55 protein-coding genes and 1 pseudogene (2 of these 56 only partly in view) are annotated in these 56,198 nt (G+C 63.3%); 26 read left to right on the forward strand and 30 right to left on the reverse strand.

Going from position 1 to position 56,198, the window contains the following annotated elements; all coding sequences use genetic code 11:
- Positions 1-812, reverse strand: partial view of an MBL fold metallo-hydrolase RNA specificity domain-containing protein gene (locus tag NG701_RS16290; RefSeq protein ID WP_252568819.1) — the 5' portion only. Its footprint begins 574 nt before the window's first position; 812 of the gene's 1,386 nt are visible here — the first part of the coding sequence; its start codon is at positions 810-812; its stop codon lies beyond the left edge, outside the window.
- A 227-nt stretch (positions 813-1,039) separates the two neighbouring features.
- Between NG701_RS16290 and NG701_RS16295 the strand changes: the two genes are divergently transcribed.
- On the forward strand, positions 1,040-1,723 hold the full coding sequence (locus NG701_RS16295) for a response regulator (protein ID WP_252568820.1): 684 nt from the start codon (positions 1,040-1,042) through the stop codon (positions 1,721-1,723).
- Positions 1,724-1,726: 3 nt separating this feature from the next.
- Here the strand turns inward: NG701_RS16295 and NG701_RS16300 are convergent, their stop codons facing one another.
- Complete coding sequence (locus tag NG701_RS16300; RefSeq protein ID WP_308292619.1) at positions 1,727-3,472, reverse strand: GAF domain-containing sensor histidine kinase; 1,746 nt, start codon at positions 3,470-3,472, stop codon at positions 1,727-1,729.
- 130 nt (positions 3,473-3,602) lie between these two features.
- Here NG701_RS16300 and NG701_RS16305 point away from each other — a divergent pair, with 130 nt between their 5' ends.
- The 7 genes from NG701_RS16305 to NG701_RS16335 all read left to right on the forward strand — a co-directional run bounded on the left by NG701_RS16305 (position 3,603) and on the right by NG701_RS16335 (position 8,521).
- Positions 3,603-4,070 (forward strand): pyridoxamine 5'-phosphate oxidase family protein, encoded by a 468-nt coding sequence (locus tag NG701_RS16305; protein WP_252568821.1) that lies wholly within the window; start codon positions 3,603-3,605, stop codon positions 4,068-4,070.
- A 7-nt stretch (positions 4,071-4,077) separates the two neighbouring features.
- Positions 4,078-5,082 (forward strand): zinc-dependent alcohol dehydrogenase family protein, encoded by a 1,005-nt coding sequence (locus NG701_RS16310; RefSeq protein ID WP_252568822.1) that lies wholly within the window; start codon positions 4,078-4,080, stop codon positions 5,080-5,082.
- 76 nt (positions 5,083-5,158) lie between these two features.
- On the forward strand, positions 5,159-5,626 hold the full coding sequence (locus NG701_RS16315) for a universal stress protein (protein WP_252568823.1): 468 nt from the start codon (positions 5,159-5,161) through the stop codon (positions 5,624-5,626).
- Positions 5,627-5,774: 148 nt separating this feature from the next.
- A complete protein-coding gene (locus NG701_RS16320) occupies positions 5,775-6,125 on the forward strand; it encodes a universal stress protein (RefSeq protein WP_252568824.1) in 351 nt (116 codons plus the stop codon).
- On the forward strand, positions 6,112-6,879 hold the full coding sequence (locus NG701_RS16325) for a universal stress protein (RefSeq protein WP_252568825.1): 768 nt from the start codon (positions 6,112-6,114) through the stop codon (positions 6,877-6,879). Before NG701_RS16320 ends, NG701_RS16325 begins: the two co-directional genes overlap by 14 nt.
- 232 nt (positions 6,880-7,111) lie before the next feature.
- Positions 7,112-8,167, forward strand: coding sequence for a zinc-dependent alcohol dehydrogenase family protein (locus tag NG701_RS16330; protein ID WP_252568826.1), 1,056 nt, complete (start codon positions 7,112-7,114; stop codon positions 8,165-8,167).
- Between the two features lie 45 nt (positions 8,168-8,212).
- Positions 8,213-8,521 (forward strand): hypothetical protein, encoded by a 309-nt coding sequence (locus tag NG701_RS16335; RefSeq protein ID WP_252568827.1) that lies wholly within the window; start codon positions 8,213-8,215, stop codon positions 8,519-8,521.
- A gap of 213 nt (positions 8,522-8,734) precedes the next feature.
- Here NG701_RS16335 and NG701_RS16340 read toward each other — a convergent pair whose 3' ends face one another.
- The 7 genes from NG701_RS16340 to NG701_RS16370 form a co-directional block, all read right to left on the reverse strand.
- Entirely contained in the window at positions 8,735-10,093 is a 1,359-nt protein-coding gene (locus NG701_RS16340) for an MFS transporter (RefSeq protein WP_252568828.1), read from the reverse strand.
- Between the two features lie 119 nt (positions 10,094-10,212).
- Positions 10,213-11,091, reverse strand: a complete 879-nt coding sequence (locus tag NG701_RS16345; RefSeq protein WP_252568829.1) for a helix-turn-helix transcriptional regulator — start codon at positions 11,089-11,091, stop codon at positions 10,213-10,215.
- Positions 11,075-11,758 (reverse strand): TetR/AcrR family transcriptional regulator, encoded by a 684-nt coding sequence (locus NG701_RS16350; RefSeq protein ID WP_252568830.1) that lies wholly within the window; start codon positions 11,756-11,758, stop codon positions 11,075-11,077. The genes NG701_RS16345 and NG701_RS16350 overlap by 17 nt, the downstream gene beginning before the upstream one ends.
- Positions 11,742-12,941: an acetyl-CoA C-acyltransferase gene (locus tag NG701_RS16355; protein WP_252568831.1), complete on the reverse strand. Its 1,200-nt coding sequence runs from the start codon at positions 12,939-12,941 to the stop codon at positions 11,742-11,744. Before NG701_RS16355 ends, NG701_RS16350 begins: the two co-directional genes overlap by 17 nt.
- The gene (locus NG701_RS16360; protein WP_252568832.1) at positions 12,938-14,557 is read right to left on the reverse strand and encodes an AMP-binding protein; all 1,620 of its coding nucleotides are present in this window, start codon (positions 14,555-14,557) and stop codon (positions 12,938-12,940) included. The genes NG701_RS16355 and NG701_RS16360 overlap by 4 nt, the downstream gene beginning before the upstream one ends.
- A gap of 9 nt (positions 14,558-14,566) precedes the next feature.
- Positions 14,567-15,754 (reverse strand): acyl-CoA dehydrogenase family protein, encoded by a 1,188-nt coding sequence (locus NG701_RS16365; RefSeq protein ID WP_252568833.1) that lies wholly within the window; start codon positions 15,752-15,754, stop codon positions 14,567-14,569.
- Between the two features lie 74 nt (positions 15,755-15,828).
- Positions 15,829-17,103, reverse strand: coding sequence for a 3-hydroxyacyl-CoA dehydrogenase family protein (locus tag NG701_RS16370; RefSeq protein WP_252568834.1), 1,275 nt, complete (start codon positions 17,101-17,103; stop codon positions 15,829-15,831).
- A gap of 353 nt (positions 17,104-17,456) precedes the next feature.
- On the opposite strand from NG701_RS16370, the gene NG701_RS16375 reads away from it, so the two are divergent.
- On the forward strand, positions 17,457-18,098 hold the full coding sequence (locus tag NG701_RS16375) for a cation-translocating P-type ATPase (RefSeq protein ID WP_252568835.1): 642 nt from the start codon (positions 17,457-17,459) through the stop codon (positions 18,096-18,098).
- On the opposite strand, the gene NG701_RS16380 is transcribed toward NG701_RS16375, so the two are convergent.
- Positions 18,095-18,559 carry a pyridoxamine 5'-phosphate oxidase family protein gene (locus NG701_RS16380; protein WP_252568836.1) on the reverse strand — a complete coding sequence of 155 codons (465 nt, stop codon included), beginning with the start codon at positions 18,557-18,559 and terminating at the stop codon, positions 18,095-18,097. The two genes, NG701_RS16375 and NG701_RS16380, sit on opposite strands and share 4 nt — an antisense overlap.
- 165 nt (positions 18,560-18,724) lie before the next feature.
- Between NG701_RS16380 and NG701_RS16385 the strand changes: the two genes are divergently transcribed.
- Positions 18,725-19,147 carry an Hsp20/alpha crystallin family protein gene (locus tag NG701_RS16385; RefSeq protein ID WP_252568837.1) on the forward strand — a complete coding sequence of 141 codons (423 nt, stop codon included), beginning with the start codon at positions 18,725-18,727 and terminating at the stop codon, positions 19,145-19,147.
- A gap of 20 nt (positions 19,148-19,167) precedes the next feature.
- On the opposite strand, the gene NG701_RS16390 is transcribed toward NG701_RS16385, so the two are convergent.
- The 3 genes from NG701_RS16390 to NG701_RS16400 form a co-directional block, all read right to left on the reverse strand.
- Positions 19,168-20,193: a 6-phosphofructokinase gene (locus NG701_RS16390; protein WP_252568838.1), complete on the reverse strand. Its 1,026-nt coding sequence runs from the start codon at positions 20,191-20,193 to the stop codon at positions 19,168-19,170.
- Entirely contained in the window at positions 20,190-22,574 is a 2,385-nt protein-coding gene (gene ppsA, locus NG701_RS16395; RefSeq protein ID WP_252568839.1) for a phosphoenolpyruvate synthase, read from the reverse strand. The genes NG701_RS16390 and ppsA overlap by 4 nt, the downstream gene beginning before the upstream one ends.
- A 91-nt stretch (positions 22,575-22,665) precedes the next feature.
- Positions 22,666-25,224: a cation-translocating P-type ATPase gene (locus NG701_RS16400; RefSeq protein ID WP_252569462.1), complete on the reverse strand. Its 2,559-nt coding sequence runs from the start codon at positions 25,222-25,224 to the stop codon at positions 22,666-22,668.
- 237 nt (positions 25,225-25,461) lie between these two features.
- On the opposite strand from NG701_RS16400, the gene NG701_RS16405 reads away from it, so the two are divergent.
- A complete protein-coding gene (locus NG701_RS16405; protein WP_252568840.1) occupies positions 25,462-25,914 on the forward strand; it encodes a universal stress protein in 453 nt (150 codons plus the stop codon).
- 29 nt (positions 25,915-25,943) lie between these two features.
- Here NG701_RS16405 and NG701_RS16410 read toward each other — a convergent pair whose 3' ends face one another.
- From NG701_RS16410 to NG701_RS16435, 6 genes are all read right to left on the reverse strand, one after another.
- On the reverse strand, positions 25,944-29,093 hold the full coding sequence (locus NG701_RS16410; RefSeq protein ID WP_252568841.1) for a beta-phosphoglucomutase family hydrolase: 3,150 nt from the start codon (positions 29,091-29,093) through the stop codon (positions 25,944-25,946).
- Complete coding sequence (locus NG701_RS16415) at positions 29,090-30,457, reverse strand: phenylacetate--CoA ligase family protein (RefSeq protein WP_252568842.1); 1,368 nt, start codon at positions 30,455-30,457, stop codon at positions 29,090-29,092. The genes NG701_RS16410 and NG701_RS16415 overlap by 4 nt, the downstream gene beginning before the upstream one ends.
- Positions 30,458-30,551: 94 nt before the next feature.
- Positions 30,552-30,809, reverse strand: coding sequence for an SHOCT domain-containing protein (locus NG701_RS16420; protein ID WP_252568843.1), 258 nt, complete (start codon positions 30,807-30,809; stop codon positions 30,552-30,554).
- A 259-nt stretch (positions 30,810-31,068) separates the two neighbouring features.
- A complete protein-coding gene (locus tag NG701_RS16425; RefSeq protein ID WP_252568844.1) occupies positions 31,069-31,269 on the reverse strand; it encodes a hypothetical protein in 201 nt (66 codons plus the stop codon).
- Between the two features lie 205 nt (positions 31,270-31,474).
- Positions 31,475-31,906, reverse strand: a complete 432-nt coding sequence (locus tag NG701_RS16430; RefSeq protein ID WP_252568845.1) for a DUF309 domain-containing protein — start codon at positions 31,904-31,906, stop codon at positions 31,475-31,477.
- Positions 31,907-32,038: 132 nt separating this feature from the next.
- Complete coding sequence (locus NG701_RS16435) at positions 32,039-32,233, reverse strand: VOC family protein (RefSeq protein ID WP_252568846.1); 195 nt, start codon at positions 32,231-32,233, stop codon at positions 32,039-32,041.
- A 24-nt stretch (positions 32,234-32,257) separates the two neighbouring features.
- Between NG701_RS16435 and NG701_RS16440 the strand changes: the two are divergent.
- Positions 32,258-32,873: pseudogene (locus tag NG701_RS16440) on the forward strand (recombinase family protein).
- A gap of 283 nt (positions 32,874-33,156) precedes the next feature.
- Here NG701_RS16440 and NG701_RS16445 read toward each other — a convergent pair.
- Positions 33,157-34,161, reverse strand: a complete 1,005-nt coding sequence (locus tag NG701_RS16445; protein ID WP_252568847.1) for a TerC/Alx family metal homeostasis membrane protein — start codon at positions 34,159-34,161, stop codon at positions 33,157-33,159.
- Between the two features lie 158 nt (positions 34,162-34,319).
- On the opposite strand from NG701_RS16445, the gene NG701_RS16450 reads away from it, so the two are divergent.
- From NG701_RS16450 to NG701_RS16460, 3 genes are all read left to right on the forward strand, one after another.
- A complete protein-coding gene (locus tag NG701_RS16450) occupies positions 34,320-34,658 on the forward strand; it encodes a helix-turn-helix transcriptional regulator (protein WP_252568848.1) in 339 nt (112 codons plus the stop codon).
- A gap of 128 nt (positions 34,659-34,786) precedes the next feature.
- Entirely contained in the window at positions 34,787-35,257 is a 471-nt protein-coding gene (locus NG701_RS16455; protein ID WP_252568849.1) for a hypothetical protein, read from the forward strand.
- The gene (locus tag NG701_RS16460; protein WP_252568850.1) at positions 35,247-35,723 is read left to right on the forward strand and encodes a universal stress protein; all 477 of its coding nucleotides are present in this window, start codon (positions 35,247-35,249) and stop codon (positions 35,721-35,723) included. Before NG701_RS16455 ends, NG701_RS16460 begins: the two co-directional genes overlap by 11 nt.
- A gap of 64 nt (positions 35,724-35,787) precedes the next feature.
- On the opposite strand, the gene NG701_RS16465 is transcribed toward NG701_RS16460, so the two are convergent.
- Both NG701_RS16465 and NG701_RS16470 read right to left on the reverse strand, forming a co-directional pair.
- On the reverse strand, positions 35,788-36,090 hold the full coding sequence (locus NG701_RS16465) for a P-II family nitrogen regulator (RefSeq protein WP_252568851.1): 303 nt from the start codon (positions 36,088-36,090) through the stop codon (positions 35,788-35,790).
- A 5-nt stretch (positions 36,091-36,095) separates the two neighbouring features.
- Positions 36,096-37,040: a sodium-dependent bicarbonate transport family permease gene (locus tag NG701_RS16470; protein WP_252568852.1), complete on the reverse strand. Its 945-nt coding sequence runs from the start codon at positions 37,038-37,040 to the stop codon at positions 36,096-36,098.
- Between the two features lie 353 nt (positions 37,041-37,393).
- Here NG701_RS16470 and NG701_RS16475 point away from each other — a divergent pair, with 353 nt between their 5' ends.
- The 3 genes from NG701_RS16475 (at position 37,394) to NG701_RS16485 (ending at position 43,041) form a co-directional block, all read left to right on the forward strand.
- Positions 37,394-38,269 (forward strand): DUF6671 family protein, encoded by an 876-nt coding sequence (locus NG701_RS16475; protein WP_252568853.1) that lies wholly within the window; start codon positions 37,394-37,396, stop codon positions 38,267-38,269.
- Between the two features lie 81 nt (positions 38,270-38,350).
- On the forward strand, positions 38,351-40,054 hold the full coding sequence (gene ilvD / locus NG701_RS16480) for a dihydroxy-acid dehydratase (RefSeq protein ID WP_252568854.1): 1,704 nt from the start codon (positions 38,351-38,353) through the stop codon (positions 40,052-40,054).
- 491 nt (positions 40,055-40,545) lie between these two features.
- Entirely contained in the window at positions 40,546-43,041 is a 2,496-nt protein-coding gene (locus NG701_RS16485; RefSeq protein WP_252568855.1) for an ATP-dependent Clp protease ATP-binding subunit, read from the forward strand.
- 204 nt (positions 43,042-43,245) lie between these two features.
- Here the strand turns inward: NG701_RS16485 and NG701_RS16490 are convergent, their stop codons facing one another.
- Together NG701_RS16490 and NG701_RS21225 are read right to left on the reverse strand one after the other, a co-directional pair.
- Positions 43,246-43,422, reverse strand: coding sequence for a CsbD family protein (locus NG701_RS16490; RefSeq protein ID WP_252568856.1), 177 nt, complete (start codon positions 43,420-43,422; stop codon positions 43,246-43,248).
- 298 nt (positions 43,423-43,720) lie between these two features.
- The gene (locus NG701_RS21225; protein WP_252568857.1) at positions 43,721-43,894 is read right to left on the reverse strand and encodes a recombinase family protein; all 174 of its coding nucleotides are present in this window, start codon (positions 43,892-43,894) and stop codon (positions 43,721-43,723) included.
- Here NG701_RS21225 and NG701_RS21230 point away from each other — a divergent pair.
- The 4 genes from NG701_RS21230 to NG701_RS16515 all read left to right on the forward strand — a co-directional run bounded on the left by NG701_RS21230 (position 43,862) and on the right by NG701_RS16515 (position 46,930).
- Complete coding sequence (locus NG701_RS21230) at positions 43,862-44,902, forward strand: tyrosine-type recombinase/integrase (RefSeq protein ID WP_252568858.1); 1,041 nt, start codon at positions 43,862-43,864, stop codon at positions 44,900-44,902. The two genes, NG701_RS21225 and NG701_RS21230, sit on opposite strands and share 33 nt — an antisense overlap.
- Positions 44,892-45,440 (forward strand): DUF6262 family protein, encoded by a 549-nt coding sequence (locus NG701_RS16505; RefSeq protein WP_252568859.1) that lies wholly within the window; start codon positions 44,892-44,894, stop codon positions 45,438-45,440. The genes NG701_RS21230 and NG701_RS16505 overlap by 11 nt, the downstream gene beginning before the upstream one ends.
- 662 nt (positions 45,441-46,102) lie before the next feature.
- On the forward strand, positions 46,103-46,390 hold the full coding sequence (locus NG701_RS16510; protein ID WP_252568860.1) for an META domain-containing protein: 288 nt from the start codon (positions 46,103-46,105) through the stop codon (positions 46,388-46,390).
- 222 nt (positions 46,391-46,612) lie between these two features.
- Entirely contained in the window at positions 46,613-46,930 is a 318-nt protein-coding gene (locus NG701_RS16515; protein ID WP_252568861.1) for a hypothetical protein, read from the forward strand.
- A 79-nt stretch (positions 46,931-47,009) separates the two neighbouring features.
- On the opposite strand, the gene NG701_RS16520 is transcribed toward NG701_RS16515, so the two are convergent.
- The 5 genes from NG701_RS16520 to NG701_RS16540 are packed head-to-tail and all read right to left on the reverse strand — an operon-like array spanning position 47,010 to position 51,636.
- A complete protein-coding gene (locus tag NG701_RS16520; RefSeq protein ID WP_252568862.1) occupies positions 47,010-48,173 on the reverse strand; it encodes an NAD(P)/FAD-dependent oxidoreductase in 1,164 nt (387 codons plus the stop codon).
- Positions 48,170-48,985 (reverse strand): amino acid ABC transporter ATP-binding protein, encoded by an 816-nt coding sequence (locus NG701_RS16525; protein WP_305884425.1) that lies wholly within the window; start codon positions 48,983-48,985, stop codon positions 48,170-48,172. The genes NG701_RS16520 and NG701_RS16525 overlap by 4 nt, the downstream gene beginning before the upstream one ends.
- A complete protein-coding gene (locus NG701_RS16530; RefSeq protein WP_252568863.1) occupies positions 48,982-49,926 on the reverse strand; it encodes an amino acid ABC transporter permease in 945 nt (314 codons plus the stop codon). The genes NG701_RS16525 and NG701_RS16530 overlap by 4 nt, the downstream gene beginning before the upstream one ends.
- 17 nt (positions 49,927-49,943) lie before the next feature.
- Entirely contained in the window at positions 49,944-50,900 is a 957-nt protein-coding gene (locus NG701_RS16535; RefSeq protein WP_252568864.1) for an ABC transporter substrate-binding protein, read from the reverse strand.
- 22 nt (positions 50,901-50,922) lie between these two features.
- Positions 50,923-51,636 (reverse strand): GntR family transcriptional regulator, encoded by a 714-nt coding sequence (locus NG701_RS16540; RefSeq protein WP_252568865.1) that lies wholly within the window; start codon positions 51,634-51,636, stop codon positions 50,923-50,925.
- Positions 51,637-52,418: 782 nt separating this feature from the next.
- Here NG701_RS16540 and NG701_RS16545 point away from each other — a divergent pair.
- Positions 52,419-53,174, forward strand: coding sequence for an MIP/aquaporin family protein (locus NG701_RS16545; RefSeq protein WP_252568866.1), 756 nt, complete (start codon positions 52,419-52,421; stop codon positions 53,172-53,174).
- Between the two features lie 44 nt (positions 53,175-53,218).
- A complete protein-coding gene (locus NG701_RS16550; protein WP_252568867.1) occupies positions 53,219-54,274 on the forward strand; it encodes an alpha/beta fold hydrolase in 1,056 nt (351 codons plus the stop codon).
- A 142-nt stretch (positions 54,275-54,416) separates the two neighbouring features.
- Here the strand turns inward: NG701_RS16550 and NG701_RS21235 are convergent, their stop codons facing one another.
- On the reverse strand, positions 54,417-55,172 hold the full coding sequence (locus NG701_RS21235; RefSeq protein WP_252568868.1) for an IclR family transcriptional regulator: 756 nt from the start codon (positions 55,170-55,172) through the stop codon (positions 54,417-54,419).
- A 142-nt stretch (positions 55,173-55,314) separates the two neighbouring features.
- Here NG701_RS21235 and NG701_RS21030 point away from each other — a divergent pair, with 142 nt between their 5' ends.
- Both NG701_RS21030 and dhaK read left to right on the forward strand, forming a co-directional pair.
- Positions 55,315-55,446 carry a hypothetical protein gene (locus tag NG701_RS21030; protein ID WP_256475890.1) on the forward strand — a complete coding sequence of 44 codons (132 nt, stop codon included), beginning with the start codon at positions 55,315-55,317 and terminating at the stop codon, positions 55,444-55,446.
- Positions 55,443-56,198, forward strand: the 5' portion of a protein-coding gene (dhaK, locus tag NG701_RS16560; RefSeq protein WP_252568869.1) for a dihydroxyacetone kinase subunit DhaK. The gene runs 237 nt beyond the window's last position; only the first 756 of its 993 coding nucleotides appear in the window; the start codon lies at positions 55,443-55,445; the stop codon falls past the right edge of the window. The genes NG701_RS21030 and dhaK overlap by 4 nt, the downstream gene beginning before the upstream one ends.

Consider the following 56,198-nt stretch of genomic DNA (forward strand, 5'->3'; position numbering starts at 1 on the left):
TCCGGGATCGCCCCGCGCCGCCGGAGGCGCGAGAGATGCAGCATCAGTGTCTCTGCCCTTCCCACCGCAAAGGCGGCGACGAGGACAACCCCTCCCCGCTTGGCTGCCCTGTCTATGACTTCGCCTAGTTCGTCCTCCGGATTTGTCTCCGGGTGGGTCCGGTTGCCGTACGTGGACTCGGTCACCAGGACATCGGTGGCTTCGAGTGCCCGCGGGCGGTGCATCAGTGGATCATGGGGCCGGCCGAGGTCCCCGGTGAAGTGCACGCGCGTGCCCTGGACAGTCAGCCGTATCTGCGAGGCGCCCAGGATGTGCCCTGCCGGCACAAAAGTGGCCTGGATGCCGCCCCCCAGGTCGAGGGGTGTGTCAAAATCGTGCGACTCGAAGCTGTTCAGGGACCGCACGGCATCGGCGGCTGTGTAAACCGGGACGGCGGGGTGATGGGATGAATATTCGTGCAGGTCCGCGTAGCGCGCTTCCTCCTCCTGGAGGTGTCCGCTGTCAGGCAGAAGGAGCGTGCACAGTTCCGTAGTGGCCGCAGTAGCGTGGACTCGCCCCCGGAAGCCGTCCCTGACCAGTGCCGGTACGTAGCCTGTGTGGTCCAGGTGGGCGTGGGTCAGCAGAACTGCGTCAATGGATGCCGGGGGTACCGGAAAGGGTGCCCGGTTGCGGACACGGATGCGTTTGAATCCTTGGAACAGCCCGCAGTCGATGAGAATCCGCTGTCCACCCGAATCCACGAGGTACCGGGACCCCGTCACGGTGTCAGTTGCCCCCAGGAAGCGGAGAGTGGCCTCGTTCTTATCCTTCATTCCTGCTCTTTTCCGAGAAAAACGGGTGGGCCGCGGACCCGAAACGGTCGGTGGCACAACGTTCTCCCGGATCCAGCGGCAGGGGTAGGGCCATTGGTCACACCCTCCCGCCGCACTCCGTTCGGGTCATTGGACCCTTGTGGCATCTTGGCTGTTCCTAAAGAATGAGTCAGGCGCAGGCGGGGCACCTTTGTTGTCCTTGTAACGGCGGCGCGGAAGGGATAGGAATGAACGCCACTGCAGCAGCGGAGCACGAGGTTGCCTCGCCCAACATCGGCATTAGGGTGTTCATCCTGGACGATCATGAACTGGTCCGCCGGGGACTCCAGGACCTCCTGGAAAGCGAAGGATTCGTGGTCGTCGGCATGTCCGGCTCCGCCGCCGAAGCGGCACGCCGAATTCCAGCGCTGCAGCCGGACGTGGCAATCCTTGATGCGCGGTTGCCGGACGGGACAGGCATCGAGGTCTGCCGCGATGTCCATTCAGTTGACGAAACGATCAATTGCCTGATTCTTACAAGCTATGACGATGAGCAGGCGCTCCGCGGTGCGGTCCTGGCCGGGGCCTCAGGGTACGTTCTCAAGGAAATAGGTGGTTCGGACCTGATCGGTGCCCTGCGTCGCGCTGCCAGGGGTGAATCCCTGTTTGATGCCGACCTGAAAGCTAGGATCGTTCAGGGACTGACAGAACCTGAGCGAGTGGACCCAAGGGTCGCGTCATTGACCCGGCAGGAGCGCAGGGTGCTGGAACTGGTCGGGGAAGGCCTGACGAACCGCCAGATCGGAGAACGCATGCTGCTGGCGGAAAAGACAGTGAAAAACTACGTCTCGTCCCTGCTCGCGAAGCTGGGTTTCGAGCGGCGGACGCAGGCCGCGGTCCACATGGCGCAGCATTCCTCCCCTGACCGGTAACAGTCAAAAAACCGGAGCCTTCCAGGTCAAGACCGTTCCCGTCTCCGAGGAGCTGGACACCTCGAAAGTGCCGCCCAGCGTCCGGGCCCTGTATTCCATGTTCGACAGTCCGTTGCCAGGCGAAAGTATCCTGAATCCTGTGCCGTTGTCCTGGATCACGACGCACACGAATCCTTCCTCCACGGAAACTGAAACGCGGATCGAGTCCGCTCCCGAGTGGCGAACAGCGTTGCTCAGCCCTTCGGTGATGACAGCCAAAATGTTCAGGACAGTTTCCTCGTCCCGGATCGCGTCGATAGGCCCCGTCAGCGTCAGCAGGGGGACAAACGGCAGGGACTGCGCACCGCTGCGGACCACCTGGAGGACACGGCTACTGAGAAGTTCCTTCCCGGTCTCGGAGTCACTCAGCGAATAAATGGTGTTGCGAAGCTCCCGGATAGTCTCGTCAAGTTCGGCTGTCACAGTCTGGATCGTCCTGGCTGCGGAGTCACCCGTGATGAAACGCCGGAGGCTTTGGATGCTGAGCCCAGCTGCGAACACACGCTGAATGACGAGGTCATGCAGGTCGCGGGCGATCCGGTCCCTGTCGCTGAACACGGCAAATTGCTCCCGCATCCGATGCGCACGCGCCAGTTCGAGGGCCAACGCCACATGCGAACCGAACACGGGACCCATTTCCAGGTCCGTCCTGCTGAATGTCCCGGAAGCCAGTTCACGCTGGAGGACCAGGAGCCCGTGGTGGGTACCGCGGGCGCTAAGGTCTATGACCAGCAGCCGGCCCGCAACGAGCCCCTCGCCGCCGCCGAGAGCGGACGATGCGTCTTCAACCACAACGGCCTTGCCCGTAGCGAGGACGGTGTCGATTTCCACAGAGTCAAACGACAAAAGCCGTCCTACCCACTGCGGAGCGAGGTTTCCCGCTGCTCCCGCGATGCGGAACAAGTTGGAAGTGTCCTCCTGGACCAGGATGAGGGCAAGGGCGGAACTGGACTCCCGGAGTGCTCTGGCGGCGATCATGTCCAGTCCCCCGTTCTGGCCCTCCGGCGTCTCCTCGTCGCCCATCATCTTCCCGGTCACATCCATGCACGCCTGCAGCCACGCGGTTCTGCGCCGGGCATCGTCATAGAGCCTGGCGTTTTCGATTGCGACGCCGGCGGCCGCGGCAAGTGCCTCGGCCAGCTCCTCGTCTTCGTCCGTGAAGTCGCCGCCGTCCCTTTTTTGGGTCAGGTAAAGGTTGCCGAACACAATATCCCTCACCCTGACAGGCACGCCGAGGAAAGATTTCATCGGCGGATGATTCTTGGGAAACCCGTAGGCATCCGGATGTTGGCTAAGATCATGCAACCGCAGCGGCTTCGGATCGCGGATCAACAAGCCGAGAACGCCATGACCTGTGGGGAGGGGACCAATCTTACGGGCGAGTTCCTCATCTATCCCCACAGTGATGAAATGGCTCAGCGCGTGGTCGCTTCCAATGACTCCCAATGCTCCGTATTCAGCCTGGAGAAGGTGACAGGCTGAACTAACCACCCGGTGCAGAACGGCCTCTAGGCTGAGGTCCTCAGCCAATGCAACAACGGCACTCAGAAGCCCCTGCATCCGCTGTTGGGCGCTCACCAGCTCCCCGGCACGGTCAACAAAGTCGGTAAGAAGTTCGTCGGTCCGCGAGCCCGCGACAGGTTGCCGGGAACCCGTCCCGGTCGGTTGAGTGGGCTGGTTCAATGAAACCGCCTTGCTCGATGGAGACATCCATGTGGCCCGGTCTGCCGGTGCACACAGACTACTCCCCACAAGGAACGATCATCTAGGCTCCGCGTGGGATTGGTTAAGGGTCTTTGTGCCCTACATAGGGGGCCAGCTGCTCCGTATGATCTTGGCCATGACCACAGATGCACCGATACCGGAGACCGCCGTGCTGCCAGCTGAGGAGTGCTGGCGGTTGCTGCAAGGCGAATCGGTAGGCCGCCTTGCCGTGTGGGTGAACGACCACCCGGAGATCTTTCCTATCAACTACAAGGTCCACCATGAATCACTGGTCTTCCGGACGGGTGCGGGCACCAAGCTTGCATCCGCCCTGGGCAAGCAGGTGGCACTTGAAGCCGACGGTGCCGACACCGACGGCGGCGTGGCTTGGAGCGTCGTCGTGAAAGGGCCGGCCACAGCCCTGACCCGGACCCCTGAACTCCTGGACTCCGTAGGACAGTTACTGTTCCCCTGGGACACGGGCCGGAAAGACCATTTCCTCCGTATTGTCCCGGAGAGTGTCAGTGGACGGCGGTTCAGGCTTGCCGCGCCGCTGACTTGGGGCGGTCCTTTGGATGAGGCCACCCGCGCCGGATTGGAATAACCGGTTCATGCGGGCATGGTGGGTTGAGGATCCTGGTCCCATCGCGTCAGGCCCATTGCGGATGGGCGAGCGCCCCGATCCGTCCCCGGGGCCGGGCGAGGTCCTGCTCTCTGTACTTGCTTGTGGAGTCTGCCGCACAGATCTCCACCTGGCTGAAGGAGACCTGCCGCCCCATGGCTCCTGCCGGATCCCTGGCCATGAAGTGGTCGCCGAGGTGGTGGGGCTGGGAGCAGGCAGCTTCAGGTTCCGGCCCGGCGAGCGTGTGGGAGCAGCTTGGCTGGCCCGCACCTGCGGCTCCTGCCGTTTCTGCCGGCGCGGGTCCGAGAACCTCTGCCTGGCACCGACATTTACCGGATGGGATGCCGACGGCGGCTACGCGGAGCTGATGACCGTCCACGAGGATTACGCGTACCGGATACCCGAAGCATTTACCGATGAGCAAGCGGCGCCCTTGCTGTGTTCCGGGATCATCGGTTATCGGGCGCTTCGTTCCTCCGGCCTTCCGCCGGGAGGCAAACTCGGCATTTATGGCTTTGGCGGATCGGCCCACCTGACGGCGCAGATGGCTATCTACGAGGGTGCAAGCGTCTATGTCATGACACGGTCGGCGGCGGCGCAGAGGCTGGCCCTTGAACTGGGGGCAAAGTTCGCCGGGCCCGCTGAAGCAGTCCCGCCTGAGCTGCTGGACGCGGCCATCCTCTTCGCTCCTGCGGGCCGGCTGGTACCAATCGCGCTTCGAGCTCTGGACCGCGGAGGAACCCTCGCCGTCGCAGGCATCCACTTGAGCGACATCCCGGTCCTGGACTATCAAAAGGACCTTTTTCAGGAGCGCCGCCTGCGCAGCGTCACGGCCAATACCAGAGCCGACGGGCGGGAACTCCTCGCGCTGGCAGAGCAAATACCGCTCCGCCCCACCACTATCCCCTATCAGTGGACAAAGGCAGACCAGGCATTGCTGGACCTGTCCCTGGACCGGTTCACGGGGGCCGCAGTGTTGCTTCGACCAGCCTGAGGCGCCGCCGGAAACCGTGTGCCTTCAGTGACCTTCGGCCCTAGGCCACCGCCGGATCCTGGGGGAAGGTACTGCCATGAGTGATTACGATCGCATCCTTGTCGGAATCGACGGTTCCGAATACTCCCCCGCGGCGCTGCGCCTCGCCGGGCGCCTGGCGTCCGCACTGGCCGCACCGTTGCACGTCGTCACATGCCTGGGCTTCTCCGACTTCTACCTGCCCGCGCACCTGCCTCCGGGTTACATCGATACAACGGCCGAGCTTGAGGCCATCGCCAAACGCCTCATGGAACAGGCCATCGACAGGGCCTACGGCGCGGAGCGCCCAGAACATCTCACGACAGCTGTCAAAGTGGGATCGCCTGCGAAGGTCCTGGTTGACGAAAGCCGGAACGCCCAAATGCTCGTCGTTGGTCGACGCGGCCACGGCGGCCTCTTTGGCCAGCTCATGGGCTCCGTCAGCGCAGCGTGTGCAGCCCATGCGCACTGCCCTGTGCTGGTGGTTAGCCAGGAGGCCGAGGAACACGATGCCATCGGCGGCTGAACTGCCGCCAATCGTGGTGGGCGTAGACGGAAGCGCTCCTTCCACACTCGCTCTGCGCTGGGCGGGCGCATTGGCCCCGTTCCTCAACGCCCGTACCCGGACCATGTCCTCCTAGCAGTTCCAGATCGCCTTCGGCACTTTCACCCCGGTGGTCTGGAACCCCGATGAAGAAGCCCGGAAAATCTGTGCCGAGGCAGTGGCCAAGGCCTTCCACGGTGTTCCTCCTGCGAGGCTCGAAATGGTGGTGTCCCAAGGGCCGGCGGCCAAGGTCCTGGTCGAAGAAAGCAGGTCTGCGCACATGGTTGTAGGGGGCAGCCGCGGCCGCGGCGGATTTGAAGGGCTGCTGCTGGGTGCGGTGAGCGCAACGGTGGCTGAGCACGCAAAATGCCCTGTCCTCGTCGCGCATGGCTCAGACCTGCCGGCAGGGATTTCGATTGCTCCCGGGCAGGCTTCCGTGGAGGGCGGCGGCAAGGCCGGGTCCAGCCATGCCCTCCCCTGACCGCGTGGTAGTTGGCTACGACGGATCGGCTGAGGCAGCCCTGGCTGTGCGATGGGCTGCACGGCACGCAGCGCTCACAGACTGTGAGTTGCAGGTGGTTCATTCCTCACTGTGGCCACTGCTGACCAACGACCTTGGACCCGTCAAAGGCATAGCCGGAAGCGGGCTGCAACATCAGGCGCAGGCCATCCTTGATGAGGGGAAAGCTGAGGCTCTGTCCGTGGCGCCCCGGGCCAGGATCCGGAGCAGCCTCCTGTACGGACTTCCTGCAGGCCATCTCCGTCGGATCGCGGAAGGTGCGCGGATGCTGGTTCTTGGCAGCCGCGGGATCGGTGGCTTTATGGGACTTCTGGTGGGATCAGTAAGTCTGGAACTCGCGGCGGCGGCCTCCTGCCCCGTCGCGGTCATCCGGTTCGATAAGAACCCGGAGGGGCGCATCGTGGTGGGAATTGACTCTTCCGGGTCGGCGGGCGCCCTGAGTATTGCCTGTGCCATGGCCAGTGCTACGGGAGCGGACCTGATGATCATCCACGTCATACGGTCCCATGACCGCACGGCCAACCAGGCCGGAGGTGGCCAAGGAGCGGCCCGTCGCCTCCTCCTGACGGCCGCCCACGACGCCAGCGGCTTGGCTCCGGACGTGACTATCAGCCAGCACGTTGCCCAGGATACTTCCGTCCCGCGGGCGCTCCTCAATGCCGCCCGCGGTGCCGCCCTCATCGTCGTCGGCAGCAAGGGCCGGGGGCTCCTCTGAGGATCTATCGGGTCAAATGCCCACGCAGTCCTTCACCACGCCACGGCCCCTGTCCTGATCTCCCGGCAACTGGAGCCCGGCGGGACCGCGGGCAATGTGGCGACCTGAGCCGCCGCCGTCGGACTTCCGGGACTTTTGTCCCTTACCGGCGAGGCAACCGGGCGTCATCGTTGAGGTGGAGCAGCATTCCGCGCGCCGTGGACCCCATGATCAGTAACAGGCAGGAACGGTTATGAAAGCTATTGTTTACGGAGGCCCAGGGAAGAAGTCCTGGACGGAAGTGCCCGATCCGGCGATCCGGAATCCCACCGATGCCATTGTCAAGGTTGACACCACCACCATTTGCGGGACGGATTTGCACATCCTCAAAGGGGATGTGCCGGCCGTGACGGAAGGAAGAATCCTGGGCCACGAAGGAGTGGGAACCATTACTGAGGTCGGGTCGTCCGTGACTAGCCTGAAACCGGGCGACCGCGTGATCATCTCCTGCATCAAGTCCTGCGGGCACTGTGCCAACTGCAAGAGCGGCCTCTATTCGCACTGCATGGGCGACGAGGGCGCCTCGGGCATCGGCTGGGTCTTCGGCCACCTGATCGACGGCACGCAAGCCGAATACGTGCGGGTCCCATACGCCGAAAACTCCCTCCATCTGCTGCCCGACGGCGTAAGCGACGAGCAGGCCGTCATGCTGTCGGACATCCTCCCCACGGGCTTCGAAATCGGGGTCCAGTACGGCCGGGTCAAGCCCGGCGACACGGTAGCGGTGGTCGGGGTGGGTCCGGTCGGGCTGGCAGCAATCGCCACCGCCGGACTCTATGGAGCGGCGACCATCATCGCCATCGACATTGACGGGAACCGTCTAGAGAAGTCCCGCGAGTTTGGCGCCACCGATGTCGTCCTTTCAGGCGACGCCGACTGGAAGGAACAGGTGCTGGGCCTGACCGATGGCCAGGGCGTGGACGTGGCCATCGAGGCAGTGGGCATTCCCGCGACCTTCAGCATGTGCACGGAGATCGTCCGGCCGGGCGGGAACGTCGCCAACGTCGGGGTACACGGCAAATCAGTGGAACTCCATGTGGAGAACCTCTGGATCCAGAACATCAACATCAGCATGGGACTCGTGAACGCCAACACCACTCCGATGCTGCTGAAACTCGTCGCCCAGAAAAAGCTCCCTGCGGAAAAGTTCGCAACGCACCACTTCCGTTTTGACCAGTTCATGGACGCCTACGACACCTTCGCCCGTGCCGCGGAGACAAACGCCCTGAAAGTAGTGATCACCGCATAAAAGGCTACGTTGTTTACGACTCCGCATACGGGAACACCAAGGCGGTTGCAGAGGCCATCGCACAAGGCCTCAAAACCTATCCGCGCTGCAGCGGTTTCCGAGACGGACTTCAACCCCGGGAACCTGTCAGGCGGCGATCTCCTCATCGTCGGCTCCCCCATCAACGGCTGGCGGCCCACCCCCCAAAATCACGGAACTGCTGGCGCAGTTGGGCAACGGCCGGCTCAGGGCATCAAGGCGGCAGCGTTCGACACCCGCGTCCGCTTCTTCAGCCATGGCGACGCCGCCAAGAAGATGACCAAACTGCTCACGGAAGGCGGCGCCCACAAGCCCACCACCATCTTCACTGTTTGAGTGAAATCAAACATGGAACATGCCCGCCAACGGCGAGATCCACACCCGGCGCCGACTGCTTCCCCAGGCACGATCCTGAACAGGCAAGGAGCAGAGCCGTCCGCCAGCTAAAGACCCTCGGCACGCGGGACCCGTCCGGGGCGCCGAATGTGAGGACTTCGAACTGCGACGTTGACGAGGCGCTCGTCAATGTCGATCCGGGTGATCGGCTGGTCACCGCAAGGCTGTGCTTCCGGACACGGCATCGAGATCGATGCCTCGGGTTTCGGGGAGGCCGAAGGTGGCGAGCAGGCTCACCACGCTCACTCCAGCGAGAAGCAGGCCGATGGAGTAACTGCCCAGGCTGGCACCCAGCGACGCCGCTACCAGCGGGGTGACGCCACCGCCCACCAGCGCTCCGAGGTTGTAGGCCATTCCGGCGCCGGTGTAACGGTAGCGGGTGGCGAAGAGTTCCGGCAGGAATGCACCGACAGGACCGTAGACTCCGCCGACGATGAGAAGTGTGCCCGACAGTCCGACGGCGAATGACCAGGTGGTGCCGATGTCCAGGATCGGAAAGAGCAGGAGCGCCCAGGGGATCGCCACGATGCAGGACGTGACGATCACTATCCGGCGGCCGAACCGGTCTGAGAGGACGGCGCTCACCAACGTGCCGGCTCCGAAGAACAATGCGCCCACAATTCCCAGGAAGAGGATGGTTGGCCGGCTATGGGCCAGGCCCGCGGGGTTGGTGCCGTAGCTGCTGAGGAAGGCCGTGCCGATGTAGAAGAAGGCGAAGAGCATCATGGTGGAGGCCCCGCCCAGGAGGATCTGGCGCGGTTGGTTGCGCACCGAATCCCACACCGGCAGCTTGCGCGGAGCTGTAGACACGACGTCCGCCTCGCGGTCTGCCTTGAAGACCGGGGTCTCTTCGATCTTGAGGCGGATGTAGAGGCCGATGATCACCAGTGCGGCGCTGGCGATGAACGGGATGCGCCAGCCAAACGTGAGGAAAGCCTCCGACTTGTCGCCCAGGGACAGGTTGATGATCAGGAAGGTGGCGCTTGCGAGGGCGAAGCCGATCGACGGGCCCAGCTGCGGGAAGGCCGCGAAGAGGCCGCGGCTCTTGGCCGGCGCGTACTCAGCGGCGAGCAGCGCCGCTCCGGCCCATTCGCCGCCGACGGCGAATCCCTGGAGAAAACGGAGAAGAACGAGGATGATCGGTGCGGCAACGCCGATCACACTGGCGTCGGGCAGCAGCCCGATCATAACCGTGGCGGCACCCATGATCACCAGCGTGCTGACGAGCGTCTTCTTGCGCCCCAGCCTGTCCCCGAAGTGGCCGAACAGGACGGCCCCGAGGGGGCGGGAGACGAAGGCGACGGCGAAGGTCCCGAAGGCGGCGATGGTGCCGGCGGCCGGGCCCAGGGCCGGGAAGAACACCTGGGGGAAGACGAGGGCCGCTGCAGTGCCGTAGATGAGGAAGTCATAGAACTCGATGATGCTGCCCATCGAGCTGGCCACCGCGATCCGGGCCCTCGAGGTGCGGCGCGGGCCCGTCCGGGCCGCGAGTGTTGCGATAGTTTCGGTCATGCGATATCTCCTTTGACATCGGTCCCGAGACGATTTCGTCTCGACGCTTAGATGTCATCGTGACAGCGCGGCGCGATCGCCACTACCTCCCGATGGAGGTGCTTTTTGCGCCGCGGCGGTCAGGGCAGGAGGCGGAGCCTGCGCGCGACCACGACGGCCTCCATACGGCTGTGCACATTCAGTTTCGCCATGATCGACTGCATGTAGCTCTTCACCGTGACCGCCTTGAGCGACAGCCGTTTTCCGGTTTCGGCATAGGAACAGCCGAGCGCCACCTGGGCGAGCACATCCGTCTCCCGCCGCGTGAAGCGCGGCGAACCGGCCGGCGCGGCGCCGGATCCCTCGAGCTGTGCCGTCACGGCGAGGATGCGCCGGGCGAGTTCGGGATCATCCGTGATGCGTGCCACGGAGAGCAGTTCGGCATGCGCAAGCCGGACGGCCTCGACGAGGTCACGGTCCGGTGGCTCCGCGGCCACGCTGTCGGCCACCCGGAGAATCGAGACCCGATGGTCCACCTCGTCGCGAAACGCCAGCTCCCGCGAGATCTTCGAGCCGTCCGCGCTGAGTTCGTTGACCACCCACTCGCCGATGGACGTGCGCTCGCGCGTCGCCACATAGAGGATGCACCGGGTCTGGCCGCCCACCAGGATCGGGACCGCGACCATCGCCCGCAGACCCTCGATGCGCACGGCTTCGTCATGATGATGCGTGATGCGGTCGGAGTCCAAGTAATCGGCCACCCCGATGGGGCGTGCCTGGGCGAGAGCCCTGCCCCCGATTCCCTCGCCGGGCTGCACGCTGAGGTTCTTCAGGCCGTGTGTCATGGTGCCGAAGAACTCTGTAATGGTGAGATCGGTGCGGTTCACGAGGCCGGCGAAGAACACACCGTTGCCGGTCCGGGCAGCGGTCTCCCGGATGGCCCGCTTCAGCAGGTCGCGGTCACTGGGACGGTACACATCGTCCACGCGGCGCGGGTTTCCGTTAGGCGGAGTGTCCATCGAGTTCGCTTTGGATGCGGCGCGCGATCTCTGCGGTGGGTGTCCAGCGGGAAAAAACGGCCACGACCAGGTCATCCCCGGCCGGCATGGACGCCGGGTCCTCCGGTGGCAGTACCCCGAAGATGCGGCGCACCGCCAGGAGTTCCTGTTCCAGATTCTGGAGCGAGCCTGCGGGGGAATCCAGCATCATTTCGCGCAGCACATAGTTATGGGTTGATGTGACTGCGGCGGCGAACCGGATGGCGTCCAGCGTTGATATGCCTGGCAGGGCACGGCGGAGGTAGTCGGAGAATAGCCGTTCATAGCGGGAGACCATGATGGTTTCCCGGTCCCGGAGCGCGGGCACCGCCTGCACCACATGGTAGCGCTTCTGGGCCAGTTTCCGGCGTTCGGAAAACTTCGCAAAGACCAGTTCCGCGGCCTGGCAGACGGCAGCCCAAGGATCCGGGTGGCTCACGGACAGGTAAGCGGTCAGCTCCTCGAGCAGGGCTTCGTGGTCGGCGAAGATCACGTCTTCCTTGGCACGGAACTGGCGGAAAAAGGTACTGCGCGAGATCCCGGCCGCCTGGGCGATATCGTCAACGCTGGTGGGATCGTAGCCGGTGTCGGTGAACAGCTCCAGGGCGGCTTCGGCCACCTTGGAGCGGAAATCAGCCACGGATGCCATCCCGGTACAGTAGCAGCGCGTCGCCCTGTCCGCCGCCGCCACACAGCGCGACGGCGGATTTGCCGCTGCCGCGCCGCATCAGTTCATGGACAGCCGAGACCACCAGCCGCGCTCCGGAGGCGCCGATCGGATGTCCAATGGCGATGGCCCCGCCGTTGACGTTGACCTTGTCCAGGCTGAGGCCCAGGGCCGCTGCGGAGTGCGCCACCACTGAAGCGAAGGCCTCGTTGATCTCCACGAAGTCAAGCTCCCCAGCCGTCCAGCCGGCGCGGTCAAGGGCCGCGGCCATTGCCTGCGCCGGCTTGTCCGGGAGCGTTGTGTCCGGCCCGGCGATCTGCCCGGAGGGCCCGACGACGGCCATCACCTCGAGCCCGTGGGCATCGGCGTAGGCGCGGGTCACCAGCACCACGGCGGCGGCGCCGTCGCTCAGCGGCGAGGCGTTGCCGGCTGTGACGGTCCCCGCCGCTGTGAAGGCAGGCTTCAGCCCGGCCAGCAACTCGTGGGTGGTCTGCGGGCGGACGCCCTCGTCAACGCGCACCAGCGTGGGTGCCTTGCGCTTTTGCGGTACCGACACCGGGGCGATCTCGGCGCTGAATCTCTCCCCGTCCTGGGCCGCGGCTGCCCGCTGGTGGGACGATGCCGCGATGCGGTCCTGTGCCTCGCGGGAGACCTGGAGCTCCGCATTGGCGCGGTCTGTGGCAACGCCCATGAGCTCGTCTTCGAAGGCATCCGTGAGTCCGTCGTGGCTGGCCGAGTCCAGCGCCGTGATGCCGCCGTAGAGGTAGCCGGCGCGCGAGCCGGTGAGCAGGTGCGGTGCCTGGCTCATGGATTCCTGGCCGCCGGCGATGACCACGTCCGCCTCGCCGAGTTTGAGCAGCCTGGTGCCCTGGATGATAGCGCTCAGGCCGGAGAGGCAGACGTTGTTGACGGTGACGGCGGTGGTCCTGAGGGGGATGCCTGCAGCGGCGGCGCTTTGGCGCGCCGGGTTCTGGCCCGCCCCGGCGGTGAGGACCTGGCCGACGATGACGGCATCGACGGCGTCCGGCTCAATCCCGGAGCGTTCCAGGGCCGCGGCGATGGCGGCGGCGCCGAGCTGCACGGCGCTCATCGAGGACAGCTGCCCCATCAGTTTCCCTTGGGGTGTGCGGGCGGCGCCCACAATGACGATGTCCTGGGCGCTCATTTGGAGATTTCCTTGCTGCTGCCGAGGGCGCGCAGCCGCGCCTTCAATACCTTGCCGGTGGAGTTGTGGGGGAGTTCCTCGGGGAACAGGATCCTGTCCGGAACCTTGAATCCGGCGATGAGGCCCTTGACGTGGGAGCGGATCTCCTCGGCCGTGACGGAGCTGGTCTTGCTGCGGATGACAAAGGCAACCGGCCGTTCGCCCCATTTTTCGTGCGGGACGCCGATCACGGCGACGTCCAGGACCGCCGGGTGGCTGATGATGGCCTGCTCCACCTCAATGGTGGAGATGTTTTCGCCGCCGGAGATGATGATGTCCTTGGCCCGGTCCTTGAGCTGGATGTAACCGTCCGGATGCATAACGCCGAGGTCCCCGGTGTGGAACCAGCCGCCGCGGAAGGCCTCGGCAGTGGCCTCAGGATCCTTGAAGTAGCCGAGCATCACGTTGTTGCCGCGCAGCACGATCTCGCCCAGGGTTGCGCCGTCGGCCGGGACGTCACGCATGTCCGGGTCCACGATGCGCGCAGTCTCGGCCTGCAGCATCCCCACGCCCTGCCGGGAGATCTTCACGGCTCTGTCCTGGGCGGAGAGGTCATCCCACTCGGTTTGGTACTCGCAGATGGTGTAGGGCCCGTAGACCTCGGTCAGCCCATAGACGTGGACCACGCTGATTCCAAGGGAGTCCAGGGCGGTGATGATCGAGGGCGACGGCGGGGCTCCCGCCGTCGTGATCCGCAGCGGAACCTTCAGCCCGTGGGCCTGGGGTGCTTCGGCAATGATGCTGCACACCGTGGGGGCGCCGCAGAGGTTGGTGACGCCGAGAGTGTCGATGGCGTCCCACACGGCGTCCGCGCGCACGGCCCGCAGGCAGATGTGGACGCCAGCCACCGCCGTCACGGCCCACGTGGTGCACCAGCCGTTGCAGTGGAACATCGGCAGCGTCCAGAGGTAGCGCGTGGCGCCGGTGAACTGATTGTGGAAGGTTTCCCCGAGCGAGTTCAGGTACGCCCCGCGATGCGAATACAGCACGCCCTTGGGCTTGCCGGTGGTGCCGGAGGTGTAGTTCAGCGTGATCGGGGCGCGTTCGTCCCGGACACCCCATGGAAGATCCGGGTCCCCGCATCCCGGTGCGGCGAGGAAATCGGCATACTGCGTTGCGGACACGCCCGCCGGGACCTCCGGAGAGCTGATGGTGCTGTCCGGCACCTCGACGATCTCCAGCAGTTGCGTCAGCTTCAGGTCGAGTCCGGCCACGGTGCCCAGAAGTTCGGAATCGGCAAACAGCAGCTTGGCTTCGGAATGCTCCAGGATGTACTGGAGCTCCCTGGCGGTCATCCGCGAGTTCAGTGCCACCAGGACGCCCCCGGCGAGGGGGACGGCATAGTGGGCAATCAGCAGTTCCGGCACGTTGGGGCACAGGAACGCGACCCGGTCCCCGGGCTGGATCCTGCTCTTGATCACTTTGGCAAGCCGCTGGGCTTCGGCAGCGAAGTCCCGGTAGGTGTAGGAGCGCACACCGTGGAGGATCGCCGTCTTGTGCCCGAATACCTCGGCGGAGCGTTGCAGGAACCGCAGGGGGCTCAGCGGAGTTTCATTGGGGAGCTCAATTGTGGTCATGGCGAATCCTTAGGCGAAGGCGCTTTGTCCGGTGACATCGCGGCCGATCAATAGGGTCTGAATGCTTTGCGTGCCTTCATAGGTGTGGATGGATTCGATGTCCAGCAGGTGCCGGATCACGTGGTTTTCCAGCAGGATGCCATTGCCGCCGAGCATGTCACGGGCAATGGAGGCCAGCTCGCGGGCTTTGCGGGTGTTGTGGTATTTCGCCATCGAGGCCTGGGTGGGGCGCATCTGGCCGGCCGTATCAAGGGCCGCCACGTGGAAGCAATGCAGCTGCATGCTGGTCAACTCGGAGAGCATGTAGGCCAGCCGGTCCTGGACCAGCTGGAACTTGGCCAGTGGCTTGCCGAACTGTGTCCGTTGCTTGGCGTAGTTCAGCGCGGCTTCGTAAACGGCGGTGGCATGGCCAAGGGCGGACCATGCCACACCCAGGCGCGTGGCCACCAGGACCTCGGAAGCGTCCTTGAAAGTGCGCGTTCCGGGGAGCAGATTCGCCTTGGGAATGCGGACGTTGTTGAGCGTGATCCGGGCCTGGTGGATCGCGCGCAGCGAGGCCTTTCCGGTGATGGTCTCGGCCTCGTACCCCTCCCGGTCCTGTTCCACCAGGAAACCTCGGACGTCGCCGGCGTCATCGCGCGCCCAGACCACCGTGATATCTCCGACCGAGCCGTTGCCGATCCACTTCTTCTCGCCATTGAGGACGTAGTCCTCCCCATCGAGCGTGGCGGTGGTTTCCAATGCCACCGAATCCGAGCCGTGGTCCGGTTCCGTCAGGGCGAAGGCGCCAAGCTTTTCGCCGCGGGCCAGCGGACCCAGCCAGGCCTGGCACTGGGCTTCGGAGCCAAAAAGGGCAATGGAACGCAACGCCAGCCCGCCCTGCACGGCGATCACGGTCCCCAGTGAACCGTCCCCGCGGGAGACCTCCATGTTGACCAGGCCAGCGGCCAGGGGCGACATCGGCTCCAGGCCTGCTACCTCAATCCCATCGGCCAGCAGGTTCAGATCGCCCATGCGCTTGGCCAGGTGGGCTGGGAACTCGGCACGTTCCCAGTAGTCGTTCATCTGCGGCAGAGCCTCCCCGGTGAAGGTCCTGGCTCGCTGCCACGCTTCGCGGTCGGGTGCGGGAATGTTCGCGAAGACGGCGTAGTAGTCCGTGTCCAGTGGTTCAGCGACGTCGTAGTCGGGCATGTTCATTGCATCCTTTGGGGGAGTGGTTGAAGGAACGGCGTGGAGCATACCGGCGTTGTTCGGGGCGGTAACGCGTCAAGCTAGTGGGCGAATCCGGCGTCGGGATGGAAATCTTTTCCCCAGACGCGCCGGGAGGCGCCGCTCTGGTCAAGCATTGGCGTGAGGCCCCCCAAGTGGCGCGGATAATTGGCGCCGAGGAGCATGCACAGGTCGATGTCAGCCGGCCCGGGCACCACCTTTTCGGTCAGCATCAGGCCCACTTCCTCTGCCAGGGCGTCCAAGATCCGTCTCTTGATGACGTCGGCGTCGGCGTAACTTCCGGCGTCGCTGCCGACGTCGGCAGCAGGCAGCAATGCGGCCGCTTCGGGAAGCACTCTGCCGGACTTGTCCAGGTAACCGCGCAGCCGGGCATCCGCAATGGCTGCCAGGCTTGTGCTGACATAAAAACGGTCTGGGTAGGCGGCGTGCATGGCTTCGCAGATGTGCAGCTGGACTGCGGGCCCGATGAAACCCAGCAGGGTCAACGGAGTCATGGGCAGCCCCAGCGGGTCGAGGGCATGGTCGGCCAGTTCAATATCCGTGCCGTTATCAATGAGCTGCAGCAGCTCGCAGAACAGCCGGGTCAGGATGCGGTTCACTACAAAGCCCGGCGTGTCCGCAACCAGGACCGCAGTCTTGCCCAGCAGCCGGGCGAGCGAACAGGCGGTGGCGAGGCTGACGTCGTCGCTGTTCCCGGTTCTGATGATTTCCACGAGCGGCAGCACAGCCACCGGGTTGAAGAAATGCAGTCCCACTAGGCGTTCCGGATGGGCCAGGCCCTGCCCCATCGCCGTCACCGACAGGGACGAAGTATTTGTCAGCAGCAGCGCATCAGCTCGCAACAACGGCTCGAGCTCCGCGAAGACGGCGCGTTTGACGTTCAGCTCCTCGAAGACTGCTTCGATGACCACGTCGCAGTTTGCGTACTCACGCTTGTCCACCGTTCCGCGGATGAGACTGCCAAGCTCCCGCGCTGCTGTCTCGTTGAGTTCACCGCGGCTCACCAGCTTCTCGAGGTGTGCGGTGATCCAGGCCAGTGCGCCATCCACTTTTGCCTGGGACAGGTCCGTGATCAGGACGGGAACGCCAAGCTGCCGGGCAAAGACCATGGCGAGTTGGCTGGCCATCAGCCCGGCCCCGACCACTCCAACGCTGCGGACGGGGAGCGGTGCTGCGCCAGGAGCGCCCACCGTCCGCTGCCGCTCCGTGTCCAGCAGCGCTTTGGCATACGCGCCGGCCGATTTTGTGGGGATAGGGCAGGCATCTTCGCCAGCGCCCGCGGGCGGGCCAGTTTCTACGACAGTGTCAGGAATCACAACCCAGTTATATCGTGAACCTTAGTATCACGTCAATAGAAACTGAGTTTCAACCGGTGGTGCAGTCGCGTACTGCGCACCTGAGTGGAGCCGCTTTGAATCGAGACAAATTTGGGCGTCACGAATCCTGAAATGTTCGCCTCCGGGGTCCAAGGACTTCTAGCAGGTTGGGAGAGCGCTTCCGCAGCATAATCAGATTACTGACCTGCACGGTGTCGAGAAACTCCACCACTCAGCGGGGGCGTAACCCCACAACGATGCCGGACAAAACACTAACGTCGGATTTTCGACTAATTCACAAGCCACCCCGATTAGTGCTTTTGGACGGGCGCTTTGACAGGCTTCCTGCAGTCGTGGCCGAAGGCCGCCAGGTCATCGCCAACATTGAGCGGGTCTCGGTGCTGTTCCTAAGCAAAACAACCTACGCGGTGGTCCTGTCGATAGTGTTCGGAGCGCTGATGTGGAGCTTTCCGTTCCTGCCCCGGCAGCTCTCCGCCACTGACGGTCTCACCATCGGCATCCCCGCGTTCTTTCTGGCCCTGATGAGCAATCCACGCCGCTACAAACCTGGATTCTTGAAACGGTCACTGGCCATGGCCGTCCCGGCCGGAATCATCGTCGCGACGGCGGTACTGGCTGTGCAAGTGTATTCCGTGGCGGCGGGCGGCTTCAGCGCCGGAGCCAGCCGCACCGCCTCCGTGGTAACCCTTTCCCTGGTTGCCCTGAGCGTGCTGGCGGCTGTCAGCCGCCCGGTCAGCGCCCTGCGCATGGCCATCATTGCAGCCATGTGCCTGGGCCTGGTCCTGCTGATGACCGTCCCCATCCTGCAGGAATTCTTTATGCTCGAATGGCCACCTCCTGAACTCACAATTGCCTCGTTTGCCGCCGCCTCCGTCGCCATCCTTGCGGTCCTGGCACTAAGCCAGGTCCACGCACGGCGGTACCCTGTCGATAGGCCTGCGAAGGTGACACAGAACTCAGTGGCGCGGCCCTAGAGCCAGTCCGCCGAAAAATCCTGCGGCGGCCACCAGCGCGTGCGCGGCGAAACCGCAAACCTTCGCCCGGAGACCTCCGTAGGGACGATCTGCACCAGGTGCTCTTTGAGTCCGGCCTGCCACGGTTCGCGGTCAGGACCGGCTTCCTGGAGGGCCGCCGGATCTCCGTCAAACGGCCCAGGCATTCCCTTGACCACAACGCTCCACACTTCGGTGGCGTATGCATTCAGCCCGTCTGTCTCAAAAGCCACGGCGGCGCCGCTGAGGAGGGCACGAAGTTTCGTGCCGGGCGCCGTGCGGAAGACCACCGTTTCGCCGACAGTCATGAAGTTCAAGGGAAAGATCTCGGGGACCGCACCGTTGATCACGGCCAGCCGCCCGATATAGGAAGACTGGAGATACTTCCAGCAGTCAGCCGGGGCGAGGACTTCCGTGTGAGACTCTGAGGGGGAGCTGCTCATGCAACTGATCCTAGCCCTCCAATGCCGGCTCGCATTGAAGCGCACCATCAGCGCAACCTTCCCGGCGGTCAGGACCAAAGCCTCTGGGTCCTCCCGGCCCTTTGCCCGACCCTTAAGGAGTCGGGCACGTCATGCCCCGACGGTCATCCAAGCAAGGAGGCAGCCATGGCTGATTTGATGAAATGGTTTGACACCCGGCGCTCCCCCGTCGAGATGATTGAAAGAATTTTCGAAGGTGATACAGCGGCGTCGGGGATCCGCGTCGAAGAATCGGTTGAAGGCAACACACTTGTGGTCCGGGCCGAACTGCCAGGGATCGATCCGGACAAGGACGTCAGCGTCACCATCGTTGACGGCGCCCTTGAGATCAAGGCCGAGCGCAGGGAGCAGTCCGAGCAGAAGGAAAAGGACAGTTACCGCTCGGAGTTCCGCTATGGTTCTTTCGTGCGGAGGCTCGCTTTGCCCGACGGCGTTCAACAGGAGGACATCACTGCTTCCTACAGGGACGGGGTGCTGGAGGTCAGGACGCCGGTGCCGACGGCCGCCCAGCAGCCCCCGGCGAGGAAGATCGAGATAACGCGCGGCTAACAGCAGGATCCGGCCACGGATCAGCCGAACAGGACCGCTGCCTCACGGTAACGGTCCTCGGGAACGGTCTTGAGCCGGCCCAGCGCAGCGTCAAATCCGACGTTCACGATGCTGGTACCGTGCAGGGAGACCATGGTCCCCCAACGGCCGGTGGCGGTGGATTCGACAGCGGCCATGCCCAGCCGTGTGGCGAGCACCCTGTCAAAGGCGGTGGGGGCGCCACCCCGCTGGATGTGCCCCAAAACCGTCGCCCGGGTTTCGATTCCGGTCAGCGACTGCAGCTCGTGCTCCATGAGCACACCGATTCCGCCCAGCCGGGGCCTGCCGAAGGTGTCCAGGCCGCGGGGCGAGTACGGCGCGTCCTGGCCCTCCGGGACGAACGCCTCTGCGACAACCACCAACGGTGCCCGCCCGCGGTCGTGTGCGGACTGCACCCACCCGGCAACCTGCCCCAACGGAACCGTGTGTTCCGGAATGAGGATGGCGTGGGCGCCGGAAGCCATCCCGGCATGAAGGGCGATCCAGCCGGCATTTCGGCCCATGACTTCTGCGATCATGCAGCGGTGATGCGACTCCCCCGTGGTGCGCAGCCGGTCGATGGCCTCTGTCGCCGTCTGGACCGCGGTGTCGAAGCCGAAGGTGAAATCGGTGGCGTCGAGGTCATTATCGATGGTCTTTGGAACGCCCACCACCTTAATTCCCTGGTCTGACAGTTTCTGCGCGGCCGCCAGGGTGCCCTCTCCCCCGATGGCGACCAGGCCGTCCACTCCGAGACGGCTGAGGCTTTCGCGCACCGCCCCCACTCCGCCTTCCTTTAGCGGATTGGTCCTCGATGTACCAAGGATGGTCCCGCCAAGACGGGAAAGTCCCCGCACGGCGTGCCGCGGCAACGGGACCACGTCCCCGTCAAGCACCCCTCGCCACCCGTCCCGGAAACCGACAAAGTCATACCCGTGGGAAATGACGCCACTCAGCACTGCACCGCGGATCACCGCATTCAGCCCGGGGCAGTCTCCGCCGCTCGTGAGAATGCCCAGCCGAGTCACTTTTCGGACTTTTCGGCCGCAGCGATCACGGGAACCGTCTTGAGGTACGTGTCGGGGTTGAGCGAAATGGAATCGATGCCCTCCTTCACCAGGAATTCCGCCAAGTCCGGGTGGTTGCTCGGGCCCTGGCCGCAGATACCGATCTTGATCCCGGCTGCATGCGCCTTGCCGATAACCTCTGCGATCATCGACGTGACCGCTTCGTCCCTCTCGTCAAAAAGCCCGGCCAGCTGTTCAGAATCGCGGTCAACCCCAAGGACAAGCTGTGTCAGGTCATTCGACCCTATGGAGAATCCGTCGAAGCGCCGGGCGAATTCCGACGCGAGGATGACGTTCGAAGGAACCTCGCACATCATGTAGATCTGCAGTCCCTCCTCACCACGGACCAGGCCGTTTTCTGCCATCACCTTGATCACCAGGTCTGCCTCGTGGAGGGTGCGGCAGAACGGCACCATGACAATGACATTGGAGAATCCGAGTTTCTCGCGTACCCGTTTCAGCGCCCGGCATTCCAGGGCGAATCCTTCCCGGTAACGCTTGTCGTAGTAACGCGAGGCCCCGCGGAATCCCAGCATGGGATTCTCTTCGGCAACTTCGAAGGAGCCGCCTCCGATCAGGTGTGCGTATTCGTTGCTTTTGAAGTCGCTGAGCCTGACGATCACGGGGTGCGGGTGATAGGGTGCCGCGATCTTGGCGATGCCCCTGGCGAGGACGTCAACGAAGTATTCCTGCAGGTCGGTGTAGCCGTATGTGAGCTCCCTGATGCGTGCAGCCTCGCCGGCGTCTGTGACGCGTTCGGGATGGACCAGCGCCATGGGATGGATCCGGATGAGGTTGCTGATGATGAATTCCATCCGTGCCAGGCCCACGCCGGCCGCGGGCAGGCGCCACCACTGGAAGGCGGCTGACGGGCTGGCGATGTTGACCATGACGGCGGTCCGGGTCGCAGGCAGGGCCCCGAGGTCAACCTCTTCGACATCGAAAGCGAGGGTGCCCTCGTAGACCTCCCCGTCCTCACCGCCCGCGCAGGAAAGCGTGATGGGCGTTCCTTCCTCAAGGACCGAGGTGCCGTTTCCTGTCCCCACCACGGCGGGCACGCCCAGCTCCCTGCTCACAATCGCGGCATGGCTTGTCGGGCCGCCGTGGTCGGTAACGATGCCGGCGGCGCGCTGCATGATGGGAACCCAGTCAGGGTCGGTCATTTGGGTCACCAGGATGGCGCCGTCCCGGAATTTGTCGATGTCCCGGGCGTCCCGGACCACACAGGCGGAGCCGTGCGCGATCGATTCACCGATCGCCGCACCGGAGACAAGCGGAGGGCCCGATTCGCGAAGGTGGTAGACGCGGAAAACGGACCCGCTGCGCCGCGCCTGGACAGTCTCCGGCCGCGCCTGGACCATGAAGAGTTCGCCGGTGGACCCGTCTTTGGCCCACTCCATGTCCATAGGACACCCGTAGTGGTCCTCCACCGCCACAGCCCAGCGCGCTAGGGTCAAAATCTCGGACTCGGTGAGTACCAAGGAGCGCCGCTCCTGATCTGTCGTGTCAACTGTCCTGGTTCGCGCGTGCCCGCCCCGGCTGTAAACCATCTTCCGTTCTTTCGAGCCCATTGTTTTCTCGATTATCGGTGCAAATTGTGTGGCGGACAGCAGTGGCTTGAATACCTGGTACTTATCGGGGTTGATGGTGCCCTGGACCACCGTTTCGCCCAGCCCCCACGCGGCGCTGATCAGCACGCTGCGCGGGAATCCTGATTCTGTGTCGATGGAAAACATCACCCCGGATGCCCCAAGGTCTGAACGCACCATCCTCTGCACGCCGATGGACAAGGCCACATCCAGATGGTCGAACCCCTTGATTTCCCGGTAGCTGATGGCCCGGTCGGTGAACAGCGAGGCATAACACCGCCTGCAGGCCTCCATCAGCTCCCGCTCGCCGGCAACGTTAAGGAAGGTTTCCTGCTGGCCGGCGAAACTCGCGTCCGGAAGGTCCTCTGCCGTGGCGCTGCTGCGCACGGCAACCGAGGCCCGGGCCTGTCCTGTCCGTTGGGACAAGGCTCTGTAGTGTTCCCTGATGTCGGCGGCGATGTCCGGCGGAAACTGCCCTTCAAGGATGAGTTCCCGGATGGATTCGCCGGCTTCCCGCAGGCTTGTCCGGCCCGCCCGGTATGCATCGATCGAGGCACGCATCGCCGGTTCGATGCCGTTGGCGGCGACGAACGCCCGGTAGGCGGAGGCCGTGGTGGCAAAGCCCTCCGGTACCCGGACGCCCGAACTTATCAGGGAGCGTGTCAGCTCACCCAGCGATGCGTTCTTGCCGCCCACGGAGGGCACATCGCCCATCCCTACGTCTTCCAGCCACACCACGTGAACGTCGGTCATCGTCGTCCTTGCATTCATGGCTCGATCCTCCCGGGTCAGCCGCGGCAGCAGCAGAGGCTTTGGTCCTGCGGACTCCGGCGTGAGAAGGGTGCTATCCGGCTTTTGTTCCGTGCCGTCTTAGCCTCTTGTAAGCCCAGTCGGCTGCCAGCACCGCGGGAACAGCCAAAGCCGCAACGGCGAACCCGAGGAGCGGCGGCGGGAGGTGTCCAAGTACGGCGGAAACAGGCACTGCGTAAAGGCACACGGCCAAAGCGCCGATTTCTGCCAGCACCGCCCAGAGCAGCAGGCGATTAGTGAGCCAGCCCTGCTTCCAGGGCGGCAGGGTGGCGCTGCGGCAGGCGAAAGCATTGGCCAGCTGGCCAAGCACGACGGCGGTGAAGGCTGCTCCGGACGCCGCCATCACCAGATCGGCATCCTGCGGGTCTCCGCGCGTCCACCCGCCGCCGAACAGCACCACGGAAAACGCCGTCATTTCCATGGCCGCTTCCACGGGACCCAGCACGCAGAACACCCGGAACATCAGCCGGCGGTCCATCAGATGCCGTCTTTCGGGTGGCCGCTTCAGCACACCTCTTCCTGGCGGTTCGCCGCCTAGGGCGAGGGCGGGAAGGAGGTCGGTGCCGATGTCGAGGGCGAGGATCTGCAGTACACCGAGGGCGAGCGGGAACTGGCCGCCGGACAGTGCCCAGATGACGAAGGGCGTCAGTTCGGCAACGTTGTCTGTCAGGTGGTAGGTCAGGAAGCGGTGAATGTTGGAGTACGTGGTCCGGCCCTGTTCGATGGCTGCGACGATCGTGGCGAAGTGGTCATCCAGGAGCACCAGATCGGCAGCTTCACGGGCAACGTCAGTTCCGCTGAGTCCCATGGCCACCCCGATATCGGCCTCCTGCAGCGCGGGACCGTCGTTGACGCCGTCGCCTGTCATGGCCACGACGTGGCCGCGGCTCTGCAGCGCCTTGGCCACCCGCAGCTTCTGTTCCGGCGAGACCCGGCTCACCACAATGCCATCCCGGTCCAGCAAGGCGCCAAGGATCTGTTCGTCCTCAGGAAACTGCGATCCTTCCAGAACCAGTTCCGGGGATCCCATCAGACCGATTTCCCGGGCAATCGCCGCAGCCGTGGCGGGATGGTCGCCTGTGATCATCCCGACCCTGATCCCGGCTTCGCGGGCAGTCTGGATCACCTCCCCCACGCCGGGCCGGGGCGGGTCGTGGAGGGCGATCAGCCCCAGCAGGGTGAGCTCCACTTCAGCCTCCTCGGGAAGGCGCCCCAGCCAGTCCTGCACCGGACCGGGCAGCTCACGCATCGCGACCGCCATGACCCGCAGCCCCCGGGAAGCCATCGCTTCAACTTCTTCCGCCGCAGCGCCTGCGGACTCTCCGCAGAGCGCCAGGACCGATTCGGGCGCCCCTTTAACAAAGAGGGTGGCGCCGACAATGGCCGATTCACGCCGACGGCGGGGATCAAACGCGAACCGCCGCGCAGGCATCGCATCTACGGGAGCGGACCCGGAAAGACGGCGCGCCAGAACGTCAATGGCAGCCTCCATCGGATCCCCCGCCGTCCTCCACTCAACTCCGTGGAGGACAGCCCTGCCCTGGGAGGCGGCCCGTGCCGCGAGCGCGGTCCTGGTGGCCGCGGAGATCCCGGTTCCCTCTATGTCGGCCTCCGGCTGGTAACCCTCCCCCGTCACCTTCGCACGGCCGTCGGCTGTAAAGACTTCGACGGCGTTCATCCGGTTCTGCGTCAGGGTTCCTGTCTTGTCGGTACAGATGAAAGTGGTGGATCCCAGAGTTTCCACGGCCTCCAGATTGCGGACCAAGGCGTTCCGCGCCGCCATCCGTTGGGCCCCCATCGCCAGTGAGAGAGTGACGGTCGGCAGGAGCCCCTCGGGGACCAGGGCAACGGCGACGCCGATGGCGAAGAGGAAAGCGCCCTGCCAAGGGATGCCTACCAACAAGGACACGAGGAAGAAGAACCCGGCGACGGCCAGTGCTACCGTCGCGATGATGTGGACGATCCGGCGCAGCTCACGGGCCAGCGGTGTCGGCGGAGATACTGTTCCACTGGTCAGCGCGGAGATTCCGGCAAGCCGCGTGTTTCCACCTGTGTGGGACACTACCGCGTCTGCGTCTCCGTTGACGAGGAACGTCCCGCCCCAGGCGCTGTCGCCGCTGGCCTTAGCTACCGCTTCACTCTCGCCTGTCAGCATTGACTCATCCACTGCACAGCCGGAGGCAACAGTCAGGACGACGTCGGCGGGCACCCGGTCACCTGCTGTCAGGACCACGGCGTCACCCGGGACCAGTTCACTGGTGTGAACCCTCTGGATGTGTCCGTCCCGGCGGACGGAGACGTCAGCGGGCAGCAGCGCGCGCAGTTTTGCGGCCGCGTGCTGGGCACGTTCCTGCTGGATGTGGGCGAAAATCCCGTTGACGACGACCACCACGATGATAGCAACACCAAGCTCCGGGAGGCCTCCGACGAAGGCAAGTGCAGCGGCGCACCACAGCATCAGTGCAAAAAAATGCGTCAACTCGCCCAGGAGCTTCCGCCACTGCCGTACCGGCTTCGCGGTGGGAAGAACGTTTGGCCCCGACTCCCTGAGCAATGCTGCGGCGCGTTCAGAACTCAGACCGGTTGCATCCAGTCCGAATCGGGGCGGACCCCCTTGTTGCGTCACTGCTACTCCAAATTCGCCGAAGTCTGGTTCGTTGACAGGCTTCACCAGGTGGGCCGTAGCGTCTAGGGCCAAAGGTCATGGTGGGGTCCGGGACGTTGATGCGGACGCTGTGCCGGCGTCGTGACCTTGGACCCTGTTCGTCCTTAACCGCCGGGTACATGCTTTGAGGAAGCCTGTGCACGTAGGGTCCGCGAGGAGAAGATTATGGCCAAGGCCGCTGAGGAGAAGGTCATCGTCGGCGTGGACGGTTCTGACGCATCCATCGAAGCACTGCGCCAGGGGTCTCGCTTGGCGCTGGCCCTTGGGACCCGCCTGGAAGCTTGGGGGTGCTGGGAGTATCCGGCGGGTTACGAAGGTTACCTGGCCATGGGAGTGGAAGGTTTCGCCCGCGAAGCGGAGGAGAACCTGGAGCATGCACTCGGGGAAGCCTTTGGCCCCGAACGTCCCCGCCATGTCAGTGCCAGGCTCGTCCACGGATCGGCACGGACGTCGTTGGTTGATGGAAGCAGGCGCGCCTCTCTGCTTGTGGTCGGACGCCGCGGGCATGGCGGTTTTGCCGGCCTGCTGCTCGGGTCGGTCAGCGCCGCCTGCGTCGCCCATGCGCACTGTCCTGTCCTGGTGGTGCACTCCCCCCGGGCGGAAGAACCCGCTTCGTAGGTGATTCCCGCCGTCGTCCTGACTTTTTCTTAGCCTGCATCAAGCGGGAATTGCCGTGTTTCGCCGGCGCCCAGAAGGACCTGTTCGGAGCCGACCTGCAGGCGGATGGCGGGAGCGTCCCCGGGAGCTGCTGAGACAGTCAATTTCCCGTGCTCGAGGTTGATTGCGAGCAAATGATCCCGGTAGCGGACATGGAATGACACCTTTCTTATCCCTTTGGGCATCTTCGGAGAGAATAGGAGCGCGTCACTGGTCATCCTGAGGCCGGCAAAGCTTCGTTGCACAACGTCGATGGTTCCTGCCATCGCGCCAAGGTGGATACCTGTCCGTGTGGTGCCGCCCTGCGTGTCGTCAAGATCAGCTGCGAGGGCTTCACGGAAGGTACTCCAGGCCCGGTCCGGGTCCCTTGACGCCAACACTGAGGCGTGGGCCACCCGGCTGAGGGTGGAGCCGTGCGCCGTGCGTGCCAGATAATAATCGACCGTCTCTTCGAGCTGCGCGGCGGACACTTCATAACCCAGCCCGGCCAGGAAGAGCGTCAATTCCTTCTCGCCAAGGACGTAGAGCAGCATGAGGACGTCAGCCTGTTTGGCCAGCCTGTACCGGTTCGTGCTGTCTCCCTCGGCTTCGAGGATCAGGTCCAGGCGTTCGATGTTTGTGTAGGCGTTCCGGTAGTGCTCCCAGTCCAGTTCCTGGAGTTCTTCGTATCCGGCGAACTGGCTGATGATGCCTTCGTGGAACGGTACGAACATCCGTTTGCTGACGTGTCGCCAACTTGCGATTTCCGAAGGCTCTATCGTGAGGCATGCCTGGAGGTCCTCAAGGTCGTGACCGTGGAGCAGTGTCATGATCCCACAGGCTTGGGCGCATACCCATGCGGCCATGACGTTCGTGTACGCGTTATCGTCAAGCCCTGCGCCGAGGTTGTCCGGGTAGCCGGTGTGATATTCATCCGGACCCATGATGCCCCGAAGATGGAACCTGTCCGCTGCCTGGTCGTATTCGGCCATGGAGGTCACGAGCCGTGCCACCTCCAGGATCAGTTCGGCGCCGTGGCGCAGTAGCCATTCCCTGTCCTGCGTGGCCAGGAAATACTGCCAGGCGTTGAAGGCGACAGCGAGGCCTGCGTGCCGCTGAAGATGGGAGTAATCCGGTACCCACCGGCCGGAGCGCCGATTGAAGAGCCAGCGGGGGGTTTCCTCCCTCCCGTCACTTCCGCTCTGCCAGGGGAAGAGCGCTCCGTGGAGCCCTGATGCGGCGGCGGCTTCCCGGGCTGCCGGAAGTCTGCGCCACCGGTAGTTGATGACGGAGCGCGCTACGGAGGGCATCCTTGAGGTGAGGAGGGGCAGGACGAAGAGCTCGTCCCAGAAGATGTGTCCACGGTAGCCCTCCCCGTGCAGCCCGCGCGCGGGGACGCCGGCGTCCAGTTCAGCGGTGTGCGGGCTCAGCGTCTGAAGCAGATGGAAAACATGAAGGTTCAGGATCAGCTGCACCTGTGGGCTGCCGTCGATATCGATGGCGAACAGGCTCAGCAGCCTCCTCCAGGCGTCCTCGTGTTCGGAGAGCAATTGCTCAAAGGTTTGGCCGGCGGTCTTCAGCACGTTCTCCACGGCCAGTGCCGGCGAGGAAACTGCCCGGTCACGGGAGGTGACCATGGCCGCAGTCCTGGTGACCACCACCGGCTCGGCGTCGGTCAGCTGAAGTTTCCACGAGCGGTAACTAAACCCCTCCTCGTCACCGGGATCGCCGTTGCCGGTCTGTCCGGAGATTTCCGTGCGCAACGCGGTGGCGATCCTGATGTGGCTTTGGCTGGTTTCCACTTCAACTATCGCGATCGGTTCGGCGGGGTCCGATACCTCCAGCCTGACTAGGTGATGGTGGGCCAGGAGCGCATCTTCCGGCACGTTCTCGTTGGTGATGCCGCAGTCCACTCCGCTGCGGATCACTACGGACCCGCTCCAGCCCAGAGCCGTGAGGGATGTCCTGAGGGCCATCAGGTGTGGTTGGGCCATCGACACGAACCTTTTCTGGCCCACTGCCAACCGGCGCCCGTCTGATGCCTCCAGCATTACTTCCCGTTCCAGGGTGGCCCTGCGCATGTCGAGCACCCGCCGTTCCCGGAGAATCTTCAGGCCGCCCCTTGACCACCAGTCCGTTCCGTCCAGCCGGACGTCCAGCACCAGCCAGTTGGGCGCGTTCACCATATGCTCATCTTCGACATCCTCGCCCTGCACCCTGCTTATCAGTCGGTTGTAGACCCCGGCTAGGTACGTTCCGGGATAGTGGACTTCACTCTTCCGGCTCTCGGGAGCGGCACCGCGGACAGCCAGATACCCGTTCCCGAGCGTCGTCAGTGCCTCCCGGTGTCCTTCATGGGCGGGATCGTAGCCCTCATAGTTGAGGCGCCATGGGTCGGTGAGGACCCGGCCCAGATCCAGTTGGCCTACGTCAGTCAGTACGACGTCGGCTCCCGCCGCCTCCAGTTCTGCTCTCCTGTCCGCCCTATCGATGCCAACGACCAGGCCGAAGCCGCCGCTGCGTGCCGCCTCCACACCGGCAATGGCATCTTCTATCACCACTGCACGCGCGGGCGGGACTCCCAGGCGGTGCACGATTTCGAGGAACACCGCAGGGTCAGGTTTGCCGGGAAGTCCTAACTCGCCGGCGATGACACCGTTCATGACCAGGTCGAAAGAGCCCGAGAGGCCTGCCGCTGCCAGGACTGCGGATGCATTGCGGCTTGACGTCGCTACAGCCACAGGGATCCTTGCCGAGCGGAGCCTTTCAATCAGTGCGACTGTTCCCGGAAAGGTCCTTACGCCGTCACGTCTCAGCCTTTCCTTAAACAGCTGGTCCTTAAATTTGGCCAGGCCGTGTACCGACCAGTTCCCGGCGGCGTCCGCACGGCTGCCTGCGGGCAGGGTGACGCCTCGGGACGCAAGGAAGGCTTCCACGCCGTCTTCCCGGGGCCTGCCATCCACGTACTTCAGGTAATCACCCGTGCTGAACGCATCCTTCTGTGCTTCCACGGGAATCCGCGGATCCTGCAACACCGCGTCGAAGAGTTGCTTCCATGCTGCCTCATGCACAGAGGCTGTGTCCGTCACGACGCCGTCCAGGTCAAAGATCACAGCGTCAAAGGGGGACAATGCCGCGGAAGCGGTTGGAGACTGGGTCATGGCCGGTCCCTGCCGGCCGCCAAGGCGCGGACGAACGGTGCCTTGCCCAGCAGTGTCCGTTCCACGTGTTCAACCACCCTTACCTCCAGCGGAGTCTGGGCAGCGCCTGCCGCGGTGAGCGCGCCTGCCACTGCTGCCCGTACCCCCTCAGCGGAGGTCCCCGGAGTAAGGCCCGCGACGAGTATCCGCAAGCCGTATGGCTCCTGGATGACCTGCCATCCGGAGGAGGAGGCCTGGTCCAGAACGTGATGGAACACAATCGGGTGGATGTTCACCGTGTCCTGCCTGCCTGGCAACTGCAGGATGTCCTCAAGCCGCCCTTCAATATTTTCCAGCATGGCAAAAGACCGTCCGCATGGGCAGCCGCGGCCGCCCAGGCTGATGGAGTCGGACATCTCATAGCGGATCAGCGGCAGGGTCCGGGAGAACAGGACGCTGACCAGGATCCTGGCCCCGGTGGTTCCCGGCGGCACCGCTTTGCCGGACTGGTCCACGGGTTCGATGATGAGCAGGTCTTCATAGATGTGCCTGTTCCGGTATTCGCAGGGGGAAGCGATCCCGGCGGTTTCAGTTGCGGCATAGACATCGAATGGGGCCGTTCCCCACGCTGCTTCAAGGTCCGCCGCCGCCTGCGGCGTCAGCACCTCCGAGGCGGACATCACCCCCTGGGGTGAGATGCGGAGGCGGCCGGTGAGCTGTTCGGCGGCGAGGGGCAACAGGCCCGAGGCGTATCCGACAAGCACCCGGGGCTGGAAGCCGTTCAACGCGGCCACGGTCTCATGCATCGGGGCGGTGACGTCGAGGCGGAGCATGGGGACCAGCGCGGAACGCAGCGAAGCGCCGACTACAGCGGATTGGTGGGTGGGCACGAGGGAACTGACCAGGGCCACCTTCAGGGGTCGGCCGAAGCCGGCCGGGATTCCGGCCCAGTCGTAGGCGCGTGCATAGGAGGCCAGGACGGTCGCCCACTCCGAGCGGTTCCAAATGAACGTTCCGCGCCGCCCGGTGGTTCCGGCTGTCGCTGCCGCCCACCAGCGTCCCTTCCACGGTATTCCCGGGTCTCCCCCCTGTGTCAGGGCCAGCAGATGGTCCTCAACGGCGGCAAGTGTGAGTCCCCGTGCAGTCACGGCGTCGTCGAAGTTCTCCATCAGGTCCGCTTTGGTCACAGGCGGCAGTTGATCCAGGGGGGCATCAAACAAACCTGCGTGATGACGGCGGTAGAACGCCGATCCCATATAGGCAGCATCGCGCAGATCCTGCAGGGCCCGCTCCTGGTGTTCCTTGATACGGGGCGGATCCCAGTTGTCCCGTGGCCGCCAGGCTGCGCGCCGGACCAGCACTTGCGGTACAAGGCGGATGTCCATGGCCCGGTTACCTAGCAGCTTCCGGCCGGCGATAGGGGCAGCGGCACCCGCGTCCTAGCAGGCGGCTCGGTTACGGGTGTAAAAAGGCTAAGCGTCATCTGCGGGGGCCGCGTCGGAGCACGTCGAGCCTGGCGGTGTATTCGTTCTCGTCGATTTCTCCGCGGGCAAACCTTTCGGCCAGCAGATTCTCCGCATATCCATGGCCTAAGCTCAGGTTATGGCTCCGGTTGCCGGGTCCGAGGGCTCGGGCCAGCAGAACGACGACGGCGATGACAGCGCCCCAGAACAACACGAAACTGATAGTCATGAGGACGTAGCCCCAGCCGCCCATATTACCGTCCCAATACATCATCTTGAGTCCTCCGGTCACCGCCGAGGCAGCGGTTGCACCGGCGCTGAATTTACTGTCCCCCCGGACGCGCTGCAATGCCAGAGGCATTGGTCCCGGCGCCGGGACCGGCATCCCCGTCCTTGCTCGTTGCGGGATTCAGCGCCGGCACCGTCCGATTTTCGAGACAGCCAGGCCAGGGCTTCAGCCCGTCACGGCCCCCCCATCCGCCGTTCGTCACAACTGTCAAAACCGCGGTGGAGCAGAATCAGTGCGTCGTTTCCTACTCTCTGGCAGCCGAGGTGCCGCCCGAGCCGCCGTCTGCGCTGTCGGTGACGGACTCGTGCCGGGCCTGCCGCTGGTGTTCTTCGAGGTTCTCCTCAGCATCCCGGCGACGGCGGCCCGCTTCGAGTACTTGACGGGTTGTCGGTATCCCCCGCTGTCCTGAAGCGTGTACCGCATGGTCCTGTTGGTGCTGGCTCATGTAGACATCGTTCCACAGCACCCCGCCGAGCGAAAGAGCCAGTGTCCCCGCACAGCCAAACCCACTGGTCCCGGTCTGGCGGCTCCAACGCACGACATTGATCAGGACGCCGACGACGATCCTAGGCCGCCCCAGGATGGCGCTTCCGGCCACGATCGGCACCGGGTTGCCTCCGCCGCCTGCCGCGAGGATGCTGGTCGCCAGCTCAGCGGCCGGTGCGCATCCGATCGCGTGCGCAGCTCACAACGGCGGACAGGTCGAGCCCGTAGGTCGGCCCTTCGCCGGAACCGTACTCCTCGAGTCGGGCTACACCGCGCTCGAAGAGCCGGTGCGCGCCAACGCTGTTCCCCCGGGCGGCGTGGGTGAGCCCGACGCAGATCTGGGCGAGACCTTGCCAAAGGTTGCGTTCTTCGGCCGGCCCGGCTTTCCAGCGGGCCTCGAGTACCTCATGGGCGGCGAAGGGCCGGCCAGCTTCCACCAGGCTCCGGGCCGAGACCAACGTCTGCGCCGGCGGCAGCGGCTCCTCCGAGACCGGCTCGACGCCAGCGCTTCCGTACGGCCGCGGCCGCCCAAGAGCGTCACGGGGCCGGGCCTGCCGCGGGCGCCTTGAAGCATCCCGATCCCTGTCACCGGTCATTGCAGTTTCCGCCCTGAGCGTCCGTGGACCTTACTAACCTTCATCTGCCCAATGCTAAGACCCGGCCCTTCGAACATCCGTATCCACTGCAAAGGATGCCGTCGGGACGGCCGCCCGCGAGAGAAAAAATGATCACCGCTGGTCGCGCCGCAGGGGGTGATCCTTCGGAACCTCAACGAGCACGATGCGCACTCCGTCGGGGTCCGCGATCCACATCTCCACCAGCCCCCACGGCTCCTGCTGCGGCTTACGGATCACCGGTACCCCGGCCGCCAGCAGCCGATCGTGCTCGAGCTGCACGGCGCGAACCTGAATCCAGATCGCCAAGGCGCTCCCCAGAGGAGGACTCCTGTGCTCGTCGGATACATGCGCGTCTCAAAGGCCGACGGATCCCAGACCACCGATCTGCAGCGCGATGCACTCCTCGCGGCCGGCATCGACGCGGAGTCCCTCTATGAGGACAGGGCCTCAGGGAAGAAGGGGGACCGGCCGCAGCTGGCAGCCTGCCTGAAAGCCCTGCGTCATGGAGACACCCTGGTCGTCTGGAAACTCGACCGGCTCGGCCGTGATCTGCGCCACCTCGTCAATATCGTCCACGACCTGACCGAGCGCGGCATCGGACTCAAGGTCCTCCACCGGCCAGGGGGCGGCCATCGACACCACGACCGCCTCCGGGAAGCTGGTCTTCGGGATCTTCGCCGCCCTCGCTGAATTCGAACGCGAACTGATCTCCGAACGCACACTCGCGGGCCTCGCCTCCGCCCGCGCCAGGGGCCGGAACGGGGGACGTCCCTACAAGATGACCCCAGCGAAACTCCGTCTCGCTAAGGCTTCCATGGGCCAGCCTGGAACCAAAGTCAGTGACCTTTGCACCAAACTCGGCATCACCCGGCAGACCCTGTACCGGCACGTGTCACCCACCGGCGAACTGCGCCCGGACGGGGCAAAGGTCCTCTCAAGAGGCTAGACATGCGGAACCAATTTTGGAATGGAGGTTTTCGAGCGGGTCCGCCGGCGGATGGCCGGGCCCGTCACTCGCATGCTCGGTGCCCAGCATGCTACCCCGGCTCCGAGTGCTGCTGGCCACCGCAGCACTGGACTGATCGGGGCCAGAGGCGGGTAAAGCAGGCAATGGAGCAGGTATTTGGATCCCCGCAGGCGGCTCGTCAAATCTGCTGCTTCGAGCAGGGCACGTAGTGTCAGCCGCCGCTAAACTGTTCCGCCGATGGCCAACGAGTTCATATGCCTGGTCAGCCGGTCCGGTCTGCATCGGACGGGTCCGCCGCTGTCAGGGAGCCGGAGTGGGCGCGTGCGGTGGGGTCCCTGCGGACCTTGATCAGGCTTGCGATTGTGGTCACTGTTAGGACGACTGCGATGACGATGAGGCTGATGTTGGTGCTGATCTCCGGCACGCGGCCATCGATGCCGTGCCCCCAGTGCAGAACCAGTTTCGCGCCGATGAATGCCAGAATAAGCGCCAGACCTGTGGAGAGGTAGACCAGGCGGTCCAGAAGCCCCTTAACGAGGAAGAACAGTGCCCGCAGCCCTAGCAGGGCGAAGGCGTTGGCGGTGAAGACGATGTACGGTTCGGCGGTGATACCGAAAATAGCCGGGATCGAGTCGAGCGCGAACAGCAGGTCGGTGCTGCCGATTGCGAGCAGCACAATGAACAGCGGCGTCACCGCCCGGCGGCCGGCGCTGCGAGTGAACATCCGCCCGCCGTCGTAGTCCTTTGTGACGGTCAGGGCGCGGCGGGCCACACGGACCATCACATTGTCGTGCACATCCGGGTCGGCGTTGCGGTGCCGGTATAGCTGAACGGCTGTCACGATCAGCACCAGACCGAAGATCAGGAACATGAAGGAGAACAGCTGGAGCAGTGCTGCGCCCAGGGCGATGAAGATCGCGCGCAGGACCAGGGCCAGTGCTATGCCGAAAATCAGGACTTTCTGCTGGTACTTCTCGGGGACGGCGAAGGTCGACATGATGATCACGAAGACGAAGAGATTGTCTATGGACAGGCTTTTCTCGACGATATAACCGGCGAAGTATTCTGCGCCGAAGTCCCAGCCCACCTGGGCGGCGAAAACCAGTCCAAAAGCTATGGCCACTGCAATGTACAGCACGGATGAGATTACGGCTTCGCGGAACTTGACAACGTGCGGCCGCACAGCCGCCAGTCCAAGATCCAGGGCGAGCAACCCAAGAATAAGTCCAATGGTGAGCGTCCAGCGGAGCGCACTGACTTCGAGCATCGTAGACCTTTCCTGTCGTCAACTGAGACTGATTAGGCGTTTTCCCTGAGGCAAATGGAACGGCGCCCGAACGCGAACCACACGGCTGCGGGACCCGGGGCGCGCGCTCCCGGACATCGACCGGGCGCCTGCGGACCCGATGGACTATTGTCCTTGAAATGGCAACCCAGGATTCTGAATCAAAGACACCCCCCGCGCCCGGCAGCGAGACGCGATGGACGTTCCTCACCAACCACGCCCACGTCCTGCTCACCATCGCCCGCGACCCGCAGATCCGGATGCGCGACGTGGCCACCCGGGTGGGGGTTACGGAGCGTGCTGCGCAAAAGATAGCTGCCGACCTTGTGGAGGCCGGCTATATCACCAGAACCCGTGCCGGCCGGCGCAATAGCTACACCGTCGCCACCGGCCGCCCCTTCCGCCATCCCATCGATGCCGGCCACGAACTGGACGAACTCCTCGCGGTCCTCGTCCCGGAATCCACCCCCCAACCCTAGACACCTGAACTATAGTTCGCTAATCTCAGTTCATTAGTTGAATCATACGTTACCTGCATTGGGTGGCGGGCTGGCCGGCTGCAGTGTCTTCGGCACGGCCGAGCTGTCGGTCCGGAAGGAGCTCGCTCTTGAATAATCGAGAGGCACATGTCAGACCGCCACCTCCAGCCGGTGTTCCCGCCACCACCGCGGATTCCGCAGGGCCGGTGTATCTCGTTGTCGTGGCCGAGTCCGACGCCGCTGACATTCTGGCCGCGGCGGCCGCACAGGCGCGCAGCGCCGGGGCCCGCCTACTGATCGCTCTCGCCCGGCCCCGTTTGGGCTTCACAACCGACGCCGCCCTGGTCCGGCTCGTCACCGCACGCAGGCAACAGGAGATGCTCCGGTTGGAGCGCCTCGGGCACCAGGCCTTGGACCACACCGGAGTCACATTTGAAACTGTCTTAATGACCTACCGGGCCGGCGGCTCTCAGTCCGGGCGGACCCGTCGCATTGCCTCAGCAGTGAATCGCCTGGCCCTCGGCCGCGGGGCCATCGCCTGCCGGCAGCCGGCGTTGTTGCGACCTCCGATAGCATGGAGAACCATCAGTGAGCCATGAAAATTCGGTTGATGGACTGAATCCGGCACCGGGCAACAGCATCGTGGTCGGGCATGATGGATCTGACGGTGCAGATTATGCATTGGCCACGGCTCTTGGGCTCGCGGACCAGCTGCAGGTCGCTGTCGTCATCGTGCGGGCCTGGTCTCTCGCTGCTGCCCCTCGCCCGCCCGATTGGGAGTTTGGGTACGTGTCGTCCTTTGACGAGTATGCCGCGGCCGTATATGGGGAGCTCGTGCGGGATGTGCACACGAGGGTCGACAGATACTCCACGCTCTCCGTCAGCTACAGGGTCGTTCACTCCAGCGCAGCCAAAAGCCTCATTGACATCTCACGGGACGCCCGCATGCTGGTTGTCGGATTGCGCGGTCATGGCGGGCTCGTCGGGATGCTGCTCGGCTCCGTAAGTGACCAGTGCGTCCGGCATGCGGACTGCCCGGTCCTGGTCGTGCGCCCTCGGAGCTGAAGCCACGGCACTCCGGCCACCGTTGGCTCCTTTGCCCGGTGCTGGCGGCCCGATCTGGGCGGGCCTAGAATTTCTCCGGCCGCAAAACGTCTACGTCACTCACGAATAGGATCATGGCGTAGTCCTTGTAGTAGTGCTCCTGGAGGTAGGCGGCAATCGCGTCTGCCGTCTCTTCGTCGCACACCACCTCGATGCGGATGTTGCTGTTCGCTTCCCAGCCGGCACTGCGGACGCCGCGGTGGCCTTTGCCGCGCGCGTCGGTGATGGTGTATCCGTGGGCATTGAGCCGGTCGATGTCCCGAACGAGAGTGCCCTCAAGTACGGCTTCGGTGACGACGGTCAACAGCTTGCGTGTATGGCTTTGCATCAGTCTCATCCTTTCGCGAAAGTATGTGCCCACACCGCGAGGGCGTGGTAAATCGGGATGCCCAGCAGGACATTGAACGGGAATGTGATCCCGAGCGAGGCGGCCAGTGACAGGGTGGGGTTGGCTTCCGGCACGGAAATGCGCATGGCCGCCGGCACCGCGATGTATGAAGCACTCGCCGCCAGTGTCGCAAGAACGGCTGTACCGCCGATGGAGAGGCCCAGCACCCAGCCTAGCCCGGTCCCCACCAAGGCCGAAAAGAGCGGCATGCCAATTCCAAAGGCCATCAGGAAGGGTCCGTATCGGCGCAGGCTTCCTACCTGTGTTGCCGTAATCAGCCCCATCTCCAGCAGAAAAAGGGCCAGGATTCCCTTGAACAGATCGAAGAACAACGGCTCAATCGACGACAGCCCATCCGGCCCGGCCGCCCAGCCGATGAGCAGCCCGCCCAGGAGCAGCACAATGCTTTTTCCGAGGAAAACCTCGTGGGCGACCGACTTCCACCGGGTCTCTCGAGAGAGACCCCGGGCCAGGACAATTCCCACAATAATGGCCGGCACTTCCAGCAACACCAGAAGCAGGGGCATGTGCTCTTCGAACGCGATCTGGCGGCTGCCGAGATAGGCGACGGCCACGGCATAGGTGCCTACGCTCACCGAGCCGTAGTGGGCGGCGATGGAAGCGGCATCCGCGCGTTTGAAGCGGCCCAGGTAGCGCAGCACGGGGAAGGCAGCCAGCGAGAGGAAGAAGCCCAGCGCCACCACGGCCAGCATTTGCGGCAGCAGGCTGCCGAAAGGCTGCCTGGCCAGTTCGATACCGCCCTTGAGGCCGATGGCCAGCAGCAGCACAATGCTGACGAACTCGTAGATCGCAGCCGGTAGACGCAACTCCGAACGCAGGAGGCCCGCCGTGGCGCCAAGCAGGAAGAAAAGGATGATGGGATCGATCATGCGGTGACTCTCTTGTTCGTTTCCAGCTGTTGTGAAACCGGAGCGCGGTCAATGGCCCGTACCTGCATCGTTTGGCTGTAATCCGTTCGACGCCACCGGTATGCCGGCAGTCCCATTAATACACGCCATATGATTCATGATCCACAATTCATGTATTCTGGTACGTAACATCTGCGGTTGCGGGACGGCCACCGAGACTTTTCCACCTCATCGCGTGCACATGACAGGTGTGCCGTGAAAGACGTCGGCATGGGGGTGAGGAAAATTGCAGGAGCAGCAGCCGTCACTGGATGTGCCACTCATCCCGCAAACCTGCGGTTCCCAGTCGTTCCCCCTGGAGTGAAAGGTCAGTTGTGATCAGCACTGAGTCCGGCAATTCAACCCCGCTTTCCGTCTATTCCGGTGAACAGATTTCTCTGCTTACCCAGCATGGCAAGGAGCGGGTGATCGTCCCGGTGCTCGAGGGTGCGCTCGGCTGCCGGCTCGAACACGTCACGGGCTACGACACGGATCGGCTCGGTACTTTCACCCGCGAGGTCCCCCGCGCCGGCTCACAGCTCGAGGCTGCGCGCAGGAAGGCGCAGGTGGGCATGGAATTGTCGGGATTGCCGCTGGGTATCGCCAACGAGGGTTCGTTTGGCCCGGATCCGTACATGGGGATGTTCCCCTGGAACATCGAACTCATGATCTGGATCGATCGTGAGCGCGAGCTGGAGGTCGTTGGAATAGCCGAAGGCAAGACGAATTTCTTCCACCTGCTGACGGCGGACTGGGCGGAGGCCCAAACGTTCGCCCGTGAATCGAAGTTCCCCGAACACCATCTGGTCGTTCGCCCGGACGGCGAGCACGACCCCCACATCCGTAAGGGAATCGCCGCCTGGCCCGAGCTGGAGCTCGCCTTTTCGAGGGCGCTGGCCCGATCGGCCAAGGGCAGGGTTTTTCTCGAGACAGACATGCGTGCCAACGCCAATCCGACGCGCATGGAAACCATCCGTCTCGCGGCCGAAGACCTTGCACAGAAGCTTCGCTCCAGATGTCCGGCCTGCGGCACCCCGGGATTCTGGAAAGTGGAGCGAGTGGCAGGACTCCCGTGCACGGGCTGCGGCGAGCCAACGAGCGAGACCCGCGGTGAGATTCATGGATGCCTCACCTGTGTGCACCGCTACACTCGCGACTTAACTGACCCACCACGCGCTGACCCGCGTTTTTGCGAATATTGCAACCCTTGACCCTGCCCAAACCTCGAAGCGTTCCATTACCCAACGCGTTCAGAGCGATACGTAGCCTGAAATCAAGACCGGAGCAAAGAAATGGAACCATCAAATTTAGTGGACCTCAAACCCCGCAGCCGGGTGGTTACCGATGGAATCCACGCGGCCCCCGCGCGTGGCATGTTCCGTGCGGTCGGCATGGGCGACGACGACTTCGCCAAGCCCCAGATTGGCGTGGCAAGTTCCTGGAACGAGATCACTCCCTGCAACCTGTCCCTGAACCGGCTGGCCCAGAGCGCCAAAGAAGGTGTCCACGCAGGCGGCGGGTTCCCGATGCAGTTCGGCACCATCTCCGTCTCTGACGGCATTTCCATGGGCCACGAGGGCATGCATTTCTCCCTGGTCTCCCGCGAAGTCATTGCCGACTCGGTGGAAACCGTGATGCAGGCCGAGCGGATCGACGGCTCGGTCCTCCTGGCCGGCTGCGACAAATCGCTGCCGGGCATGCTGATGGCAGCTGCCCGCCTGGACCTCGCCAGCGTCTTCCTCTACGCCGGCTCCATCATGCCCGGCTGGGTCAAGCTCGAGGACGGCTCAGAAAAGGAAGTCACCCTCATCGACGCCTTCGAGGCAGTCGGCGCCTGCGCCGCCGGCAAGATGAGCAGGGGTGACCTTGACCGCATCGAACGCGCCATCTGCCCCGGCGAAGGCGCCTGCGGCGGCATGTACACCGCCAACACCATGGCCTGCATCGGCGAGGCCATGGGCATGTCCCTCCCCGGCTCGGCCGCCCCTCCTTCGGCGGACCGCCGTCGTGATGTGTTTGCCCGCAAGTCCGGCGAAGCAGTGGTCAACCTGCTGCGCCTCGGCATCACTTCCCGCGACATCATGACCAAGAAGGCGTTCGAAAATGCCATCGCCGTCACTATGGCCTTCGGGGGTTCCACCAACGCGGTTCTGCACCTGCTGGCCATCGCCCGCGAGGCTGAGGTTGAGCTGACACTCGATGACTTCAACCGCATAGGCGACAAGATCCCGCACCTGGGCGACCTGAAGCCGTTCGGCCGCTATGTCATGACCGACGTGGACAGGATCGGCGGCGTTCCGGTCATCATGAAGGCGCTGCTCGACGCCGGCCTGCTTCACGGCGACTGCCTCACCGTTACGGGCAAGACCCTCGCCGAGAACCTCGCCGCGATCAACCCGCCGGACTTGGACGGCAAGATCCTGCGCGCGCTGGACAACCCGATCCACAAGACCGGCGGCATCACCATCCTGCACGGTTCCATGGCGCCCGAAGGTGCCGTGGTCAAGAGCGCCGGCTTCGACGCCGACGTCTTCGAAGGCACCGCCCGCGTGTTCGAACGCGAGCAGGGTGCCCTGGACGCACTGGACAACGGCGCCATCCACAAGGGCGACGTGGTGGTGATCCGCTACGAAGGCCCGAAGGGTGGGCCTGGCATGCGCGAAATGCTCGCCATCACCGGCGCCATCAAGGGTGCCGGATTGGGCAAGGACGTCCTGCTCCTGACCGACGGCCGCTTCTCCGGCGGCACCACCGGTCTCTGCATTGGCCACGTTGCACCGGAAGCGGTGGACGGCGGACCCATTGCCTTTGTCAAGGACGGGGACCGGATCCGTGTGGACATCGCTGCACGCAGCTTCGACCTGCTGGTCGACGAGGCAGAGCTGGATGCCAGGAAGGTTGACTGGGAGCCGCTTCCGGCCAAGTTCACCAAGGGCGTTCTCGCCAAGTACGCCAAGCTGGTGCACAGCGCCTCCACCGGCGCATACTGCGGGTAGATCACAGGCACCCATTTGCAGTCCACGGACGGTGACTTCGCTGAGAATCAGCCGAAGACTCGTCGGCTACTACAGAATCATTCAAGACGACCGAGAACAGCTCGGAACTTTCCGTTCCACTCATCGCACTACGACCCACCAGCACCCTGCATCCCCAGGTCCCGTGATCCTCTGGACACCCTTCCAGTAGGGCGGGCCCTCCAACGGACAGCGAAACCTGCGGCCGCGCGGGGCGGGCACTGCCTCTGTCGGCGAAGGATCCACGTGCGACATTTGCCCCACCCGGAAAAGTTCTCGCTCAGCCTCCGGATTGTGCGCACGGGAACCCCAACTGGGGACGAGTGCAGAGGACTTCTGAAATTCCGTGCAGACGACTTCTGAAAGTGACACTGCCTTCCTGGCGCTCTAATATCCTGCCTCTCGGCGAACACCCCCACGAGAGCCCGCGGCGACATAGCATCAAGGTAGGCGGCAGCCAGGAGTGTGGTGAAATGTTTGAGCGATATACGGACCGTGCCCGTCGCGTGGTTGTGCTTGCCCAGGAAGAGGCACGCATGCTGAACCACGGTTACATCGGTACCGAACACATCCTCCTGGGTCTGATCCATGAGGGTGAGGGCGTTGCCGCCAAAGCTCTTGAGTCCTTGGGCATTTCGCTCGACGGCGTCCGCGGGCAGGTGCAGGAGATCACCGGCCCGGGCCAGCAGGCCCCGTCCGGCCACATCCCCTTCACCCCGCGGGCCAAGAAGGTGCTGGAGCTGGCCCTGCGCGAGGCCCTGCAGTTGGGCCACAACTACATCGGCACGGAGCACATCCTGCTCGGACTCATCCGCGAGGGTGAGGGTGTGGCCGCGCAGGTGCTGGTCAAGCTCGGCGGGGACCCGGACAGGGTCCGCCAGCAGGTCATCCAGCTCCTCTCCGGCTACCAGGGCAAGGAAACCACCGGCGCCGGCGTCGGCCCCGGTCAGCCCGAAGGCACTCCTGCCGGCTCCGTGGTCCTGGACCAGTTCGGCCGGAACCTGACCCAGGCTGCGCGGGAGAACAAGCTGGATCCCGTGATCGGGCGCGAATCCGAAATGGAACGCGTCATGCAGGTCCTTTCCCGACGCACCAAGAACAACCCTGTACTGATCGGTGAGCCCGGCGTCGGCAAGACCGCCGTCGTCGAAGGCCTCGCCCAGGCCATCTTCCGCGGCGACGTGCCGGAGACTCTCAAAGACAAGCAGCTGTACACCCTGGACCTCGGTTCACTGGTGGCCGGCTCCCGGTACCGCGGTGACTTCGAAGAGCGCCTGAAGAAGGTCCTCAAGGAAATCCGCACCCGCGGCGACATCATCCTCTTCATCGACGAGATCCACACGCTTGTGGGTGCCGGCGCTGCTGAAGGCGCCATCGATGCTGCGTCCATCCTGAAGCCCATGCTGGCCCGCGGCGAACTGCAGACCATCGGTGCCACCACGCTGGATGACTACCGTAAGCACATCGAGAAGGATGCTGCCCTTGAGCGCCGCTTCCAGCCGATCCAGGTCAAGGAACCCTCCGTGGCCGACGCGATCGAGATCCTCAAGGGCCTGCGTGACCGCTACGAGGCACACCACCGCGTCACCATCACCGACGGCGCCCTGGTCGCCGCCGCGAACCTCGCCGAGCGTTACATCTCGGACCGCTTCCTGCCGGACAAGGCCATCGACCTGATCGACGAGGCCGGCGCCCGGCTGCGCATCCGCCGGATGACCGCCCCGCCGGAGCTCAAGGTCATGGACGAGCGCATCGCCGCCATGAAGCTGGAGAAGGAGTCCGCGTTGGATGCGCAGGACTACGCGGGTGCCGCAGCGCTGCGCGACCAGGAGCAGAAGCTCATCACCGTGCGCAGAGAGAAGGAACGCGGATGGAAGACCGGCGGCATGGACGACATCTCCGAAGTTGATGAGGAACTGATCGCGGAGGTGCTGGCAAATGCCACCGGCATCCCGGTGTTCAAGCTCACCGAAGAGGAGTCCTCGCGCCTGCTGAAGATGGAAGACGAGCTGCACCAGCGCGTGGTGGGCCAGGATGAGGCGATTAGGTCGGTTTCGCGGGCTATCCGCCGCACCCGTGCAGGCCTGAAGGACCCCAAGCGTCCGGGCGGCTCGTTCATCTTCGCCGGCCCCACGGGTGTGGGTAAGACCGAACTCGCCAAGGCTCTTGCCGAGTTCCTGTTCGGTGAAGACGACGCCCTGATCACCCTGGACATGTCCGAGTACTCGGAGAAGCACGCCGTGTCGCGGCTCTTCGGTGCCCCTCCGGGCTACGTCGGTTACGACGAGGGCGGGCAGCTGACCGAAAAGGTCCGGCGTCGTCCGTTCTCCGTGGTCCTCTTCGACGAAGTGGAAAAAGCCCATGCGGACCTCTTCAACTCACTCCTGCAGATCCTCGAAGACGGCCGCCTGACCGATAGCCATGGCCGGGCGGTGGACTTCAAGAACACCGTGATCATCATGACCACCAACCTCGGCACCCGGGACATCTCCAAGAGCGTGGCCACCGGCTTCCAATCCGGCACGGACACGCAGACCGGCTACAACCGGATGCGCGCCCGCGTCACGGAAGAGCTCAAGCAGCACTTCCGCCCCGAGTTCCTCAACCGCGTAGACGACGTCATCGTCTTCCCCCAGCTGACCCAGGAGGAGATCATCCAGATCGTGAACCTGATGATCGGCCGCCTGGAGCAGCGCCTGGCGGACAAGGACATGGGCATCGAGCTCACCACCGCAGCCAAGGTTCTCCTGGCAACACGCGGTTACGACCCGGCCATGGGTGCCCGGCCGCTGCGCCGCACCATCCAGCGCGAGATCGAGGACCAGCTCTCCGAAAAGATCCTCTTCGGCGAAATCAAGCCCGGCGAGATCATCGCGGTCGACGTTGATGGCGAGGGCGAGGACGCGACGTTCACCTTCGCAGGAAACACGAAACCGCGGATCCCGGACGCACTGCCGGCCGCGACCTGAACAGCAACCACGTCTGACCGCCGTTGAGGCGGGCTGAAGTCCGGTGTCACACCTCACTGTGCTGCAGGCGAAGGATTCCATGACGCCCTCAGGATCCAGCCGGGGTGCGGCTACGGCGTGGCCAAGGCGGGGGTGCGGCTACGGCGTGGCCAAGGCGGGGGTGCGGCCCGCCCGGCCTGCAGCCCCGTTTTCCGGCCTAGTGGATCAGTGTTTCCTGAAGGCGCCTTTGACTTTTTCGCCGGCCTGCTTCAGGTCGGCTTTGATGTGCTGGCCCTTGCCCTCAGCCTTCAGCCGGTCGTTGCCGGTGGCATCGCCTGCTGCTTCTTTGCCCTTGCCGTGGAGCTTCTCGGCAGCGTTATGGATCTTCTCACCCAAACCCATGGTGGGTCTCCTTAGTTGGCCGCCCCGTCGACGTGAATGCCGCAAGAGGCCGACAATTCATTGTACGGACAGACCCGCGATAAGAAGCAGAACTGGACCCGTCCGCCATTTGAGGTGCCGCTGTGCCTCCGGCAATGGTGGGTTTGGATCCAGGTCGGGGTGCCGTGTGCGGTCCCGGTGGCAGCCCGGGAGATCAGTGGTCTTCGCCGCCTTTGTGTGTAACTTCTAGGGCGCCAGCCGGTGGTAGGCAGAAGCAAAATGTATGAGCGGGTCCGGTACTTCCGCCGCTGGAGCGTCACTACCCATCGCAAGCACCTCTCCCACGATGAGCACGGTCCAGGGTGTGAACCACGATGACATCCCCCTCGCGGGCCTGGTCGAGGGCTTCATGCAGTCCTGGCCGGTTTGTGGTGGATCCTGATTTCTTGTCCAGGTAGATGTGCCGGGCGGGGATCCCCTCCCCGCCCGGCACATCTACCTGGACCTGCCTTGGGATTGCCTAGACCGCGACCACGACGGGAACTATGTCCTGGTCTACGACGACCTCAAGAACAACAGGCCCGGCCGGCGGCTTCCGATCACCCAGGCGACCGCCGAGCTAATCACCACCCAACAGAAAGCAATCCGGCAGCGGTTCCCCGACAGCAACCCGGCCTCGCTGGTTCTTCTGCCCTCAGACCAGCCAGACCCGGATGGCCGGCGTCCGATGGCCCGACATCACATCGGCCGGGCCCACCGCGGCTGGATCGCTGCGCTGCCCTCTCCTCTCCGGCGCTCCGACGGCAGCAGCTATGACCTGACCACGATCACGCCCTACTCCTATCGACACACCTACGCGCAACGGCACGCTGACGCCGGCGTCGCGCTCGATGTACTCGCCGAGCTGATGGGCCACGAGCTGTTGAGCTCGACTCAGGCCTATTACCAGGTCGGCGAGAAACGCCGCCGTGCCGCGGTCGACCGGCTGGCCGACCACCGGTTCGACCGGCACGGCAACCACCTCTGGCGAGACGCCCAGGCTTTACTCGAAGACGAGCACGCGCGCCACACGCTCGGCCAGGTATCGGTGCCCTACGGCAACTGTCACGAACCCTCTAACGTCCAGGCAGGGGGTGGCTCCTGTCCATTCCGGTTTCGCTGCGTCGGCTGCGATCACTTCCACACCGATCCCTCGCACCTGCCCGAGTTGAAGGCATACCTGCATGACCTGCTCCGTGACCGCGAACGCGTGCTGGCCACCACCGATCTCGAAAACTGGGCCAGAACAGAAGCTTTACCCTCAGAGGAAGAAATCCGCCGGGTGAAAGAACTCGTGCACCGGGTCGGGGAACATCTTGAACAGCTCGCCCCGCCGAACAAGCCGACATCGCCGCCGCCATTTCGGCCGTTCGGCGCACCCGCCAGGTCACCAGTCTGGGTATGCCCGCGATCAGGGGCCACCCCGATCCCAGCGCGGGACTGGAGAGACCGTGAACAATAACACCAACGGCATCGCCGCGGCCCGGCAAGCCCACAGCACAAGATGCCGGCAACGTGTCCTCGCCGCGCTCGAGCAAGCTGTTCGTCTGGGCACCGAAATAAGCATCTCCGCGATCGCCCGCCGCGCCGGGGTGGACCGCAGCTTCCTCTATCGCCACCGCGACCTTCACGCCGCGGTGCTCCTCAAGGCCGCCGAACCAACCACCGCAAGGACCGGAGGACCGAGCGTCAGCAGGCCATCCCTCGTAGCCGACCTGGCCAACGCTCATGACCGCATCACCCGTCTGACCCGCGAAAACGCCCAACTCAGCCAGCGCCTGTCCGAGCATCTCGGCGAACAGGTGTGGCGGGAGTCCGGCCTCGGAGCCCCCGACGATGTCGACCGTCTGCACCGCCGCGTCACCGAGCTGGAACAACACGCCGCAGAACAACACCGGCAACTCTCAGAACGCGGCGACGAGCTCGACGCGGCACGGGCAGCCAACCGCGAGCTCATGACCCGGCTTAACCGGCCACACCCCGGCGGGTGTAAGCACTAGGACCACACTCCTGTGGCCCACGCCAGAGTGGCGCCCGACGACGCCTGACCTGCACAATCGAGGTCTGTTCCTTGCCGGAGTCCCGTCGGACCCCGAGGTGACCTGGGATGTGGACAGGCCGTGGGACGTTGCCGGAGTCCGACAAGCCTTTGGCAGAGTCCTACGGGTGGAGACGAACGCATGACTTCGCCTGTCTGGTGAAGGCGCGACCGGGACCGGTATGGGCGTTCGCGAAGACCAAGCCACACTCGTGTCAGCCTGGCGCGGCTGCGGCTACAACAGTCAGCGGATCCACCTCTGGTGACACGGCCTCTGGCCAGCTTCAAGACAAAGCCGCTGCGTGCGTATAGGCTCCCAGCAGCGTCCACCTTCAAGGGAGCACAATGAAGCGCACTGGGGTCTGGAACTATGGCGTTCCTCTCATCTTGATCGGCACACTAATGACATCCTGCGGAGCCCAGACTTCGGACGGACAAGGTCCTTCCGTATCGGCTCCTTCCTCGACCAGCCTCAGTCCCGCCCCGACCATCCCTGTGACTTCCGCTACCTCCCCGACCAGCTCCACCCCGCCCCAGGAAACATGTGCGGCGTTCCTGCCATCGGCCCCGTGTGCCATCTATACGAGCACTTCCGGAACAGCGGGTGGGAGGAATCTGCCGTGGGTGGCGTCGGGCAGCCTCAGGGTTCAGCTGAACTCCGTAAACGGGGACCTTTACCTGAGCGTGAGGACCAACTGCGCGCCCATTAGCGGGCCAGTGGAAATCACCGGGAACACCATGACCGCCGGTGACCTTGCCATCGGCGCTATAGGGTGCCCGGAGGAGCTCAGCCGGCAAGACCAGTGGGTCCTGGAAGTCCTGAAACGTCCGGTAGAAATGACCTTCAGCCAGGACTCCCTTCAGTGGAAGAGCGGAGCAGACACACTCAGCTTCAAAAGCGCAGATTCCTGAACAGCTGGAGGTGCCGTTGTGGGACTGGCCGGCGGGACTGCCCCAGCGCGAGCTGATGACCCGACTCAACCGGCCACACTCCGACGGGTATAAACACTAGGACCACACCTGTGGCCCACGCCAGAGTGGCGCCCGACGACGCCTGACCTGCACAAACGAGGTATGTTCCCTGCCGGAGCCACGTCGGACCCCGAGAGAACTTTGGAACTGAGCCTGGCTCCGTTGCTCCAAAAAAAGGTGGCCTCTGGCGCCGCCGCTACACTCTCAAGGGTCGAGTGGTTAATACCGGAGGTAGTCGTTCAGGAGACTGTGCGTCACCACAACGAAGCTTATGAGGCTGCGGTCAAGAAGACGATCCCGAGCCTGCGGAGGACTGAGCGCGCTCTTGTACAGCTTGGCCTCTCGGTGGGTCTGAATGCTGAGGAGCTGGTCCGGAATTCTCAGATTGAACACGACTATGAGAACAAGCTCCGCGCGCGTATTGACGAAATGGCTGGCGTTTTGTCGAAGGACGGCCAGCGGCGGAAGTCATCCAGGTAGTGAATCATGTCGGACATGATCTTCTCCGGCCCACGAACGGCCGCCCATCGAACCATATTTCGGACATCGACAAAACGCGTCATTTGGTCCCGGCTTCCGCTGTTTCGGAAGCAACGGAGAACCGTGAGAGCCCAAAGCTCTCAAGGGACTCGTGCCTGGTTCCAGTGAGCACTTCCTCGGCAACGGTTTCAGCGAGGTGAGCTGCCAGTGTGACTCCGCTGTGGGTTGCCACGGCGTAGAGCGAATGGTCGTCGATGATCCAGTCGGCGATGGTGAGTCCGTCTTCCGGAAGTACGCGAATACCCAAGCGGACGTTTTCGGTGGCAGCGTCTTTCATGGATGGGTACAGTTCGCGGACCCTATCCAACAGGAGCGCCGGTACGGTCCAGATCCTCGGGTCGTCGAGATCCCATTTGCCCCCGGTTGGGTGGTCGGCGAACGTGATACCTCCATTGCGGGCCGGTCGCATTGCGATGCCTTCGGCTCGAACGATGTGCCTGATGCCAGAACGAACGGGACCGGTGGTACTGATGATTCCGACTCCGGAGTCTTTGCCGGAGCTGCCACTCCGTGTAGGTTCGAGCGTCGGGAAGTCAATACCGGCCGTGGAGAGGATGCCGCGGTTTCCGTTGCCGGCGGCCAGGACGATGACGTCTGCAGTACGGTGTCGAACATCTCCGTCAGGGGTTCGGGTCGTGACCAGATTTGGCTGAACGTTTGTGACGGTCTCGTAGGGAGCAAAGACCGCTCCTGCTTCGACGGCGCGGTTGACGAGGCTGGAGCACATTGTCAGTGTGTCGACCCAGCCTTCTTTCGGGAACAGGGCTCCGCCCTTGAGCCTGGGGGCTTGAAGCGAAGGCTCCAGGGCGCGGACGTTGGCGGCGCTCAGGAGCTGCGCTTCGTATCCTTTGGCGGCGTGCTGCTGGACTTGGAGTTCTATGGCTGCCATCTCGTCGTCGGTTTGTGCGATCTGCACGTTGCCGATCTGATGGAACCATCTGGAGCCGCCCTTGCCTGCCGAGCGGGCTGCGCGTTCATGTGCTTGGAGCCCGAGCAGGTTGAGGCGGCTGTACTCGTGAGGTGATTTGTCGTTGGAGTTCACCCAGGCGAATGTTGCCGCACTCGTCGCGGATCCAACCTCTGCGGCATCGACAACGGTGACGGCGGCGCCGCGGCGCGTCAATTCATCCGCCAGTGAGCATCCGATGATTCCGGCGCCGACGATGAGAACTGTCTGCTTCACTGTGCGTCAAGCCTTTCTTGGGGTGCGAGGGTCCCGACGGAGGCGAAGAACTTCTTGGCTCGCGGGGTTGAGGGGCTGTGCAGCACGGTTTTAGGTGCGCCGCGTTCGATGATGCGGCCGGCGTCCATCATGATGACCTCGTCGGCGACGTCTTCGGCGAACCGCATTTCGTGGGTGACGATCATCATTGTTGATCCGAGGTCGGCAAGGCCGCGCATGACCGTCAGCACTTCGCTGACAAGTTCAGGGTCCAGTGCACTGGTTGGTTCGTCGAACAGCAGAACCTTCGGTTCCATCGCCAGCGCGCGGGCAATGGCCACGCGTTGTTGCTGTCCGCCTGATAGTTCACTTGGGTAGTGATCCATCCGGTTTCCGAGCCCCACTTGCTGCAGGACTCTGCGGCCAATTTCCTTGGCAGCTTCCTTTTTGACGCCTTTGACGATCATGGGGGCGATGGTGACGTTTTCAAGGGCGGTGTAATGAGGGAACAGGTTGAAGTGCTGGAACACCATGCCAAAGTTGAGTGTCTGCTTGCGCGCTACTCTCTTCGAAACCGGCACTCGGTGTCCTTTCCGGACTTCGTGCCCGATCATTCTTCCCTCGAAGAAAATCGCGCCGCCGTCGATGGCTTCCATCATGTTCACAGTGCGCAGCAGCGTGCTCTTGCCGGAGCCGGAAGGGCCTACGAGACAGGTCACTGACCCCGCATTGATGTTCAGGCTTACATCGTCCACGGCGCGGAGCTCACCGAAGTGCTTGCTGACGCCTACAAGTTGGAGCAGCGGGGTTTCTGTTTTCAGGTCGGTTGTCATTTCACGCCTCCGGCGAGGTCTTCTTTGGCTGCAGCTGCCAGGGCCGCTTTGGGACTGCCGGGATTTCGACGCGCGAATCCTCGGCCGAAGCGCTTTTCAAGCCGCGCTTGGCCGAACATGGCAATACTGGTGAGCACCAGGTACCAAATGACGGCCACCACGAGCAACGGGATAGTCTCAAAGTTCCGGGCATAAATGGTCTGCACGGTGGTCAACAGTTCGGTATAGCCGATAACAGAGACCAACGAAGTGCTCTTGAAGATGGTGATCACGTCGTTCGCCAGCGACGGGATGATCACACGGATGAGCTGGGGGCCAAGGATCTTCTGGTACGCCTTGAACGGTGGCATGCCCAGCGATTTGCAAGCCTCGAACTGACCGGAGGGCAGGGACAGGATCCCCCCTCGGAAGATTTCGGCAGTGTACGCGCCGAGATAGACCGACAGTCCAATGATCGCGGCGCTGAAGCGCGTGATGACGTCATTGGTCGGCACTTCGGCGAAGCTTGGTCCAAAGGGGATTCCAATGCTCAGGGTAGGTGCCAGGGCGCCGAAGAAGAAGACAACCAGCAACATAACCAACGGCGGCATGGCTCGCATGAGCCAGATGTAAAGAATGGCCAAAGTCCGGAGAACAACGAAGGGCGACATCCGGCACCATGCCGTGAATACTCCCAGGATCAGTCCCAGGACTGTGGTGAGTACGGTCAGATATATGGTGTTCAGCAGCCCGTTCATAATCACTTGGCTGAACAGGTAGGAGAAAACGACGTCCCATTTCCAGTTGTCGTTGAAGACAACAAACTGGATCAACGTCAGGCCCAGATAGACGGCCAGGGCAATGGTAAGCCAGTGCCCCAGCCCGATCCTGGGCCTGATCGTCAGTGAAGCAAGGTCCTTTGGAGAGCCGTGCGCTGAAGGAGGGCTTACCTTCCGTCGCATTAGCAGGCTGGACATTTCTACTTGCCTCCGAGCTTGTTCTTGCTGTTAATCGGCATCTCGGGAATGCCGAAGTCCTGCAGTCCCCATTTAGCCAGCAAGTCCTCATAAACCCCGTCCTTGACGAGTTTGAGCAGAGCAGCCTGCAGGGCATCCCGGAGCTGCGGGTTGTCCTTGTTGATGCCAATCCCCAGCACGCTCTTTTGTTCGGTATAGACGATCTTGAAAAGCTCTGGCTCCTTCTTCACGTTGTAGAGCATCTGCGGAAGGTCTCCCCAGAACGCATCTGCGGCACCGCTCTTCACGGACAAGATGCCAGCGCCGGTATCTTGGTAGCCGTTGATCTCCAGCTTGGCCGCACTGGTGGTTTCACACTGCGTTGCTGTCTTCTCCAAATTGCCTTGCTGGGACGTTCCCCGGGCATATCCGATCCTGAGGCCGCAGAACCGCTCAGGTGTGAGCGAGTCTTGCTTCAAGGACTTGTCGGCCATGACTGCAGTGCCGTTCTTGAGATAGTCGATGAAATCGATCTTTGTTTGGCGTTCGACGAAGTCACCGATAGAGGCAATAGCGTCATAACGCTTGGCCTCCAGGCCAGGGACCATGCCATCAAACGTGCCTTCCTGCAAGTCGATTTCAGTTCCCAGCACCTTCCCTGCTGCCCGAAGGAGATCGGGATTGAGCCCGCTGATCTTGCCGTCGGAATCAATGAATTTCACCGGTTCGACATCCGCGTTAATGGATACGACTATCCGGCCATTCTTCTTAGTCTCTTCCGGGAGCATCCCGGCGATAGTGTCGTCCTTCTGGACGGAGGCGACGATGTCCGCGCTTCCCGCTTGCTGGCCGCCGTCGTCCACGGTGGGGTTGGCGCAAGCGCTGACTGCCAAAAGCCCCACCATGGTGGAAAGGGCCAGAATTGTTACTCGCTTCATGGCGTTGTTCTCTCTGACTGAGTTGTTATTGGGGGATCTCACGAACCGCACTGTTCATGAGCCATCAGTGGTTCTGTTCGCTGTACTCGACGTAGAAGTCGATGGCGTCCGGCCGTAGGTAGTAGGCGGTGGACTCAGCGATCTGACCGTTTGGCTGCCACATAAGCCTTCTTCGCCTGAGGACAGCCACTCCGGGATCGATGCCTAGCAGGACCGCGTGTCGCTGTTCCAGCAGGATCGGGTCGAAGTACATTCTGGATCGCGCGATTTGCACTCCGGTGCTGGCGAAGTAGGCTCGCACCGCCAGTTCCTCCAGCTCTTCTTCGAGCAAGCGGGGAGCCAAGCTGAAGGGAATAGCGGCGACCTCGACCATGAACGGTTTCTCGTCCTGGTCGTAGTTCACGCGGACGAGCTGGATCACAGCTTCGTCATCGTCGATACCCGGCACGTCAACCTCAGCCTTGCCCGCAGGCATTACGCCCGCTGACACGACCGCAGTCCTGCCAGGGATACCAGCGCTGCCAATCCTCGGGTCAATCGAGCGCAAGAGGTTCACCTGCCGAGCACCTTCGGCAACGTGAGTTCCCAAGCGTTTCTGCCGCACGACAAGGCCAGCATGGGCCAGGTCGTTCAGGACCCGTTGGGCAACAGAGCGGCTTACACCATGCTCGGCTTGCAACTCTGCCTCCGTAGGCATCCTCGCGCCAGGAGGAAGGTCGCCCGAATGGATCCGTGCCTCCAGGCCGGTGCGAATCTTCACGTACAGTGGGGTGCTCATGTAATTGACCGTACAATTATGTCTATGACCGGTCAATGGCTTTTTGGATCTTTTTGTTGCATGGGTCACGTCCCCCTGCGCACAGAAGCCAGAGCCGGATTCGGCGGATCCATCCCCTAGTCAGGCGGAGCCCGGCCCACACCAGACATGCGGACTCAATGGGCGTGTCCCTGAGCTATCCAACCCAACAGCCAACCCCGCCGAACCAATCAGCGGGCACATCAGCTGGCCGCCGTGGCAGAAGCTACTGGCCATTGACAGTGGGACCGTTGCCGCGACTCAGTCCGGTGGGCCAACCTGCGGATAAACGATCTTCCGCATGGAAGCAAAGGAGGAGGTCGGGGGATCCCGACCTCCTCCTTTGCTTCGCGGGGGTATTAGCTGCGCCGATGACTGCTTTCTCGATTCCAGACCTCTTCCTGATTCCGCGCATCAGCGAGCCGTTCGTTGGTGGGACATTTCCTACGAAAAAGGATCCGTTAGACGGCGCGGCGCGACGGTTAAGAGCGAATTTGGATCTCGCCTTCGCATTCAGTAAACGGGCCAGTCATCCCCGCTGAGGGATTCGATGTGCCCGTCCGCGGGGGTTTACAGGCTCTCCTCGCTCCATCGCTGGCTCTCTCGACCCCAGTGGTTCGATCAGGCCGGCTGGTATGGTCCGGGCGGTGCAAGTCCATCACTCGGCCTATTGACAGGCAAACGCTAGGGGCATATCTTGAATCTCATTCGGTAATATCGAATGTTCTTCGACATCGTCGTCATAAACTCGAAGGAGAGTTTTTATGGAAGATTCCAAACTGTGGCAGAAGCTGTTCTCGGAAGTCCTCGGCACCGCCTTACTCGTTCTTGTAGGTGCCGGGTCCGTCCCGGCGACCCTAATCCTTAACGGCGACCGCGGGATTTCTATGGCAGATCTCGGGGTTATCGCCCTTGCATGGATGTTGATTGTTATTGCCCTCGTGTACACGCTCGGTCATATCAGCGGAATGCACGTGAATCCGGCGGTGAGCCTCGGGCTTGCAGTGTCTGGTCAGATGCCTTGGAGGTATGTGCCCGGGTACGTCGTTGCGCAGTTAGTTGGCGCGGCCATCGGAGCCCTCGGCATCGCTGCCGTCCTCGGCCAGGCCGGTATCACCAACGGGTTAGGGACGACCGCCTACGGGCCGTCGCTGTCTCCGTGGAGCGTCATGACTGCGACCTTTATCGGCACTTTTGCGCTCGTATTCGTCGTCCTCGGCGTAATTCATCGCAAGGCCGCTCCAGGCTTCGCAGGTCTGGGCATCGGCGCCGTCGTCGGGGCCCTTGTCATTACGCTCGGCGCTACGTCCGCAGCATCGATCAACCCCGCTGCCAACTTCGGCCCCATGCTGGCACTCCAGATCTTTGGAGGCAGCGTTCTCTGGGAGCAGTTGCCTGGTTATGTAATAGCGCAGCTCATCGGCGGAGTTGCAGCCGCGCTGGTTTACCAGACTCTTCCTCCGCGCGAGTTGCCAGCAGTGTCCGTCGCTAAGAACGAGGTTGCAACCTTGGACGCGTGAATACACCAGTCCAATCGCCTCCGAATCCAGAAAGAAAGACCGGAATGACTGACAATACCTTCTATACCGATGAGTCCATGCAGGGCCAATACAAGCTGTTTGACCTTGGAGACTTCGTCCTTGAAGAGGACCACGAGACGCTCAGAGGAGCAAAGCTCGCCTACCGCACCTTCGGGCATTTGAACCAAGCTAAAGACAATGCCGTGCTCGTTACCACCTGGTTTTCCGGTACCGGCAAGATCATGGAAGACGTTTACATAGGCGCCAATCATGCGTTGGACCCGGCAACGTACTTCATCATCGTTGTGGACCAAATCGGCAGCGGAACGTCGTCGTCGCCGAACAACACACCAGTTCCTCAGTCCCATGCTAGATTTCCGAAAGTTCGAATTGGCGACGACGTGCGCGCACAGCACAAGCTCGTCACTGAACTTTTTGGGATCGATTCACTTGCTCTGGTCGTGGGCGGATCAATGGGTGGCCAGCAGGTGTACGAATGGGCGGTCCGGTATCCGTCGGCGGTCCGCCGCGCCGCCCCTATTGCCGCAACCGCGCGGATCTCACACCATCAGGTGATCTTCACCCAGTCACTTCAGGAAGCACTCACTTCCGATCCGAATTGGAACGATGGTTGGTATAAGGCGGGCACGGACGTACGTACTGGAATGGGCCGCATGGCGAAGATTGTCGCTAACCTCGGATGGAGCGCAGAGTTCTACCAGGAGGAACGCTGGCGTACGGTTCTCGGCATGTCGTCCCCGACAGACTTCATTAATGGTGTGATGAAGGCATACTTCGATCCCATGGATCCGAACACCCTGCTCGCCCAGATATGGAAATGGCAACGTGCAGACGTCTCCCGCCACACCGGAGGCGACATTGCAGCGGCACTGGGCAGAATAGAAGCCGATACGCTTGTGCTCCCGATCAGCCATGATCTTTTCTTCCCGCCCCACGAGCACAGCGCAGATCATGCACTGATTCCAAATTCAGAACTCCGGGTCATTGAATCCAAAGAAGGCCACTTCGCCTTGAACGGGTTCGAACCGAACTACATGGGCCAAGTGGACGGACACCTCAGAGACCTTCTGGCCCGCTAACCCGCCTCACGAAAGGACTCCTCAGCCGCCGGAAGCTTCGTGATCCGGCGGTTGAGGTCCCTAGCGACAGGGTTGTCGAGCACACCAACTAAGTCTTTTCGCCGCTGAATCGTTCTGAGTATTACTCTACGTAAACGCAACGCTAGCGGGCCTGAGGGGACCAGGCAGAGGCTCCGAGTTCCCGTGAAATAGTCCACGCCGCGTCGCGGAGTTCGCGGATAGTGCCCTCGCCTGCCGGCCACTCACTGACGGAAAGCACTACCGACAGTGCTGCGACCACCGTGCCACTCTCACCATAAATGGGGGTGGCGACTGAGGCCTCGCCGATGATTGCTTCCTCGTACTCGAACCCGAGCGCATTCTTCCGCACTTCTTCCAGCTGTGCACGGAGCGCAGTAGGATCGGTCATCGTTTCGGCAGTGAATTCGGCCATCGGCCTGCCGAGCACCTCATCTTCTAGCTCAGGGTTGTAAGCGAGCAACACCTTTCCGAGGGCCGATGCGTGGGTCGGGAGGTTTAGGCCTGTTTCAGGCATCTGTTCAGTGCCGTCGGGCCGACGGTCGTGATGGATGATCAAGACTTCATCGAGAAGGTTCACGCCCAATCGGCTGGCATAACCGGTCCGACGGGAGAGTTCATGCATCCACCGCATCGCACGGGAGCGGACATCCAATGTGTCGAGATAGACGCTGGAAAGTCTCAGCAACGCCGGACCAAGGACGTAACGGTTGCCGGCACTTTCCTGGGCAACCAGGCCGTGCGCCTGCAGCGACTTCACAAGTCCATGGACAGTGGAGGGCGGAAGCTCCAACGCCGCGGCAAGTTCGGAGATCCCAAGGCGTCGCGCCCCTTGAAGGAGCCCGAGGATCCTAGCCGCGCGGTCAATCGACTGGATCACAGCGTTCCCCTCCCATCATCGGTTGCTTCTGTACTTAACAATCAAAATTAGCCTCTTGACACCGAGGAACCTAAACGGCATTATTCGATAATAGCGAAACGCAATCGATAATGTCGAACTCGTTCAAAGGAGAACTTTAGTTATGGGCGAAAACCGCTCCTGCCACAAGCTTGCCACCGACTTCCTGGAAAAAACCACCGTCCCCGGCCTGGGCGGAGTCGTAGCTGTTCCGGCCCCCGCAGAAGCTCTCGTGGAGCAGGACTCCCGGGCATGAAGAAACTGATCAATTCCCCACAGACGTTGCTGGCCGACGCACTGCGCGGTGTCGCCGCAGCCCACAACCAACTGTCCGTGGACTTCGAAAACCGCGTCATTTTCAGCACGGCACCGCGGGAGGGACGCGTCGCACTGGTTTCCGGCGGCGGTTCCGGACACGAGCCCCTGCACAGCGGCTTCGTCGGCGCTGGAATGCTGGACGCAGCCTGCGCCGGTGAAATCTTCACCTCCCCCACTCCCGACCAGATCCTCGCCGCAGCAAGCGGTGTGGACTCCGGCTCCGGTGTCCTCTTTGTCGTCAAGAACTACACAGGTGACCTACTCAACTTCGAGATGGCGGCCGAACTCGCCCGCGAACAAGGAATCGAAATTGCCACAGTCATCGTTGCCGACGACGTCGCAGTCGAGGACTCAACCTGGACAGCTGGACGCCGCGGAGTCGGCACCACGTTGATCCTGGAAAAAGTCGCCGGCGCCGCAGCAGCCCAAGGCTGGCCGTTGGAGAAAGTCCGCGTACTGGCCGAACGGATCGCCCATGCCGGACGTTCCATGGGCGCGGCACTGACAAGCTGTACGGTTCCTGCCGTCGGCAGGCCCAGCTTCGAACTTCCCGGAGGGGAAATGGAACTTGGTGTTGGCATCCACGGCGAACCGGGCCGTAAACGCGTGCCCGTCATGAGCGCCGCCGAACTGTCCGAAGCACTGGTCGAATCGATCACCACCGACTACGACTTCACAGGCAAACCGGTC

The sequence above is a fragment of the Pseudarthrobacter cellobiosi genome (assembly GCF_023913815.1).
Classification (GTDB): Bacteria; Actinomycetota; Actinomycetes; order Actinomycetales; family Micrococcaceae; genus Arthrobacter; species Arthrobacter cellobiosi.

Bases quoted from the DNA above. Each gene is read 5' to 3' on its own strand.
- NG701_RS16325 (WP_252568825.1), top strand. From the start codon at position 6,112: ATGCCCTCCCCTGACCGCGTGGTAGTTGGCTACGACGGATCGGCTGAG.
- NG701_RS16420 (WP_252568843.1), bottom strand. From the start codon at position 30,809: ATGATGTATTGGGACGGTAATATGGGCGGCTGGGGCTACGTCCTCATG.
- NG701_RS16360 (WP_252568832.1), bottom strand. From the start codon at position 14,557: ATGACCACAATTGAGCTCCCCAATGAAACTCCGCTGAGCCCCCTGCGG.
- NG701_RS16485 (WP_252568855.1), top strand. From the start codon at position 40,546: ATGTTTGAGCGATATACGGACCGTGCCCGTCGCGTGGTTGTGCTTGCC.
- NG701_RS16445 (WP_252568847.1), bottom strand. From the start codon at position 34,161: ATGCTCGAAGTCAGTGCGCTCCGCTGGACGCTCACCATTGGACTTATT.
- NG701_RS16315 (WP_252568823.1), top strand. From the start codon at position 5,159: ATGAGTGATTACGATCGCATCCTTGTCGGAATCGACGGTTCCGAATAC.
- NG701_RS21030 (WP_256475890.1), top strand. From the start codon at position 55,315: ATGGGCGAAAACCGCTCCTGCCACAAGCTTGCCACCGACTTCCTGGAA.
- NG701_RS16525 (WP_305884425.1), bottom strand. From the start codon at position 48,985: ATGACAACCGACCTGAAAACAGAAACCCCGCTGCTCCAACTTGTAGGC.
- NG701_RS16490 (WP_252568856.1), bottom strand. From the start codon at position 43,422: ATGGGTTTGGGTGAGAAGATCCATAACGCTGCCGAGAAGCTCCACGGC.
- NG701_RS16365 (WP_252568833.1), bottom strand. From the start codon at position 15,754: ATGAACATGCCCGACTACGACGTCGCTGAACCACTGGACACGGACTAC.
- ilvD (WP_252568854.1), top strand. From the start codon at position 38,351: ATGGAACCATCAAATTTAGTGGACCTCAAACCCCGCAGCCGGGTGGTT.
- NG701_RS16300 (WP_308292619.1), bottom strand. From the start codon at position 3,472: ATGTCTCCATCGAGCAAGGCGGTTTCATTGAACCAGCCCACTCAACCG.
- NG701_RS16345 (WP_252568829.1), bottom strand. From the start codon at position 11,091: ATGGACACTCCGCCTAACGGAAACCCGCGCCGCGTGGACGATGTGTAC.
- NG701_RS16380 (WP_252568836.1), bottom strand. From the start codon at position 18,559: ATGAGCAGCTCCCCCTCAGAGTCTCACACGGAAGTCCTCGCCCCGGCT.
- NG701_RS16415 (WP_252568842.1), bottom strand. From the start codon at position 30,457: ATGGACATCCGCCTTGTACCGCAAGTGCTGGTCCGGCGCGCAGCCTGG.
- NG701_RS16355 (WP_252568831.1), bottom strand. From the start codon at position 12,941: ATGAGCGCCCAGGACATCGTCATTGTGGGCGCCGCCCGCACACCCCAA.
- NG701_RS16305 (WP_252568821.1), top strand. From the start codon at position 3,603: ATGACCACAGATGCACCGATACCGGAGACCGCCGTGCTGCCAGCTGAG.
- NG701_RS16330 (WP_252568826.1), top strand. From the start codon at position 7,112: ATGAAAGCTATTGTTTACGGAGGCCCAGGGAAGAAGTCCTGGACGGAA.
- NG701_RS16410 (WP_252568841.1), bottom strand. From the start codon at position 29,093: ATGACCCAGTCTCCAACCGCTTCCGCGGCATTGTCCCCCTTTGACGCT.
- NG701_RS16470 (WP_252568852.1), bottom strand. From the start codon at position 37,040: ATGATCGATCCCATCATCCTTTTCTTCCTGCTTGGCGCCACGGCGGGC.
- NG701_RS16340 (WP_252568828.1), bottom strand. From the start codon at position 10,093: ATGACCGAAACTATCGCAACACTCGCGGCCCGGACGGGCCCGCGCCGC.
- ppsA (WP_252568839.1), bottom strand. From the start codon at position 22,574: ATGACCGACGTTCACGTGGTGTGGCTGGAAGACGTAGGGATGGGCGAT.
- NG701_RS16295 (WP_252568820.1), top strand. From the start codon at position 1,040: ATGAACGCCACTGCAGCAGCGGAGCACGAGGTTGCCTCGCCCAACATC.
- NG701_RS16530 (WP_252568863.1), bottom strand. From the start codon at position 49,926: ATGCGACGGAAGGTAAGCCCTCCTTCAGCGCACGGCTCTCCAAAGGAC.
- NG701_RS16465 (WP_252568851.1), bottom strand. From the start codon at position 36,090: ATGCAAAGCCATACACGCAAGCTGTTGACCGTCGTCACCGAAGCCGTA.
- NG701_RS16550 (WP_252568867.1), top strand. From the start codon at position 53,219: ATGACTGACAATACCTTCTATACCGATGAGTCCATGCAGGGCCAATAC.
- NG701_RS16350 (WP_252568830.1), bottom strand. From the start codon at position 11,758: ATGGCATCCGTGGCTGATTTCCGCTCCAAGGTGGCCGAAGCCGCCCTG.
- NG701_RS16430 (WP_252568845.1), bottom strand. From the start codon at position 31,906: ATGACCGGTGACAGGGATCGGGATGCTTCAAGGCGCCCGCGGCAGGCC.
- NG701_RS16540 (WP_252568865.1), bottom strand. From the start codon at position 51,636: ATGAGCACCCCACTGTACGTGAAGATTCGCACCGGCCTGGAGGCACGG.
- NG701_RS16425 (WP_252568844.1), bottom strand. From the start codon at position 31,269: ATGAGCCAGCACCAACAGGACCATGCGGTACACGCTTCAGGACAGCGG.
- NG701_RS16545 (WP_252568866.1), top strand. From the start codon at position 52,419: ATGGAAGATTCCAAACTGTGGCAGAAGCTGTTCTCGGAAGTCCTCGGC.
- NG701_RS16405 (WP_252568840.1), top strand. From the start codon at position 25,462: ATGGCCAAGGCCGCTGAGGAGAAGGTCATCGTCGGCGTGGACGGTTCT.
- NG701_RS16310 (WP_252568822.1), top strand. From the start codon at position 4,078: ATGCGGGCATGGTGGGTTGAGGATCCTGGTCCCATCGCGTCAGGCCCA.
- NG701_RS16385 (WP_252568837.1), top strand. From the start codon at position 18,725: ATGGCTGATTTGATGAAATGGTTTGACACCCGGCGCTCCCCCGTCGAG.
- NG701_RS16450 (WP_252568848.1), top strand. From the start codon at position 34,320: ATGGCAACCCAGGATTCTGAATCAAAGACACCCCCCGCGCCCGGCAGC.